Below are 54142 nucleotides of genomic sequence, written 5' to 3'. Positions count from 1 at the left end.
CCTTCCACCCCGGCACCCGCATCACCGACATCCCCTGACCCTGGAGGCACCTGTGACCGGCCCCGACGTCGACGGCCTACGCGCGCTGTTCGTCAACTGCACCCTCACCCCGTCCCCGGGCCGCTCGCACACCGCGGGGCTGATGGCGATGAGCACCGCGATCATGGCGGCGAACGGGGTGCACGTCGACGAGGCCCGGGCGGTCGACCACCACCTGGCCCCCGGGGTGCAGCCGGACATGACCGAGCACGGCGCCGACCGCGACGACTGGCCGGCGCTCTACGAGCGGGTCCGCGCCGCGGACATCCTGGTGCTCGGCACACCGATCTGGCTGGGGGAGAAGTCCAGCGTGTGCACCCGGGTGGTCGAGCGGCTCTACGGCAACTCCGGCGAGCTCAACGACGCCGGGCAGTCGTCGTACTACGGAAGGTCGGCGGCGTGATCGTCACCGGCAACGAGGACGGCATCAAGCACGTCGCGATGAACGTCCTGTACTCGCTGCAGCACCTGGGCTACGTGATCCCGCCGCAGGCCGACGCCGGCTGGATCGGCGAGGCCGGGCCGGGCCCGAGCTACCTCGACGAGGGCTCCGGTGGCCCGCAGAACGACTTCACCCGGCGCAACACCACGATCATGTCCTGGAACCTGGTGCATCTGGCCGCGATGCTGCGCGCGGCCGGCGGGATCCCGTCGCACGGCAACGACCGGAACGCCTGGGCGGCGGGTGCCCGGTTCGACCACCCCAACCCCGAGTACCGGTGAGCCCGTCCGGCCTGCCGCGTTACCGCGCCGAGAACGGTGAGGACGCCGCGGCGTCGCGCCCGTCGAGGGACTGCGTGCAGCGCACCATGTCGATGGTGACGTCGAGGATGAAGCGCTGGAACAGGAACAGCAGCCCGGTGATCGCCGCGACCTCGGTCTCGGTGCAGACCGCGAGCGCCTGTTCGGGGGAGAGCCCCGCCGGGGCCGGGAACCGCCGGACGTGGCTGCGGGCGCGTTCCAGGAGGGCCAGGGCGGTGGTCTCGTAGGGGGCGCTGCGGACCACCGGGCCCAGGACGTCGTCCAGGGCCACCTCCAGGAAGTCCGGCCAGCCGGCGAGCACCCGGAAGTCGCTGGACGGGCCGTGGTGCAGGTGCAGGTCGGTGACCCTGGTCAGCAGCCGGCGCACCCGTTCGTCCGCGTCACGCGGGTCCACCAGGTGCAGCGCTGCCATCGACTCCGGCGGGCCCGCCGGCAGCGTCGCGGGTTCGGACCGGTCGGGCGTGGTGCCTCCGCTGGAGCGTCCCTGGATGCCCTCGCACCAGGCGGTGATCAGCAGCAGGTACTTGACGTTGCCGTAGTTCAGGGCGTCCAGTGCGCGGCGGACCTGGCCGATCCCGGCCTCGTCGAACCCGAGCTCGGCCAGCCGCGGGCGCGGGTCGGGCGGGTCGGCGACCGGCAGCACGGCCAGGGCGCGCAGGTCGTCGGCGGCGCGCTCGAGCCGGTCGGTGCGGAAGACGGGTGCGGCCGCCTGCCAGGCGGCCGGGACGAACCCGCCGAACACGGCGAGGCTGCGCGCGGCGAACATCACCCACGGCACCCGCAGGACCGACTGCATGTCGTCGTAGCACCGTCGCAGCGCGCCGCTCGACTCGGAGTACTCGACCTGCGGGAACTTCGGTCCGGCGCTCATCGCGGCCCGCTGGAGATCATGTTCCGATCATGCCAGCAGGGGGCTGTCGGAGGGGGAGCGACGGGGTCCACTTCCGTTCGCTTCACGGTCTGCTCAGCGCCGATCGTCGACGCTGGTACTCGTCGTCGTCGATCTCACCGGCGGCGTAGCGCCGCTGCAGGATGTCCGCGGCGTCGGCGCCGTCCCGGAGCATCGACTGGTCGCCACGGTCGTGGCGCAATCGGCGGACGAGCCAGATGCTGGCGAGCACCGCGGCGACCAGTACGGCCAGCACGGTGGCGATCAGGACGACGGCCCAGATCCCCATGGCCGCCATCATCCCGCCGCCCATCATGTCCCCGCCCATCATGGCGATCCCTGGCATGCCCGTTCTCCGTTCCTCGTTCTCGACCCGTTGTGAATCCGGTCCGTGGCCGGATCAGACCTTGAGTTCCTGGACCGCGTCCTGGGTGGTGACCACGGCGCCGGCCAGGAAGCGGAAGTTCGTGATGGCGGCGGCGTAGCCGTCGCCGAGCTCGGGGTGGTTGGCCGCGGCGGTGGCGTCGGACACCACCGTCACGTCGAAGCCCATCTCGAGCAGGTCGCGCAGGTGGCTCTCGACGCACAGGTTGGCCGACATCCCGGCGAGAACGACCTTAGAGACGCCGCGCTTGCGCAGCTGCAGGGCCAGGTCGTTGTTCTGCGGTCCGTAGACCTTGTGCGGGCTGGTGATGACGGTCGTGCCGTCGTCGAGGTAGGGCTTGTAGCGCTCGAGCCAGTCCGCGCCCGAGCCGGGAAGTCCTTCGCCGGTGAGCGGGCTGGTGCGGTCGAACATGTGGATCTCGTGCATCATCTTCTCGAGCGTGCCGCCGAACAGCCACTCGTGGTCGGTGGGGTAGTAGAAGTGCGGGGAGACGAAGACCGGGTAGCCGCCCTCCTTGGCCGCGACCAGCAGCTGCTCGATGTGCTCGACGGTGCCGTTGTCCTCGACGCTGGCGCCCACGAGCTGCCAGGTGGCGCCGTCGGGGCTGAGGAAGTCGTTCTGCGGGTCGGTCAGGACGAGGGCGGTGTCGGTCGGGTTCACGTCGATCTCCTCGGTGGTCGGGGCCGCGTGGCGCGGCCTGCTCACTTGCAGGTGCCCGACCTGGAATGCGACAACCGCCATGTGTCAGCGCGCTGACACGATCGGCGGCGTGACCGGTCAGCTGCACCCGCCGGGCCGGGTCGTGGCGTCGGTCGGTGCGTGCTCGATGATCCGGCAGACCACGGCGTCGCAGCCCTCGCTTCGGGCGGTGTCGGCGGCGCGGCGGGCGGCCGACAGCGCGCAACGCAGCCGGCGGAGGTCGGCGAGCTTGCGGTCGACTCCGGCGAGGTGCTCGTCGAGCAGGCTGGTCACGCGCGCACAGGTCTGTTCGCCGCCCCGTTGCAGGTTCAGCACGTCCTTGATCTCGTCCAGGGTCAGACCGAGGGCTTTGGCCTGCCGGATGAAGTGCAGCACGTCGAGGTCGTCGGCGGTGAACAGTCGGTACCCCGATTCGGTGCGCTCCGCGGTGGGGAGCAGTCCCCTGTGTTCGTAGAGCCGCACAGCTTTGGGACTGAGCCCGGCCAGTGCGGCGGCTCGGCCGACGGTCATCGGCTGCATGTGGCCTCCCTGTCCGAGTCGGTGGCCTCGACTTGACCTTAACCTCGGGGCAAGGTTCTACGGTGACGGTGTCTGCGCCGCACGGCCTGATGATCGCTCCGGGAGGTCGCAGATCGTGACGACGATGACGGTGCAGGCCGACGGGTCGGAGGACACTCCCGCACGCCAGCGCACATCGCCAGCGGACTGGGGAATCGACGATGTCCACACCGGGGCGCAGCGTGGAGGGGCAGCCATGATCGGGGATCGGACCGACGGTGCGGCGCGAGGTGGTCGAGCATGACGCGGCGGGCGCGGAGCCCGGGCAACCCGACCGCGGCGTGACCTCCGAGGTCCGGTCGGTCGGCCGCGCGATGTGGGTGCGGCTTGCTGTGCTCGCCGTGTTCGTCGCTGCGGGGGTCGTCGTCGCGGTCGTCGTGGGGTTGCCCGACGTCGAGTCGTTGCGAGCCGGCATCGCGGCGGCCGGGCCCGCGGCGCCGGTGCTGTTCGTGCTGCTCTACGCGGTCGCCACGCTGGCCCCGCTGCCCAAGAACGTGTTGTCCACCGTGGCCGGGGTGCTGTTCGGGTTGGTGCCTGGCGTGGCCCTGGTCCTGCTCGCGGCCCTGCTCGGCGCGGCGGGTGCGTTCGGGTTGGGTCGCCTGCTGGGGCGCGGCGCCGTCGAACGGTTCACCGGCGCGCGGGTGGCCCGGGTCGACGAGCTGTTACGGCGGCGCGGGCTGCTCACCGTGATCGGGGTGCGGCTGGTGCCAGTGGTGCCGTTCACCGCGGTCAACTACGCCGCCGGGCTGACCGCGGTCCGGATCCGCGACTACGCCCTGGGCACCGCGCTGGGCATCATCCCCGGCACGATCGCCTTCGTGGCGCTGGGGGCCTACGGCACGTCGCCCGGTTCATGGCCGTTCGTCGTCGCGGTCGTCGCGCTCGTCGGTCTCACCGCCGGCGGCGCGGTCGTCGCTCGCCGGTCGCGGCGCCGCGGTGCGGTCGGGCCCGGCCCTGGGGCGACGTGAACGTGGCCGGGCCGGCCGCCTCAGGCACAGTAGGAGGTGGGCATCTGGCTGCGGAAGAGGCCGGCGACCAGGCGCAGCTCTCGGCCATGATCAGGGGCAGACGTGGCTACCTACCGCCGCTCGCCCGGTCACGGTCAACAGCAGGGAGATCTGTTCGGCCCGCGATCCGGTGCCGCGCCCGGGTGGGCACGACGAGGTCGATCGGCGGCACCGGGTAGTCCGAGGCCAGCTCGATCACCGACTCGGGCTGCTGGCGGTCGGGCACCAGGAACGCCACCAGCAGCACGACGGCGAGGATGATGCCGATCGCGAACAGCAGCGCGGTGAGGTCGCCGCCCGCGCTGTTGCGCCAGGTGCGGATCGCGAAAATCGTCAGGATCCACAGCAGGCTGCCGGGGACCAGCACCTTCCAGCCCAGCCGCATGAACTGGTCGTAGCGCAGGCGGGGAAGCGTGCCGCGCAGCCAGATGAACAGGAACAGGAAGATCATCGTCTTCAGCAGGAAGGCGACGAACTGCAGCCAGCCGCTGGCGTTGAGGAACGAGAGCGGCCACGGCCACATCCCGCCACCCAGGAACAGCGTGGTGGCCATGGCCGAGACGGTGACCATGTTGACGTACTCGGCGAGGAAGAACAGGGCGAACTTCAGCGACGAGTACTCGGTGTGGAAGCCGCCGACCAGCTCCGACTCGGCCTCGGGGAGGTCGAATGGCGCCCGGTTGGTCTCCCCGACCATCGCGATGACGAACACCACGAAGCTCGGGATCAGTAGCCAGCCGAACCAGCCGCCCGCCTGCGCCGCGACGATGTCGGCGGTGGACATCGAGCCCGCGTAGAGGATCACCGCGACGATCGAGAGGCCCAGCGCGATCTCGTAGGAGATCACCTGAGCGGCGCTGCGCAGTGCGGAGAGCAGCGGGTAGGGCGAGCCGGAGGCCCAGCCGCCGAGCACGATGCCGTAGACGCCGATCGAACTCGCCGCGAGCACGACGAGCACGCCGACCGGCAGGTCGACGAGCTGTAGCACCGTCTCCTCGCCGAAGATCGTGACCTCGCCGCCAAACGGGATGACCGAGAACGCGACGAAGGCCGGGATCGTGGCGATGACCGGCGCGATGAAGTACACCGGCTTGTCGGCCATCACCGGCATGATGTCTTCCTTGAACGCCAGCTTGAGCCCGTCCGCGAGGGACTGCAGCCAGCCGTTCGGGCCCACCCGGTTGGGGCCGGGACGCTGCTGCATCCGGCCCACGACCTTGCGCTCGGCGTTGATCATGACCAGCGTCAGCACGACGCCGATCCCGAACAGCACCACGACCTTGAGCAGGATCAGCCAGATCGGGTCGTCCGCGAGCAGCTGTTGTGTGCGGGTCACCGCGGTGGTCCTCCGTCGTGTCATGGCGATGCGGCCGATGAGCGGAGCAGTGATAAGGCTCCGGCCGCGCGATCCGCCAGGGTCTGCCTGTGATCAGCCTGCGTCGTCGGTGTCGGCCAGGGACCGGCTGAAGGCGTGCAGCCGGCGCAGGGCGAGGTCGTCGACGTCGCGGGAACCGGAGCGCAGCGCTTCCTTGATGGCCTGGTAGGTCCGGGCCTGCAGGCCGCAGCGACGGCACGTCTCGAGGTGCTCGGCGACCCGGGCGGCGGTGAGGTCGTCGGCCTCGCCGTCGAGGTAGCGCTGCAGCACCCGGGAGGTGCGCAGGCAGCGGGCCATCTCGGACAACGACATCATGGTCACGGTCGGCTCCGGTGGGGGACGAGCCCGGCGGCCACCAGGCGGGTGCGGATGCGGGCGCGGGCGCGGTGCAGCCGGCTCATCACGGTGCCCCGCGGGATTCCGAGGGCGAGGGCGGCCTCGGCGTAGGTGAGGCCGTCGACGTCGACGAGCTGGACCACCGTGCGGTGCATGGCGGGCAGCGCGGCGAGGGCGTCGGCGACGACGGCCTCGAACTGGGCGTCGACCACGACGTCCTCGGCGCTGCGGGCGTCCCCGCCGCGGTCGAGGCGCCCGGTCTCCTGCTCGTCGTCGTGCAGGAGTGCCGGGATGCGGGTGCGGGCCCGGTTGCGTTGGGTGTTGCGCAGGATGGTCAGCAGCCAGGCGCGGGGGTGGGCCCCGTCGAAGCGGTCGATGGCGCGGTAGGCGCGCACCAGGGTGTCCTGGACCAGGTCCTCGGCGTCGGCGGGCTGACCCGCCATCGTCAGAGCGACGCGGTAGAGGACCGGGACTTCCGGCTCGACGTAGCGGGCGAACGCGGCCGCGGACGAGGGACGGCCCGGGCCCGGGTCGGGCGTCGGGGCCGCGTGGTCGTTCACGGGTTCGGAACCCGGCACGGGCCGCCGCGATTCCCCTCCCGGGAATCGGATGCCGGATCAGCGGGTTCCCGACGCGTGAGCGCAGAGCACCGACATCCCGGGGGGACGACCTGGTCACATCCCGCGCAGGCGCTCGGGCTGGTCCTGCGGGGCCGCACCGTCCGCACGGCCGCCCCGGTGGCGGTGGTCGTCGGGACGATCCTGTCGGCGGTGAACCAGGGCGAGGTGCTGCTCGGCGGTGCGGCCGGGACCGGGACGTGGGTGCGGGTCGCGGTCAACTTCCTGGTGCCGTTCTGTGTGGCGAGCATCGGGTTCCTCTCCGCATGCCGGGTCCGACCCGATGATGGCCCCCTGGCTGACGATGCCCGCAGGTGACGACGCCGGGGTGCGGGATGGAATCGGTCCTCGCCCGGCCGGGGTTCCTTGCCCGGTTGCACTGAATCGACCGGTGACGAGCCGGACCGGAGGAACAGATGGACACGACGTCGGTACCTAGGGTCGAAGTGCTGTGGAGGCCCGGGTGCCCGTTCTGCTCGAGGTTGCGGCGGGGCCTGTACCGGGCCGGCGTTGCGACCGTCGAGCACGACATCTGGGCGGACCCGTCCGCCGCGGCCCGGGTCCGCGAGGCCACCGGAGGGGACGAGACGGTGCCGACGGTGGTGATCGGCGCGCGGGCATTGGTGAACCCGTCGGTCGCGCAGGTACACGCCGCGGTGCGGGAGGAGTTCCCCGACGATCCCGCGCCGACTGCGGCGCCAGCCGCCTCGTCGGGCTGGACCGGGGCCGGGTGGACCGCGGTGGTCCTGCTGGCCTGGGTCCTACTCGCCCTGTGGCGGCCCACGACAACCTGGCACCTCGCGCCGGCCCTGCTCGCGGTGGCGTGGCCCTGGGTGGCGGGGCAGGACGTCCGTTCCGGTGACCGCCGCGGCGCCGTCCGCATCGGGTGGGCGGGGCTGGCGGGCGTCGCGGTAACCGGGATCGCGGCGCTCGGGCTTGCCCGCGCGGATCTGCTGCGCGGGCCGGTGTTCGAGGGGTTCCCGGACGTGGTGACCGAGGCGTTGGTGCTCGGCGGCGGGGCCGCGCTGCTGGCCGTGCTGATTGGGCTGTACCGGGCGTTGCGGATCACGGTAACGCGGTCGGCCTGGGTCGGCGACGAGCGGATCGCAGTGTCTGACGACGTGGTGATGGTCGAGGGCAACGCCTACTTCCCGGCCTCGGCGGTCCGGCCGGGGGTGCTGACCCCGAGCGCCACGACGTCGGTGTGCCCCTGGAAGGGGCGGGCCCGGTACTTCACGGTGACCGTCGACGGTGTCGAGCTGCCCGACGGGGCGTGGACCTACCCGCGACCGCTGCCGCTGGCCCGGCGGGTGAAGGGCCGGATCGCGTTCTGGGGTGGGGTGGCGGTCCGGCAGGAGTGACCCCGCGCCGGCTCGGGTCGGAGCCGGCGCGGGGTCCCGCCGGTCAGGACACCCCGCGCTCGGCCTCCAGCAGCCGCAGCCACACCTCGCTCAGGGTCGGGAAAGCGGGTACGGCGTGCCAGAGCGTGTCCAGCGGCACCTGCCCGACGATGGCGATGGTCGCCGCGTGCAGCAGCTCACCGACGCCTGGGCCGACGAACGTCGCGCCGACGACCACCCGGCGGGTGGTGTCGATGACCAGCTGCGCGGTGCCGTGCACGCCCTTGCCCGCCAGCGCGCCGGCCGCGGTGGAGCCGATGTCGTAGCGCACGGTGCGGATGTCGAGGCCCGCCTCGCGGGCCTGCTGCTCGGTGCGGCCGACGGCGGCGACCTGCGGGTCGGTGAAGCTCACCCGGGGCACGGCGACATGGTCGGCCCAGGCGGCCCGGTCGTGCCCGGCGATGATGTCGCCGACCAGGCGGGCTTGGTACTTGCCCTGGTGGGTGAGCAGCGCGCGCCCGTTGACGTCGCCCGCGGCGTAGAGCCAGCCGCCGTCGACGCCGCGCACGCGGAGCTGGTCGTCGGTGTCGAGGTATCCGCCGGCGGTCAACCCGAGGGTCTCCAGGCCGATGTCGTCGGTGTTGGCCCGGCGGCCCGCGGCGACGAGCAGCTCGTCGGCGGTGAGCTCGGTGCCGTCGTCGAGGACCAGGGTGACCGGGCCGTCCGGGGCAGGGCGGGCGGCGCGTTGCGCCCGGGCTCCGGTTCGCACGGTGATCCCCTGCGCGGTGAGCGCGTCGGCAAGCTCGGCGCCGACGAACGGCTCCTCCTGGGACAGCAGCCGGTCGGCCTGCTCGACGATCGTGACCTCCTCGGCGCCCAGCCAACGGTAGGCCTGCGCCATCTCGGTGCCGACCACGCCACCGCCGAGCACGAGCAGCCGGCGCGGGATCTGCTTGGCCGCGGTCACGTCGCGGTTGTCCCACACCGCGATGTCACGCAGCCCGTCGACCGGGGGGATCGCGGCGGCGGTGCCGGTCGCGACGACGACGGCCTTGCGAGCGGTGAGCGCGGTCGTGGTGCCGTCCGCGGCGGTGACCTCGACGGCCCGCTCGCCGGTGAGCCGGCCGCGCCCGCGGACGACGTCGACGTCGATGTTCGCGAGCCAGTCGGCCTGCGGACCGTCGTCCCAGCCGCTGCTGAACGCGTCCCGGGTGGACAGCGCCTTCGCCACGTCGACTCCGCCGGTGACCGCGTTCGCGGCGGCGGGTACCCGGCGGGCGGCGGCGAGCGCCTCGCCGGGGCGCAGCAGGGCCTTGCTGGGCATGCACGCCCAGTAGGAGCACTCGCCGCCGATCAGCTCGCTCTCCACCACCGCCGCGGTCAACCCGTTGTGCCGGGCGTACCAGGCCGCGTTCTCCCCGGTCGACCCGCCACCGATCACGATGACGTCGTACTCCTGCCGGTCCATCTGCTCTCCCATCGCTACAGTTCCCGCGGCCTGTTCGCGGTTCCCTCAGGGGGAGAACCCGCTCCACCCCGTGGCGAGGCACCTTCTGTCAGTGCGCTGACACCTTCCGCGTGCGGCCGGCGTCCCGTCGTCGAGCAGACGCGCGAGCCCGCGGGGTCGGCCCGGCCTGCACCGGGCTGCCGGCGCGGTGGCCGCCGGGTACAGGCCGGTGGGGCTCACCGTCCCCGGCCGATGTGCGCGTGGGGTGACTCATTGGGCCGCGGGCGCAGTGGGAGGGGGCCGACGGAGGACTACGAGCCCAGGTCGACCAGTACTGCTGGGTCGGCGAGACGCAGAGCTCACCGCGGGCCGCACCGCCGGCGGTGGCGCACTCGCCGGCCGACCACGCCGAGGGTGAGCAGCGCCGCGGCGCCGATCAGCCAGGGGTTGATCAGCCACGCCCCGAGGCCTCCGAGGACACCGACGGTGAGCAGGGCCGGCCCGGCGCAACACAGCACCGCCAGTCCGGCGATCGCGGCGATACCGAGGGAGTCCCGCAGCGAGTGGTCGGTGGGGTCGACAGACATGGCGGGAGGGGTCGTCCTTCTCAGGTGGGGGGTGCGATGCGTGCGCAGGCGGCCAGCGCGGCGCAGTTGTCCGAGGCAAGGGCTCGGGCCAGCACGACCAGGTCGGCCACCCGCGGGTCGAGCACCCGGTAGTGGGTGAACCGGCCCTCGCGGCGGGCGGCGACGTAGCCGCAGTCGGCCAGACACGCCAGGTGCACCGACACCCGGCCCTGGGACAGCCCGACATGGGTGACGCACTCGCTGACGGTGTGCTCGCCGGCGAGCAGGAACTCCAGCAGTCGCAGCCGGGTCGGGTCCCCCAGCGCGCGGAAGAACTTCGCGACCATCCCCACCTGTTCGCCGCGCCCACCGAGCAACGGCGACGTGGCAGCTGTCGCCGAGTCTGGCCGGGCGGTCGTGCCCGAGCTACCGGCCATGCGTCGGCCCTCCCGTAGATGCATCCGCTTTGCCGAATGTCAGACGCTAACATACATTCGGGTAAGCGCATGGAATGGTGCCGTGTTCGCCCCATCCGCCGAACCCGACCGTGCACCACGCGCCGGCTCGGCACACCGCATGGACTGCCGGAGGTCCCACATGATCGACACCTCATTGCTCGACCTGGCCGTGATCGGTTCCGGTGGGGCGGCGATGGCCGCGGCGATCACGGCCCGGCAGGCCGGCAGGTCCGTGGTGCTCGTCGAGCAGGCCATGCTGGGCGGGACGTGTGTGAACGTCGGGTGTGTGCCGTCGAAGACGCTGCTGGCCGCGGCCGAGGCCCGGCACGGCGCGCTGGTCAACCCGTTCCCCGGCGCGCCGACCTCGGCCGCCGGGGTGGATTTCGCGGCGCTGGTCGGGCAGAAGGACGAGCTGGTCGGGCGGCTGCGCCGGGCCAAGTACGCCGACGTCGCCGACGCGTACGGGTTCGAGGTCCGGCCCGGTCGCGCGCGTTTCCTCGACGCCGACACCCTCGCCGTCGACGGGACACCGCTGTCGGCGCGGGCGTATCTGGTCGCGACCGGCGCCGAGCTGGCGCCTCCGGACCTGCCCGGCCTCGACGAGGTCGACTGGTTGACCTCGACCACCGCGATGGAGCAGCCCGGGTTGCCCGAGTCGCTGGTGGTGATCGGCGGCGGCTACGTGGGGATGGAGCAGGCGCAGCTGTTCGCCCACCTCGGCGCCCGGGTCACCCTGGTCGGGCGCCTCGCCCCGGCCGCCGAGCCCGAGGTCGCCGACGCGCTGCGCGGGGTGTTCGCCGACGACGGGATCACCGTGATCGAGGACCGCGCGGTCGCGGTCGAGACCGTGAACGGCCAGGTCGACGTCCTCACCCGCGGCGGGCGACGGGCGCGCGGGGCCCGGTTGCTGGTAGCGACCGGGCGCGCCCCGCGTACCGCCGCGCTCGACCTGGACGCGGGCGGGGTGAAGACCGACGACCGCGGCTTCGTCGTGGTCGACGCCCAGCAGGCCACCTCGAACCCGCGGATCTATGCCGCCGGTGACGTGTCCGGGGCCCCGCAGTACGTCTACGTCGCCGCCGCGACCGGGCGGGTGGCCGCGCTCAACGCCACCGGCGCGGCCGGGTCGCGCCCGGCCACGGTCGATTTCACCGGGATGCCCGGGGTGGTGTTCACCCGCCCGCAGCTCGGCACGGCCGGGCTCACCGAGGCGCAGGCGCTGGCCACCGGCTATCGCTGCAAGTGCCGGGCGCTGACCCTGGCCGATGTGCCCCGCGCCCTGGCCAACCGCGACACCCGCGGCGTGGTGAAGCTCGTCGCCGACGCCGACACCGGCAGGTTGCTCGGGGTGCACGCCGCGGCCGCCGGCGCCGGGGAGTTCATGCTCGCCGCCACCTATGCGATCAAGGCTCGCATGACCGTCGACGAGATCGCGGATACCTGGGCGCCGTATCTGACGATGGCCGAGAGCCTGCGGATCGCGGCCGGGTTGTTCCGCAACGAGATGCCGACCTCCTGCTGCGCCTGACCCCGCCGCTCAGGCTCCCCGAACCTCAGAAGGGACGTTCGTGTGATGAGTATCGACGTCGATCATCTCGCGACCAGGCTCGGCGAGACCGTCAGCTCCACCACTGGGGCGGACGCGATGGGCCGGCTGGCGGACACCGAGTACGACGAGACCGGCGCGGTGCTCGGGCACGGGATCACGCTGCGCGAGACCCCGCACCGGTTCACCGTGGACGGCCAGGCGCTCTACACGTGGTGCGCGCTGGACACCCTGATCTTCCCCACCGAAACATCCCGTCTCACATCCAGGAAGGTCCCACCATGACACCGGTTCTCTACCCGGCGCTGCGCCGGCTGCTCGACGACGGCGCCCAGCTGGTCGAGGTCCTACCCGCGGGCGAGTACACCGAGATGCACCTGCCCGGCGCGGTCAACATCCCGCTCAAGATCCTCGACGCCGCCACCACCGCCGGTCTGGACCCCGCGCGGCCGGTGATCGTGTACTGCTGGGACGCCCTTTGAGACATGAGCCCACGAGCCGCGTGCCGGCTCGCCACGCTCGGATTCACCCAGGTCTACGACTACGTGCCGGGCAAGGTCGACTGGCTCGCCCGCAACCAGCCGGTCGAGGGAACCGCCGCCGACGCCCCGACGATCGGGCGGCACCTGCGCCAACAGGTGACCACCGCCCGGCCGGACGAGCCCATCTCGCAGGTCCGGGCCCGGGTCGCCCGATCCGCACACCGCTTCGCGCTGGTCACCACCGTCGATGGCATCCTGCTCGGGCGGTTGCGCGCCGCCGTCCTCGACGACACCGATCCCGCCCGGGCGGTCGGTGAGGTGATGGAGGCCGGGCCGTCGACGCTGCGCCCGCACGAACCCGTCGCCGCGATCAAGGACCGGCTCATCGACAAGAGGTTGACCTACGCGATCGTCGCCGACCCGGACGGGCGCCTGCTGGGCACGGTCCATCCCTCCGACCTGTGATCGAACCTGCACCCGGATGGCGTCGGGACGGAACCGGGCGCGACGGGACCCGGCGACACAGAACTCGGGCTGAGTCGAGCCCCGGACCGCTCCGCGGTTGGTCGTGTGCGGCGGCGACATGACCGGTGGCTCGCCGGCCCGGGTCGGGCTGCGCGCGGTGTTCGCCCGGCCGGGCTACCGGCGACTCTGGTCGGCCCGCACGGCCTCGCAGGCCGGGGACGTGTTCGCCACCGTGGCGCTGGTGTTGCTGGTGTTCGACCTGACCGGCTCGGCGCTGGGGGTCAGCGCGGTCGTGTTCGCCGAGATCGCCCCGGTGCTGCTGCTCGCCCCGCTGGCCGGCACGCTGGTCGACCGGCTCCCGCGGGTGTTGGTGATGGTCGCCGCGGACCTGTGGCGCGGCGTGCTGGCAGCGGCGCTGATCGTCGTCGGGGACAACGTGGTCGCCGTGTACGTGATCGCGTTCGGGCTCTCGGTCGGCGCGGTGCTGTTCAACCCGGCCGCGAACAGCGCCCTGCCGACCCTGGTCCGCGACCACGAGCTGGTGGCCGCGAACAGCGGGATCTGGACCGCCGCGGTGCTCTCGCAGATCGCGCTCGCCCCGGCTGCGGGGGGTCCTCTACGCCGCGTTCGGGGCCGGGCCGGCGTTCGGGATCAACGCCGCCAGCTTCGCCGTCAGCGCCGTCCTGCTCATCGGGCTGCGCCTACCCGCACCACCACCCTCGACCGAACGGCGGGGGTTCCTCGCCGACGCCGCCGCCGGGCTGCGGGTCCTCACCGGCGACCGGCTGCTGCGGGTGCTGGCGGCCGGGCAGCTGCTCGCGGCGCTGTCCGCCGGCGCGACCAGCGCGCTGCTGGTGGTGCTGGCCCGCGACCACCTCGCCGTCGCCCCGTCGGGGTACGGGCTGCTGCTCGGCGCCATCGGTGTCGGCGCGGTGCTCGGCCCGTTCCTGCTGACCCGGCTGGTCGACGATCCCCGCCGTCCGGTGTTCGTGTTCGGCCCCTACGTCCTGCGCGGCGTGGTCGACGTCGTCCTGGCCGTCTTCACCGCGCTGCCGCTGGCGCTGGTCGCGCTCGCCGCCTACGGGCTGGGCACCTCGACCGGCGCGGTCACCTTCAACTCCCTGCTCCAGTCCCACACCCCCGACGCCCTCCGCGGACGGATCTTCGCCGGCTTAGACATGCTCTGGCAGCTCGGGCGGCTGGTCTCGCTGCTCGTCGGCGGACTGCTCGCCGCTGCCCTCGGCATCCAGGCGGTCTACGCCCTCGGCGGCGCCCTGCTGCTGCTCGCCGCCGCCATCGGATGGACCGGCGTCCGCCCGGCCGCGGCGTGACCACACCCGGTGATTCCACGGGCGCCGACTGAGCTTCACCCGGTCGCCCGACGGCAGGTTCACCGGCGCGACGACCGGCTCGCCCTGGAACGGTGAACCGCGGTCCGCGTTCACCCGACGGTGTCGTCGTCGAGCAGCTGCGCCGCGAACTCCTCGAGACGGTGGACTGCTGCGGCGTCGGGCGCTTGGGCGCCGCGCACCAGTGCGCGCCGGATCTGGTCGTGGACTTCGGCTTCCAGCCCACATTGCCTGCACCGCTCGAGGTGGTCTCGCAGGAGGGCGGTGTCGTGGGCGTCGAGGGTGCCGTCGAGATGGTGTTGCAGGAGTCGGCTTGCGCGGCGGCACCGGCTGCGGGAGATCGGGGAGCAGCGCGCGCGATAGGACAGGCGGGACCAGAGGCTCACAGGGTGTCACCTTGTTTCGGGACTGTGCCGGCGGCGGCGAGCAGGCGTCGCATTCGGGTGCGGGCGGAGTGCAGTCGGCTCATCACGGTGCCCTCGGGGATGCCGAGGCGGCGGGCGGCCTGGGCGTGGCTGAGGCCTTCGACGTCGATGAGGGTGACGGCGGCCTGCTGGTGCGCGGTGAGTCTGCGGAAGGCCTGTCGCACGGTGTGGTCGAACTCTGCGCCGAGGACGGTGCTCTCGGCGGAGTCCGTAGGGGCGGCCTCGTCGATGTCGTCGAGGTCGGTGCCGGGGTCGGTGAGCAGGTCGGGCCGCCAGGCTCGGTGGCTGTTGGCGCCCGCGTTGCGCATGATGGTCATCAGCCAGGCGCGGGGGTGGGCGCCGTCGAAGCGGTCGACCGAGCGGTAGGCGCGGACCAGGGTGTCCTGGACGAGGTCCTCGGCGTCGGCGGGCTGGGCGGTCAGTGCGCGGGCGCCGGCGAGCAGGGCCGGGATGTGTGGCACGACGTGGCGCCGGAACAGCTCGCCTCGACTGCCGCCGGTGATGTCTTGGGTGTCGTCCTGCATGTCCACGCGGACCGCGATCCTGTGCTGGTGGGGGTGAGACGGGCCGCGCCCCGGGGCCCGGCCTGGTTGGCCGGGCCCCGGAGCGAGGGTGTGGCGGCGATCAGCCCAGGAGCCCGCCCAGGATGTCGTCGTTGTTGTCGTTGTCGTCGTCGTTGCTCAGGAGGTCCCCCAGAATGTCGTCGTCGTAGCTGTCGTCGTTGTCGGAGTAGCGGTTGTCGTCGTCGCCGACGAGGTCGCCGAGGACGCCGTTGTTGTCGTCGTAGCGGTCGCTGTCGTAGCTCGCGCTGAGGCTGGTCTCGGTGTCGACGCCGACGTTGGCGAAGGTGTCCTCGGAGGCGAAGGCGGCTCCGGTGCCGACGAACAGCAGCGGCACAGCGACGGCCGATGCGACGAGAGAACGCGTGACGATACGCATGTGAGGATGTCCTTCCGTGGTTCTGGGACGGGCGGTGTCCGGGTTGCCGGACACTTCATCCCGCTGCGGGATTTCGGTGACCCACACCCCAGGAACCCGGATCGACTCTGTCGTCTTCGGTGTCGATGGCGTCTTTCACACCTTCCGGCTCAGGTCGGGCGGATCGGAATCACCGGCACGACTCGGGTGTTTCGTGCGCCCCGGCGGAGGCGACAGAGGGATGCGAACCCGCGTGGACGCCGGAGCGCCGGCACGTCACCGGGTGACGGTCGGACCCAACCGCTGTCGGTGCTCATCGGTCACACCGCGTCGGTCTCGACGACGATCTCGGAGTGCAGGGTGCGGTGCACCGGGCAGCGGTCGGCGATCGCGAGCAACGCCGCGCGCTGGGTGTCGTCGAGCTCTCCGTCGAGGTGGATCTCGCGGACGATCCGGTCGAGTCTGCCGATGTCGGTCTCGCAGGAGACGCAGTCCGCGGCGTACAGCTTGTCGTGGGTGAGGGTCACGGTGCTGCGCCGCAGGTCCCACCCCTTGCGTTCGGCGTACATCCGCATGGTCATGGTCGTGCACGCCCCGAGAGCGGAGAGCAGCAGCTGGTAGGGGTCGGGGGCGCTGCCGAGACCACCGGCGGACGGCGGTTCGTCGGCCGACCACTCGTGCTGCGCGGTGCGGATGCGCTGGGTGAACCGGCCGGCACCGTTCTCGCTCACCTCGACGGTGCCCGGCTCGGGGGCCGTCTGGTCGAGCTGGACCTGGTCGAGGTAGGGCGCGGCCCAGGTGGAGATGAGGGCGGCGACCCGGTCGGCGTCGGCGGCGCGGGTGAGCAGGTGGTCGGCGCCGTCGAGGGCGACGAACGACGCCGTCGGCCCCGCGGCGTCGAGGATCGACCGGGCGTTGCCGACGTCGACGATGTCGTCGTCGGGGGCGTGCAGCACCAGCAGCGGGCGGTCGAGCGCGGCGAGGCGGCTGTGTTGGGGCTGGTCGGCGATGTCGTCGAGGAAGGTGCGCCGGACCTGGAACGGGCGTCCGCCGATGTGCACCACGGCGGTCCCGCCGGCTTCAATCTCTGGACGGGCCGCGCCGAACGGGTGTGGTTCGAACAGGTGCGTCACGTGGTCGGGGGAGAACGGGGCGCCGATCGTCGCCACGGCCCGGACCTCCGGGATCCGGGCGGCCGCAGCGATGACGGCGGCGCCGCCCAGCGAGTGCCCGACGAGCAGGGTCGGGGCGCCGACCTCGGCCCGCAGCCAGTCGGCGGCCCGAACGAGGTCCTCGACGTTCATCGAGAACGTCGAGTCGCCGAACTCCCCGCCGGACTCGCCCAGCCCGGTGAAGTCCAGGCGGAGCACCCCGATGCCGCGGGCGGTGAGGCCGCGGGCGGTCCGCGCCGTGGCCTTGTGGTCCTTGGTGCAGGTGAAGCAGTGCGCCAGCAGGGCGAGCCCCAGCGGTGGCCGCGCCGGCAGGTCGAGGTGGGCGGCGAGCGGGGCTCCGGCGCCGCCGATGGTGTGTCGGGCAAGTGTCACCGCCTCGGAACCCGACCCGAGGCACTGTCATTCCTGCGCGGTCATTCCTGCGAGGTGTGTCGACGACACCGGAGCTGCGGTGGGTGGAGGGCCGGGCTCGCCGGCGCGCGGCTACGTGTTGCGTTCGAGACCTGCGCGGTGCCACTGCTCGACGGCGGCCGGGCCGTTACGCTCAAGTCGACCCAGGAACGCCTCTCGGTCGATCGCACGCCACTCGAGCTGCTCGGTGTGATACGGACCGATCCGGGCACCGGTGGGTCGGTCGCGCCGGGCATGGACGTAGCGCTTGACGAACGACTCGACGCCTGCTGCGCTCGTCCAGCTCGCCTTGTAGGCAATCGTGCCGCCGCGGTCGACCACCCAGGTCATGTTGGGCAGACCGCCGTAGGCCCGGTGCGCGGTGCCGGGCAGGTCGTCGACCAGGATCGGCCGGCTGATCCCGACCTCGTCGCGCAGCAGGCGGGCGTTCGCGAGCTTGGTCTCGAAGCTGTCGTGGTGGGGCACGCGCTCACCGGGATGTGCCTCGTGGGTGTAGATGAACAGCCAGTTCAGCTCGGGGTAGCGCGCAGCGAGATCGTCGAGCAGAGGACCCTCTGCGGAGCAGTACGGTCAAGTGAACGAGCCGAACTCCAGCACCGTGGGCGTGCGCCGCCACAGCTGGTCCAGCTCCGTGGTCGTGCCGTCGTCGAGGCGGGTCAGGGGGAACGACGGTGCCCTCGACCCGGCGTGCATCCGGTCGGCGAATCGGTCGAAACCGGCCAGGCCGCCGTGCTCCACGTGCTCGGCGAAGTCGACGTAGTTGTACCCGTCATCTGCCATGGGGTTCCTTCCCGAACGAGGTCGTGGGGGCCGCGGCTACTCGTCATAGAGCGGAACCCCGGTCGTCCGCAGCGGACGACCGGGGCCGGGCTGATGCTCGGGGTCAGGCGGCCGGGGCCTGGGGGACGTCGAGCTCGGTGCCGACGTAGTGGTTGAAGTAGTTGGTGTAGAGGTTGGCGCCGATGTGAGCGAACGCCTCGGTGAGCTCCTGGTCGCTCCAGCCGGCGGCTTGGGCCTGCTTCCAGGTGCTGTCCTGCACGGCGCCAACGTCGAGGGTGGCCTCGCGGACGACGGCGAGCAGGGCGTCGAGCCGGTCGTCACCGGTCGGCCGCCCGGCCCGGGCGGCCAGCATCGTGTCGGCGTCGAGGCCCGCGGCCTTGCCGCCGAGGGTGTGCGCGGACTGGCAGTAGTCGCAGTTGTCGGCCGCTCCGACGGCGAGGGCGATGGCCTCGCGGGTCTTGCCGTCGAAGGTGCCGTGGGCGGCGATGGCCTCCTGCATGGCGGCGTAGGTGGCGAGGACGACGGGGGAGTGGGCCATCTCGCCGTGGATGTTGAGCAGCGTGCCCATCTTCTTGCTCAGCGTCTCGAGCGTGGGTCGGGTCTGCTCGGGGGCGTCGTCGAGGGTGTGGACGGGAACGCGGGGCATGGTGACTCCTGGGTCGTCGACTGTCGTGCTCGTACTACCGGGGTAACCGGGACCGGCCGAGGACCACACCGGCAGTGTCAGCGAGCCGACAGGTTCAGGCCGACCGGATCCGCCGGAGAGCCGCGACGTCGTTCAGTCGCACCGAGGAGTAGCCGACCTCGACGTGCCCGTTTCGCTCGAAGTCCTTGAGGATCTTGTTGAGCGAGGGTCGGGCGACGCCGAGCATCGCGGCCAGGGTGCGTTGCGGCAGGCGCACCACCCCGTTGCCGTCCGGGTCGTGATCCGCTTCGTCGAGCAGCAGCCCGGCCAGCTGGGCGGGCAGCGGTCGGCCGAGCAGGGCGATGAGCCGTTCGTGGCTGGCGGCGAGGCGTTGCGCGACGCTGGAGAGCCACCGGCGGGCGATCGCGGGGTGCCGGGCGAGCAGGTTCTCGAAGTCCGCGGGGCGCAGGTGCAGGCAGGTGACCGGGTCGACGGCGCGCGCGGCGTAGGGCAGGGGCAGGCCGAGCAGCAGCGGGATGTCGCCCTCGACGTCGCCGGGGCGGAGCACCCCGACCACGACCCGGTTGCTCCCGGAGGCGACGCTGAGCTCGACCTGGCCCGACCGGATGATCCAGACCCCGGGGTCGGACCTGGTCGACGTGCCGAACAGCGGCTGCCCGGCGGCCAGGTCGACGGGTTGCAGGGTCGCGGCCAGCGCGGCCACGTCGGCCGGGGCGAGCGGTGCGTTGGCGCCCCGCCCGACGCAGCGCGCGACCCACGCCGCGTCGCGGACGGTGGCGTCAGCGGTCACCGATCCGGCGCGGGCGGTCCTCAGCGCCTCCGACCACCGGCTGAACTCCACACTCCGATGGTGTCATCTCGCTGACATTCCCTGATTGGGGGCCGGTGTAGGCGGGTTCCCTGCTCTGGTCAGCGGCCACCGCGTCCGGGGTGGATCCTCGCTCCGCCCAACATGTCCTGCAGAAGGAGCCCCCGTGGTCCACCGCCCGCACACTGTCGCCTTCGACGTCGTGGAGACCCTGATCTCGCTGGAGCCGTTGCGCCGACGGTTCGTCGAGATCGGGCTGCACGCCTCGACGCTGGAGCGCTGGTTCGACCGGATGCTGCGCGACGGCATGGCGTTGACCCTGGCCGGGGACTACGAACCGTTCCCCGCGGTCGGCCAGGCCGCGTTGCGGGTGATCGGCGGCGGTCGGCTTTCCGACGAGGACGTGGCGCACGTGATGGACGGGTTCGCGACGCTGCCCGCCCAGCCCGACGCCGAGCAGGCGATGCAGGTGCTCACCGACGCCGGCATCTCGGTGGTGTGCCTGAGCAACGGGGCACGGGAGACCACCGAGGCGTTCCTGGGCCGCAGCGGCCTGGACCGGTTCGTCGACCAGGTGATCAGCGTCGCCGACGTGCGGATGTGGAAGCCGCCGCGTGCGGTCTACGAGCACGCGCTGACCCGGATCGGACGTCCGGCGCAGGAGGTGGCGCTGGTGGCGGTGCACGCCTTCGACTGCCACGGCGCCCACGCCGCCGGGCTCACCACCGGGTGGGCGGGGCGGCTGGAGCGGCACTACGCGGAGATCTTCACCCCCGCCGACGTGCTCGGCGACGACCTGGTGGACGTGGCCAAGGCTCTCACGGCTCTGCCCGCCCGCTGAACGATGACGCAACACCCGAGAAGAAGGAGCAGTATCTAATGGCAACCCTGCGTACCCACCTGACGATCGACCGTCCGGCCGACGAGGTGTGGTCGGTGGTGAGCGACGCCGGCAGCATCTCGGCGTGGTTCCCGATGGTGAAGACCTCGGAGGCTGGTGGCGGCGAGCGGCACTGCATGCTCGACGGCGACGTCCCGCTCGACGAGGAGATCGTCACCAACGACGCCGACCTGCGCCGCTTCCAGTACCGGATCGTCGGCGGCGGGGTCCCGGTGGAGTCGCACCTCGGCACGGTCGACGTGCTCGAGCAGGGCGGCGTCAGCCTGGTCGTCTACAGCACCGAGGTCACCCCCGACGAGGTCGCGGGCACCCTCGGTCCGGCGATCGAGGACGGCCTTCAGGGGCTGAAGTCCTACTGCGAGTCGCGCGGCTGAGAGTTCGTGGAAGATCGGTGACCCGGCCCGGGTTCCCTGCGCGACCACCACCGTCGGCGCAGGAAAGGGATCACGACGTGTTCGATCGGTTACGCGAGTGGGAGCGGCGGACCCGGCCCGCCGACCCCGCGTTCGCCGCGGTGCTGGCGCATCGCTGGGCGGAGCTGCCCGACGTGGTGAAGACCCCGGGCCAGGTGCTGGGCCGGTTCGGGCCGGGGTGCGAGGGCACACACGGCGTGTTCCCGGCCTGCAACCTCGCCTGCACGCCCTGCTACCACTCGCGCGACGCCAACCGGGTCCGCGTCGACGGCGCGCACACCCGCGAGCAGGTGCAGGCACAGATGGCCGTGCTGCAACGGCTGCGCGGGCCGCGGGCGCACGCGCAGCTCATCGGCGGCGAGGTGACGCTGCTGCCGCCCGACGACCACGCCGCGGCGCTGCTGATCATGCGCCGGCACGGGCGCGAGCCGATGAGCATGACCCACGGCGACATCGACGACGACTACCTCGACCGGCTCGTCCTGGGCCCGGACGGGCGCAGGCGGCTGGACCGGGTGTCGTTCGCGGGGCACTTCGACTCGTTAATGTTCGGCCGCCGCGGCATCCCGCGCCCGCCCGACGAGACGTCGCTGCACCCGTACCGGCGCCAGTTCGTCGCGCGGTTCGCCCGGCTGCGCCGCGAACACGGGGTGCGCTCGTTCCTGGCGCACAACATGACGGTCACCCCGGCCAATGTGGGGCAGGTGGCCGACGTCGTCCGGGAGGTAGGGGCGATGGGGTTCGGCATGCTGTCGTTCCAGCCTGCCGCCTTCGTCGGCGACGACCGGCGCTGGCGCGAGGAGTACCGCGCCGGGGACGTGAGTGCCGACGCGGTGTGGGCGCAGATCGAGCGCGGGGCCGGCACCCGGCTCGATCACCGGGTGTTCGAGAACGGCGACGTGCGCTGCAACCGCACCGCCTACGGGTTCGTCGTTGGGCCGCGCTGGTACCCGGTGCTCGACGGCGCCGATCCCCGCGACCTGCGCGTCCGGGACGAGGTCTTCCGCCGGCTCTCCGGGATCGGGTTCGCCGCCACACCCCGGCCGCTGCTGGCGGTGAAGCTGGCGCGGCTGGTGGCGCGGCACCCGCGCGTCCTGGCCGTGGCGCTCGGCTGGGCGGTGCGCACGGTGCGCAGGGTCGGGCTACGACCGCTACTGCGCCACGGCGCCCGCCCGGTGACGTTCGTGATGCACCGGTTCATGGACGCCGTCGACGTCGCACCCGCCTGGGAGCTCACGCAGCAGGGCATCGTGAGCGACGACCCGCGGCTGCGGGAGACCCAGGAACGGCTGGCCGCGTGCCACTACGCGATGGCCCACCCCGAGACCGGGACGCTCGTCCCGGCCTGCGTGCAGCACAGCCTGCTGGACCCGAAGGAGAACGCCGAGTTGACCGTACTGCTCCCGATGCCCACCGCCCGCCGCCGGAACGGAACCCGATGACCTCATCAGCCCTCCCGCCGCCGCCCGATGGGAGCGCATGGGACCTGCTCGTTATCGGCGGCGGCACCGCGGGCCTGGTCGGGGCGCGCACGGCCGCGTCGTTCGGGGCTTCGGTACTGATGGTGGAGCGCGAGCGCCCTGGCGGGGACTGCCTGTGGACGGGCTGCGTCCCGAGCAAAGCGTTGCTCGCCGCGGCGTCGGCCGCGGCGGACGCCCGCGGCGCCGCCCGGCTCGGGGTGCACGTCGACGGGGTCCGGGTCGCGTTCGACGAGGTGATGGCCCACGTGCGGGCCGCGATCGCGACGATCGAGCCCGTGGACTCGCCGGAGGCGATGCGCGCTGCGGATGTCGTGTACGCGGCCGGGACAGCGATGTTCACCGGATCGGCGACGGCCGAGGTCGACGGCCGGCAGCTGCGGTTCCGGCAGGCGCTGGTCGCCACCGGATCCGACCCGGCGATCCCACCGATCCCCGGGCTCGCCGAGGCCGACCCGCTGACCAGCGACTCGGTGTGGGACCTCACCGAGCGGCCCGACCGGCTCGTCGTGCTCGGCGGCGGCACGATCGGCTGCGAGCTGGGACAGGCCTTCGCCCGCCTCGGCAGCACCGTCACGATCGTCGAGGCCGCCGAGCGGATCCTGGGCAACGAGGACCCCGACGCCGCCCGGTTGGTGGCCGACGCGCTGGCCCGCGACGGCGCGACGGTACTGACCGGGACCCCTGTCACCGCGGTGGACGGGGCCGAGGTGGTGCTCGGCGACGGGCGCCGGATCCCCGCGGACCGGGTGCTCGTCGCCGTGGGCCGCCGCCCCGACACCGGCGGCCTCGGGCTCGCCGCGGCCGGTGTCGCCACCGACGACCGGGGGTTCGTCGCCGTCGACGCGCACCTGCGCACCGGCAACCCGCGGATCTGGGCGGCCGGGGACGTCACCGGCCACCCGCAGTTCACCCACGTCGCGGGGGTGCACGGATCGACTGCGGCGTCCAACGCGGTGCTGGGGGTGCGTCGGGCCGCCGAGGTCACCGCGATCCCGCGCGTCACGTTCACCTCCCCGGAGGTCGCGTCGGTCGGGGTGCCCGCGGGCTCCCCCGGCACGACCACCCGCACCCGGTGGCACGACGAGGTCGATCGGGCGATCGTCGAGGGCCGCACCATGGGTTTCACCCGGCTGGTGCTCGACCGGCGCGGCCGCGTCGTCGGGGCGACAGTCGTCGGCCCGCGGGCGGGGGAGACCCTGGCCGAGCTCACCCTGGCCGTCCACCGGGGACTGCGGGCCCGGGACCTGGCCGGGGTCATGCACCCCTATCCCACCTGGGGCGACGGCCCGTGGAACGCCGCCGTCGCCGAGGTCCGCGAGCAGCTGGCCGGACCGGTAGCGCAGCGCGCCACACACACGGCCACCGCGCTGCGCCGCCGCTGGCTGGACCGGGGCGCGGGGTCTCACCGCAGCGCGCGGTAACCCGCCACGATCCGGTGGGCGGCGCTCACGCCCACCACCGCGGCCCACACCACCGCGATCTGCGGCGCCCAGAACGGCAGCAGCAGCCACAGGGTGTGCACCAGGATCGTCTCGCCGCCCTCGGCGAGGCCACCGAGGAACGACAGCGACCGGCCGTCGTCGAGGGCGCGCCCGGAGCGCTCGGCGATGGAGGAGAAGGCCAGGAAGGCCGTCCCGTTGACGTAGTAGGCGAGCAGCACCAGCAGGAACGGCCATAGCGGGCCGCCACTTCCGATCCCGACCCCCACCACGGTGGCGCCGTAGACGGTGAAGTCGGCGGTGATGTCGAAGAACCCGCCCGCTCCCGCGTCGCCCTCTCCTCGGGCGCCGGCCCCCGCGGCCTGAGCGGTACGACGCCGGCGCCGGGCGAGCGGGCCGTCCAGCCCGTCGGCGAGCCGGGAGACCAGCCACAGCAGCACCGCCGCGGTCCACCAGCCGGTTGCGGCGGTCGCGGCGCTGCCCAGGCCGAGCACCAGCCCGGCGGCGGTGATCCGGTCCGGGGTGACGGCGGGGACGTCGAGCGCGCCGGCCGCGCGGTCCAGCGGGCGTTCCAGCAGCCGGCGGGCGCGGGCGTCGAACATCAGGTGGCCGGTTCGGCGCGGCGGCGTCGGGCGACGACGAGCCCGGCTACCGACAACGCGACGAGCCCACCGACGGCGAGCAGGAACGGCAGCGAGCCCGGCTCGGTTCCGAACGCGCCGATCGCGACGAAGGCAGTGGCCCCGGGCAGGATCCCGACCGCGGTGCCCACGACGTAGTCGCGGGTACGGACGGCGGTGAGGCCGCACAGGTAGTTGAGCGCATTGAACGGCAGCAGCGGAACCAGCCGCACACCGATCACGGCGAGCAGGCCGCGACGGCGCAGCAGCGCGTCGAGGCGGCGCAGCCGGTCGCTGTCGACCCGCTCCACCGCGCGCCGTCCCAGGCCGCGGGACAGCCCGAACGCCCCGACCGCGCTCAGCAGGGCCCCGGCCATGACGACGGCGAGCCCGCCGGCCAGCCCGAACAGCACCCCGGCGGCGATGCTGAGCACGGTGGCCGGGGCGGGAGTGAGGGCCAGCACCGCGTAGAGGCCCGCGTAGACGACCGGGCCGGCCCAGCCCGCCGCGGCCACCCAGGCCCGGACGTCCTCGACCGGCGGGATCCCGACCGAGACGGCCACGGCCACCCCGATCCCGAGCAGGGCCACCAGCACCAGCGGGCGGATCCACCATCGGTCGGTCCGGTCGCCGGGCGCGGAGCTGTCGTCGGAAGGGTCGTCGTCCACACCGATCGGAACCCGCACCGCGGGTGGATCTCTTCCCCGAAGGCGGAAGCATCTGCCCGCCCGCCGGGTTCCCCTCCCGACCCACACCGGCCGAGCGAGACCGGCCGGGCTCCCCCTGCGCCCCACGGAGGCCCTGACGTGCGCCGACTCGTCGCCCTGCTCTGCGGTGCCACCGCGTTGCTGACCGCGTGCGCCGCACCCGCGCCGACCGGCCCCGCGGCACCCGACGCCGCGGACTGGCCCGCCGTGCTCGAGCAGGCCCGCGGCACCACGCTGGACTGGTACATGTACACCGGCGACGAGGCGATCAACGCCGTGGTGGGGGGCTACGTCGCCCCGCGGCTGGCCGAGGAGTTCGGGGTGACGCTGAACGTGGTGTCGGTGGCCGACACCGGCGACGCGGTGAACAAGGTCCTCGCCGAGCGCCAGGCCGGTCGGGCCGGGTCCGGCACGGTCGACGCGATCTGGATCAACGGGGAGAACTTCGCCACCGGCAGGCAGGCCGACCTATGGGCCTGCGGGTACCCCGAGCAGCTGCCGAACGCGCAGTACGTGGACCTCACCGCGCCCGCGGTGGCCACCGACTTCGGGGTGCCCGTCGACGGTTGCGAGGCGGCCTGGCAGCAGGCCAATTCCGCGCTCGTCTACGACAGCGCCGCGCTGGGTGCGGCCGACGTCGCCTCGCTCACCGCCCTGACCGGCTGGGCGCGGGCCAACCCGGGCCGTTTCACCTACCCGGCCCCGCCGGACTTCACAGGCTCGATGGCCGTGCGGACCTTCCTCTACGACACCGCGGGTGACCCCGCCGCGCTCACCGGCCCGCTCGACCCGGCGCTCGCCGACGAGCTGTGGACCCGCCTCGACGAGCTGGAGCCCGCTCTGTGGCGGGGCGGGGAGACCTATCCGACCAGCCAGGACGCCGTGGAGCAGCTCTACGCCTCCGGCGAGATCTCCGCCTACTTCACCTACGGCCCGGGCACCGTGTCGTCGAAGGTCGCCGACGGCGTCTTCCCGGCGGGCACCCGCACGACCGTGCCGGACGTCGGGAACATCGCGAACACCAGCTACCTCGCGATCGCCGCCGACGCCGCCGACCGGGCCGCCGCGCTGGTGCTGGCGAACCTGCTGCAGGACCCGCGGACGCAGCTGCGGTTCTACGCCGACGGCGGGATCTACCCGGTGATCGACCTCGACCGGGTGCCTGCCGACCTCCGCGCGCAGTTCGCTGCCGTCGACCTCGGCCCGTCGGTCCTGCCGCTCACCGAGCTGACCGCCCGCGCGGTCCCCGAACTCGGCGCCGAGCAGGCCGCGGCGGTCGACGACGGATGGACGGCGCAGGTGCTGCAGCGGTGAGCCTGGCGACACGCCCGGCCCGGCTGCCCCGCGGGCTGCGCATCGCGCTGCTGCTCACGCCCGCGCTGGTGGTCGTCGTCGGGCTGTTCGGCGGCGGGCTCGCGCAGGCCGTGGCGCAGAGCCTCGGCTACCAGCCGTTCCTCCCCGGCCGGGAGCTCTCGCTCGACGCCTACCGCGCGCTGTGGGCCGACCCGGCCGTTCGCGCGTCGATCGGGATCACGCTGCGGGTCGCGCTGATCTCCACCGCGGCGGCCGCGGTGCTCGGGACGGCCGCCGCGCTGCTGGTGCGGTCGCTGGGCCGGCACCGGCGACGGTTCGCGGCACTGGTGCAGGTGACGCTGCCGCTGCCGCATGCCGTCGCCGCGCTGGCGATGATCCTGCTGCTCGGGCAGAGCGGCGCGCTGTCGCGGGTCGCGGCCGCGCTCGGGCTGGTCGAGGACCCGTCGGGGTTCCCGGCGCTGACCCAGGACGCGTTCGGCTGGGGGATCATCGGGTCCTACATGTGGAAGGAGGCGCCGTTCGTGGCCGTCGTGGTGCTGGCCGCGCTGTCGTCGGGGGTGGCCGAGCTGGAGGACGCCGCCCGCGCGCTCGGCGCAACCGCCGCGCAGCGGATGCGGCACGTGCTCGCCCCGGTGCTGGCACCCGCGGTCGCCGCGGCGTCGGTGCTGGTGTTCGCCTTCACCCTCGGCTCCTACGAGGTGCCGTTCCTGCTCGGGCGCCCCTTCCCGGCGACCCTGCCGGTGGTGGCCTACCAGCAGTTCCGCGACCCGGACCTGTCCGCGCGGCCGCTCGCGATGGCGATCGCCGTGGTCACCGCGCTGCTCGTCGGGGCCTGCGCGGTGGCGTACCTGTCGCTGAGCGAACGGCTGCGGCGGTGAGGCGTGGGGCGGGCGCCGGCCTGCTCGCCGTCGGGCTGCTCGCGCCACTGGTCCCGCTGCTGCTGTGGGCGGTGGCGGGCGAGTTCCGTTATCCCGCGCTGCTGCCGACCTTCTCCGGTCGCGGCCTCGCCCTGCTGGGCGACGACGCCGTCCGCTCCGCGCTGGGCACCTCCGTGCTGATCGCGTCGAGCGTGGCCGCGGTGGCGACGCTCGTCGGGGCGGCGGCCGGCCGGGCGCTCGGGCTGTACGCGTTCCGGGGGCGGCGGGCGGTCCAGCTGCTGCTCCTCGCCCCGGTGCTCGTCCCGACGCTGGCGGTGACCCTGGGCATCCAGGTGTTCTTCATCCGCTACGGCCTCGCCGACACCGTTGCCGGGGTGGTGCTGGTGCAGCTGATCCCGACGGTCCCCTACGCGAGCCTGGTGATGGCGGCGTCGTTCGCGTCGTTCGACCCGGACGTCGAGGACGCCGGGCGGGTCCTCGGCGCCGGCCCGCTGCGCCGGCTGCGGCACGTGACGCTGCCCGCCGTCGCCCCGGGCTTGGCCGTGGCCGCGCTGTTCGCGTTCCTGATCTCCTGGAGCGAGTACATCCTCACCCTGCTGATCGGCGGGGGCACCGTGGCGACGCTGCCGCTGCTGCTGTTCGCCGCCATCGGCTCGGCCGACCTCACCGCGGCGGCGGCGCTGTCGCTGGTGATCGCCGCGCCGCCGCTGCTGCTGGTGGGGCTCACCGCGCGGTTGCTCACCGGGGACCGGGCGGCCGTCGTCGGGTTCGGCCGCCTGTGATGCGGCTGCGCCGCCCGTGCGCGGAAACCGCGGTCAGGACCACGATTTCCGCTCACGAGCCCCGGAGGGGCGGGGAGCTGGTCGTCGACGGGCTGCGGGTGGCCTACGAACCGGGCGTCCCGGTCGTCGACGGGATCGACCTGGCCGTGCCCGCGGGCACGCTGACCGCGCTGCTCGGCCCGTCGGGCTGCGGCAAGACCACGGTGCTCAAGGTCGTCGCCGGGCTGCTCACCGCGGGCGCGGGCGAGGTGAGCGTCGACGGGATCTCCCTCACCGCGACGCCCGCCGAGCGCCGGCCGGTGGGCATGGTGTTCCAGAAGCCGCTGCTGTTCGGCCATCTCACCGTCGGCGACAACGTCGCGTTCGGGCTGCGGATGCGCGGGGCCGGGCGGGCGGCGCGGCGCCGGCGGGTGGCGGAGATGCTGGAGCTCGTCGGGCTGCCGGAGCTGGCCGGGCGCCGGGTCGGGGAGCTGTCCGGCGGGCAGGAGCAGCGGGTGGCGCTGGCCAGGGCGCTGGTGCTCGACCCGCGGGTGCTGCTGCTCGACGAGCCGTTCTCCGCGCTCGACGCCGAGCTGCGGCACCGGATGCGGGAGCTGGTCCGCCGGGTGCAGCGGGAGCTGTCGATCACCATGCTGTTCGTGACCCACGACCAGCAGGAGGCGGTCGACCTCGCCGACGCCGTGGTGCTCATGCTCGACGGCCGGGTCGAGGGCGCCGGGACGCCGTCGTCGTTCTACACCGACCCGCCGACGCTGGCCGCCGCCCGGTTCTTCGGCGCGACCAACGAGGTCCCCGGCACCGCGACCGGGTCGGCGTTCACGTGCCCGCTCGGCGAGCTGCAGCTCGGCCGTCCCGCACCCGACGGGCCCGGGGTACTCGTCGTCCGCCCCGAGACCGTGCGCCTGCTCGGCGCCGACGGCCCCCCGAACACCGTCACCGCCACCGTGCGCGAGACGCGGTTCCGCGGCACCCACCGCACCGTCGTCGCGGTCGCGGCCGGAACGGTGCTCACCGCGACCGTGGCACCCGCCGTCCCCGTCGAGGCGGGCGACCGCGTCCACCTCCAGCTCCCCCCGGCCGCCTGCCGGGTGCTGCCCACCACCGCACTTCCGACCGTCACCACCACCGAGAACGAGGACGCCCGTGCGTGAACAGACCGTCGACACCCCGCTCACGGGTGTCGAGCTGACCGACGTCGCCACTGGCGACCCCGTCGACCTCGGGCGCCTGACCGGCGTGACGGTCGTGACGCTGATCCGGCACCGCTTTTGACTGCCGTGCCAGGAGCACCTGGTCCAGGTGCAGAGCGAGCTCGACGGCGCCGTCCCGCTGGTGGTCGTCGGGTTCAGCCCGGCCGACGCGCTCGCCCCGCTGGGGCGCTACCTCGGACTGACCGGGCTGGTCCTCTCCGATCCCGACCGACTCCTCTACCACCGGCTGGGGCTGCGCCGGGCGCCGATCTGGCAGGTCTACTCGCCGGGCACGATCGCCCGCTACGCGCTGCTCAAGCTCCGCGGCGCGACGCTGCACAAGCCGGTGGAGGACACCCGCCAGATGGGCGGCGATGCGCTGGTTGTCGACGGGCGGGTCGAGCGGCTCTGGCGCCCCGCGACCCCCGACGACCGGGCCGCGCCCGCACGCATCGCCGCCGCCGCACGCGAACATGACGGCACTGGTTCGATGTGAATCCGTACTCGGCGGGGTCCTCCGGTCCCATACACGTTGGCGCCGTACTGACCGACAACCGTCCGAAGCCCGCATCCACCGGCGTTCGTGGCAGCCAGAGATCGAGGTGTTCGGCGAGCGCACCGTGATCATTGTGATGCCTGTTCAATGCCGCAGGGCTGGGTGGTCGAGTGCGTGAGCGAGCCTGCCGTGGTCGGGTTCGTCGGCGTCGTCGATCGCCAGCACGACCTCCTCGGCGAGACGGAGGTGGTTCTCGGGTCATTCGTGCCGAACCGCGGATCGGCACGAAACCGCGAACTACCGCCGCGGTGCTGACCATGCGATCCGCCTCGACGAGGACCAACGACAGGACCTGGTCAGGCCGCTGCTGTGCAGCCGGACGGGCACCACCACCGCCGTCCCGTTGGCGGCGCGTTTGGTACCGACCGGCAGGCGTAGGCCTCAGTGACCGTGGCCGTCAACATCACCTCTTGGTTGGGGGCGGTGCGCAGGGTGATCCCGCCCGCATGCCGAAATCATGCTCGAGCGTCGGGAATCGGTCCGGCTCCAGTCCCACAGGTTGGGGGCTACCGGCCCGCGATCGGTTGCTCGCGAGAACCGCGGTGTCCGGTTGAATAGGGTTCGGATCGCGCCCGACCTGCGTGGAGATCACGTGGCTGCCGCGCCGATGCGCTGAGCGCTGGGATCAGGTCCCGGGCCTCCTCGGCGATCACCACGAGGACGCAGGGCCACCGTGACGGCGAAGTCCCACACCCGCCGCAACGGCCGTCCGGCATCGGGCGGTGGGTGGTCAGCAGCCGTTCGGCGGCGCCGTCGTTGCGCGCGAGCAGCAGGGCGGCCTCGGAGATGCAGCCGTGTTCACGCGATCCGGGCGGTGGTTGGCTGGGAGTCATCGGGAGCCGATCTGTCGAGGTAATCCCACTATCGACGCCATCTGATTCCTAAAACAGGCCGTGTAAGGGACATTCAGCGGACGTCCTGGCGTAGTCTGGCGACCTTGATGTCGTAGCCGACGGAGGTATCCATGCCGCGCCCGCCCGGGAACCGGATGCTCAAAGCCGCCCGCCAGGGGAGCGGGTTCGGCTCGCAGGAAGGGCTCGCCGCCGCGCTCACCGCTGCGGCCGAGGAGCTCGGGCTGCGCGGTGTCAGCATCGGGCCGCGGCAGGTGCGTCGGTGGGAGTCCGCTGATCCGCCGTGGCCGCAGCCCCATCACCAGCAGATCCTCACGCACGTGCTCGGCCTGCGAATGGATGAGCTGGGGTTCGTCGCGCCGTGGTCGGAGGGGGAACCGCTACCCGAGAGGCGTCGAACGACCAGTCCGCGACGTTCGACGCCGCCCGGGTCGCGGCAGCGACCGACCCATCCGCCGTCCGTCGCCTCGGACTACGTGGCCGTCACCGTGGCGCATCGGCGGTTGTACTGGTCGGTGGATCCCGCACACCTGCTTACGTCGGTGCTGGAGCAGGTCGGGCTGGGTGCGTTGCTGTTGCGCGAGACCGACGGCACGGTGCGCGAGCGAATCGCCGGCGCGCTCGCCGAGTCGGCGTTGCTCGCGGGCCGTATCGAGTTCTTCGACCTGCGCCGTCCCGACGACGCGGCGGAGACGTTCGTCCGGGCCCTACAGTTTGCCGGCGAGGCCGAGGACCAGTTGCTCGGCGCGGCGATCCTGGCCCACGCCGCCTTCGTTCCCGGCTGGGCGGGGGACCGGGAAGGGGCGACGGAGCGCCTGGCGGCGTCCCGGGCGTATGCGCGCCGCGGAGCCGCCCCCGCGTTCATGCGGGCCTGGATCGACGCCGTCGACGCCGAATGCGCGAGCCGCTGCGGTGACGGGAATGGCGCGCTCAGCCTCATCAGTAGGGCCGAGGCCGAGCTGGCTGCTGACGATGGCCAGCACCCGGTGCCGGACTGGATGAACTGGTTCACCCCGGTCCGGCTGGCGGCGTTCAAGGGCAACACCGAGCTGGCCGCCGGGCAGGTCAAGCGGGCGCGGGCGACCCTGGGCGCCGTGCTCGACACGCTTCCCGTCACCGACGTGAAGCAACGGTCGGTCGTCCTCGGCGATCTGGCCGCCGCCGCGGTGGCTGCCGGCGATGTCGAGGAGGCCTGCCGCCTGGCAGAAGCTGCGTTGGGCGAGCTGTCGCGCACCTGGTACGCGACCGGGATGGACCGCGTCCGGGACGTCCGGCGGTCGCTGAGTCAGTGGCAGGACCAGGCGTGTGTCCGGGCGCTGGACGACCGGCTCTACGGCTGGGCCACGACGCTCAACGCGATCTCGCTCCGATGAGGACCGGCAGTTCGGCCAGGCTGTCGATGCGCACGGCCGGCACGAGGTCGGCGTCCGGGTCCTGCTGTTGGATCACGCCCCACGGGCCGCGACGGATCAGCGCGGTCCGCAGGCCACGTGCGGCGGCCGGTCGGATGTCGTTGTCGAGCCGGTCACCGACGTAGAGGATGCGGTCGGCCGCGCAGGGTGCGGCCGCGATGACGTGGTCGAAGAACGCCGGGTCCGGTTTGGACACGCCCCAGTCGTCCGAGGTGGCGATCATGTCCGTGGGAAGGTCCAGGGACCTGAGGATCCCGCCGGCCCGCACGGTCTGGTTTCCGGCGATGCCCACCCAGCAGCCGGCTGCGCGAAGCGCCGCCAAGGAGGGCCGCACGTCGGGGTAGAGGTCGTCCTCGCCGAACGACTCGGGCAGGCCCGCCTCCGCGCGGGCCTGCCGCTGTTCAGCGAGGTCGAAGCCCGGCGCGAAGACCTGGAAGGTCTCCCGGTAGTCCAGTCCCCGGGCGATCACCGAGCCGAACACCGCGGCGAACGTGTGTCGCGGAACACCGAGCCAGTCGGCCCACGTCCCGTACTCGCGGGTCTCGTCGACAAGGCACTCGCCGACGTCGAACACGACGGCCTCGATCGAATCGATCACCGCACCGTTCTGCCGAGGAGAACCGGCCACGCGGAGCCGACCCGTGCCGTCGATTTCCTGCGCTTGCGCCACGCGTACGTTCTCCTACCACTTGCAGTTGCCGACGAGACGAACTTACCTTCGAGGTGGCCGCCTGGACGGGTGGACGTGATCGAGCAGCCCGGCTGCGCTCCGAACTCGCTCGCAGGTGGGACAGGATCGGCACCGCTTCGGACGCCATCCCCGGTCCGACATCCAGCAGCACCGATGTCTGTCGCTGCGCGCGACCTCGCCTGTCCGATCAACGACGCAGGAGCACGACCACCAGTCCCGCGCGTCGTATGCCTCGCACCAGCAGCAGCATGGCCATACCGACGGCGAGGTAGGCCAGAGGCAGGACGACCCAGATGGTCTCGTTCGGCCAGTCGCGCACCGGCCACACGACTCCGGACGGGCCCCGTCCGAACCGCTCCGTGAGCTCGTCGCGGGCGATCGTCGTCAACGTGCCTTCGGCTGATGCTCCCGGCGCGGAGACGCTCACGCGTACGGCGTCGACGGGGAGTTCGAGTGACTGCCAGATGGCGTGCGCGACCCGGTCGACGGCCGGGGTGCGTTCCAGCAGGTTCCCGTTCTGATCGCGGCAGCCGGATACGTGCACGTCCATCACCACCTGTGTGCCGACCTGCGTCCGCTCGGCCACGACCAACGAACAGCCCGACCGCTGGTCGAGATCGCCTGACGACCTGGGCATCGACGAGCACCCGACTCCGAACAGCACGCTGAGGCCGAGCACGACGAGTAACCGGACGATGAGAGTCGGCATGTATCAAGATTCGAGACCGCCCGTCCGATCCACAAGCCGCAGCTCGCCACCCTGTGGATAACTGGCCGAAATACGTGTCGGCTGAGTGCTCGGTAGCGTCCAAACAGGTCCTCCGCGTTCGAGGCTCAGGAGGCGCAGAGGGTATGGATGAAGCCGATCGCGGACTCGACGCGAATCCGCAGGGCATTCAGCTGGGTGATCGTGAACCGTCCCGCATGCCCGTGGGTTCCGTTGTTGAAGTCGCGGAAGAGCGTCAGGACGTTGTCCATGTCTTCCTCAACGAGGCTCTTGATGTACTCCTCGTCGATGCCCTTGCGATGCAAGAGGTAGCTGACCTTGGCCCGACGGGTGGGCACTCCCTTGTCCGTCTTGTCGCACCGCGGGTTCGCAAGAACGACTCCCGAGTTCGGCGCTGCATGGTCGAGCATGGCTATCAGCACCTCGCGGGCGCTAGTGCAGAAGTGACGAGCGGCGTCCGGGTTGCGCGGGCTGAGCGAGAACAGCGCGCCGGTCCACCGGTCCACCAGGTCCTGCCCGAACGCGACCAGTTCCGTCTGCATGCTCGGGCTCCGCAGCTCGTCCTCGGTCGGGTCGTCCTCCGGCGCGCCGTCGCCGTCCATGGCGTTGAGCAGGTAAACACTGTTCGCGGCCTCCTCACTGCCGCGGTCGACCAGTTCGCGCCCTGCCGGCGTGATGCTCCGGCCGGCCAGCCACTCCTCCGTCGCGGCATATGTTCGCGTCAGAGTCTCGACCGAGGAGCGGTACGTCACGAAGGTCGTCGTCGCCGGACGCGAGTTCAACCTCCGGATCTCCTGGTTGAGCCGCCGACGCTGATTGTCGACCTTGGCGTTGTGGGCACGCGCCCTGGAGTTGTACGCCCGAACTTCACGATCGTTGTCGTCCACGGCTTTCTTGACCGCGTGGTTGTGCCGGCGAACCTCGCGGTTGTACTTGTCGATCGCCTGCTTCTGGTCGCGCTGCTGCTTCTTAACTGCTGCGTCGAACTGCGCGGGCGTCATCCTCCTGACCATGGAAGTAGTATGTCCTCAGGCACCGACACTCCTGGCTCGACATCCAGGTGCGGACGCCGCCGCTCAACCCGACCCCCTGACCCGGCGCCGCCGCGCGTTCCGGCACCGGGCGGCCACGCTGATCGGGCCGCACCGGCCACGGCCGCTGACCCGCCGCGATCGGGTTAAACCAGTTCGGTGCTCGTTCCGTGGGCTCAGGATGCGACAGACAGATGTACGTGGTCGTGGTGCCCTCCGGTGGCGTCGCGGGGGTCGTAGACGCCGCCACCGGTGTACGGGCGGCCCCACCCGTCGGTATCGGGGGTGTCCGGAGACCAGAAACGCCCCTGCCAGATCACATACTTGACCTTGAGCGCGTCGGCATGGGTTCGGAGCCAGGTGGCCAGCCGCCAGCCGTTCTCCAGCTCCTGCCCCTGGGGAAAGACCCCGGCCGCGTCGGGAAAGTAGTCGCAAGCGCGACCCTGGGGGTGGTCGCTGCTGGGGTTCCAGGCGTGCTCGTCCCAGCAGCCCGCCGAGCGGATCGGCGAGCCCGGCCCGGGCGGACCGAAGGCGCGGACGATCTCGTCGTGGGCGTGGCGGGTGGCGGGGGTGAGGCATCGGCCGCCGGTGGGGTCGGTGGCGCTGCAGACGGCGCTCACGCCGGTGAACGGTGTCGGCGCGGGGAGGTCGTCCACGGCTACCGGTCCCGAGGCAGCGCCGTACTGCTGGACGAAACCGTGGACGCGGTCGATGTAGGTCGCGACGAGGTCGGAGCAGGTCCGGTCGCAGGCGGCCTCGCCGGCGGCAGGAACGCCGGTGGCCGAGCCGGTGAGGCGGCCGCAGCCGGCGATGTGGCAGACGAGCATGCCGTCCAGCGCGCTGGTGGGCTTGCCGGTGGCCTGCAGGTGCGCCGCGGCGGTGCGCAGGTTGGCGCACACCCAGGGGATCGCGCGGCGCAGGTGTTCCTCGGGTTGCAGGACGTCCGCGTTATCCGGTGGTGGCGTCGCGCCCCAGGGTGCGCCTCCGGCGCCCGTCCAGTTGGCCTCGTTGAGCTGGTAGAGCCCGGCAGCGCCGCCGTTGCGGTCGAGGCTGAAGCCTGCGGGATCCCAGCTGGACTCGGCCTGGATGTGCGCGATCACCCACAGGGGTGGGAGCTCCGGGCAGGTCGTGGTCGTCACCGCGGTGATGGTGTCGAGGTGCTGCGCGGCGAGCGCGGGGACGGTTGCGGTGTTCACCGAGGAGGACGGCGCCGCGGTGGTGAGCCCACCGAGCAGGGCTGCGATCAGCAGCAGGGGAATGAGCAGAGCGGCGACCAGCCCTCCACTCGTGATGAGCATCCCGCGCATGCCGTCACTCGGGTGTCCGGGTCGGCAGGGTCGCGATGGGGGTGTGCCCGTTGAGGGCGCGGTAGCGCTCGCTGTGGACGCAGTCGGCGAAGGGGCCGAGCGGGGTGAGCAGCTCGCGCAGGCAGGGGTCGAGGTGGTCGCGGATCCAGATCGACATGGCGGCGCCGGGCTCGGGGGCGAGCTCGGTCCACGCCCGTCGGAGGGCTTCGAGCCGGAAGACCGCTTCTGGGTGCTCCCACCAGGACGGGCACCAGGTGAGCTCCCCGCGCAGCGGCCGGGCGATCATCGAGGTGATGGTGTCGTGCACCCAGACGATCAGGTTGTCGACGTCGAGTCCGTCGTCGATGTCCTCGTCCTCGTCCGTGGCCGACGAGTTCTGGTCGGTGGCGGGCATGCCGTTGAGGAGTTGGTCGAGCAGGTCTGTCTGGTGGGTCCGCCAGGCCTCCAGAGCTTGGACGCGGGCGCACAGTTCGGCCACCAGTCGGGCGTCCGTCGTCGGTGGCGGGTCGTGGGGTGTCACGGTCGGTCTCCTTCGGCCTGGTTGACGGGGTTGTCGGGCCCGAGGGCCCGTGCGGCTGCGCGTCGCAGCTCGGTGAGGGCGGTGTCGGCGTAGGCGCCGATGTCGGCGTGGTCGTGCTCGCGGTACCAGGGGTGCAGCCGGCCGAGCCCGACCCGACGTCCGGTGGAGAGCAGGACGGCCTGGTCGCGGGTGATCGCGCGCAGGACGCTGGCGGGCAGGACGGGTTCACGGGCCTGGGCGTACTGGCGGGAGGTGCGGCTGTGGTCGACGCTGGTGGAGATCCGTTCGACGTAGTGGTCGCCGATGAGTCCGGAGAGCTTCTGCAGGAAGGCGTGGTCGTCGACGCCGGCGCCGACGAGCTTGACGGTGGCGGCGGACCAGAGGGCCTGCATGCCTTGCTCGCCCCAGACGCCGACGCCTTGCTGGTAGCTCTGCAGCATGGTGAGGACCTGGATGCCGCGGGAGCCGTAGTGGCTGTAGAGCTGGGGCAGGGCGCGGATGGGGCAGATGTTCGCGGCCTCGTCGAGCACGGCGACGACGGGTGGTTCGAGCCGCCCGCCGGAGGCCTGGGCGAGGAGTTCGGCGATCTCCAATATGCGGTCGACCAGCGCGGTGACGACGGGGGCAGCGGTGCCGGCGCCCTCCTTCGACAACAGGTGCATGGTGGCGCGGCCGTGGCGGGCGGCGGCGAGCAGGTCCCACAGGTCCAGCTCGACTGGCGTCGTGGCGTCGGGCGGGTCGCGCCAGGTGTCGGGTGGGCTGATCCAGCGCATGAGCCGCTCGGAGGTCAGCGCCTTGGTGGCGGTGCGCGCGGTCTGGTAGATGCCCTTGGTGGTGACGTCGGCCCCGGACAGGGTGGCTTCGAGGTCGGCCGCCTCGGTGCCGGCGCCGGCCTTGTCGAGGGCGGCGATCGCGCCGCGCTGTCCGGGTTGGAGCCACGTGACGACGTCGCGCATGGTGCCGTCACTGAGCGCGGCGGCGAGCAGGGTGTTGGTGAGGACCTGTTCGCCGGCGGCGTGGAAGAACGGGTCGCGGCGTTCGCCGCCGATGGTGCCGACGAAGTGCCCGGCCAGGCGGGCGGCGGCCTCGACGCGTTCGGCGGGGTCGGCGTCGGCGATGGCGCGAAGCGGGTCCCACCACCAGGTCTGCTCGACGTGGGCGATGCGCTGCGGGTCGAACGTCCACACCGGTCCGGCGCTGGCGCGCATGCCGGAGGTGAGCGCCCACAGGTCGGCCTTGTTCGAGGTCGCGACGACCAGCCCGGGCGCGGCGAGCACGGTGGGGACGGCGATGGCGCTGGTCTTGTTCGACCGCGGGCCCATGATGATCAGGGCGACGTCCTCCCAGGACATCCACACCTCGCGGCGACCGATGGTCAGCAGCCGCAGCCCTTGATCCGACGGGCCGCATTCGCCCATCCCCGGGCGTAGCGTCCGCGCGCGCTCGTTCGCGGCCTGCCCGGTGAGGTCGCCCAGTTCGCGGGCACGCAGGAGCGAGCGTTGCGGGTCACGCGATCCGCCCCGGCTGCCGATCAGCACCGCGACCGCAATCCCGACAGCCGCCTCCACGGCCACGGTCGAAACCAGGACAGTCACGAACACCGGCGTGCTGGCCCCGTCGGTGAGGATTCCGTCGGGGCCGTCGCGCAGGAGCCGGAGCATCAGCGCCGGCCCGGCCGGTGGCGCTGTCCAGCGCCCGGTTCCAGCGAGGGCGGCGGTTCCGGCCGCCACCGAGACGTCCGCGGCGAGTAGCGCCGCCGTGGCGATGGCGCTGAGCAGCAGCAGGGGAGCGGCCGCTTCGCGCAGCAGACCGGGGCTGGTCATCGGGCACCGGGCCGGAACGCGGTGTCGGTGTCGTGCAGGGCGATCTCGCTGGGGGTGAGGGTGAGCGCGACCGGCAGCCCTACTCGTTGCCCGGACTTGATCAGGTACTTGCCGCGTCCCGGGTGGATTCGTCCGGCGTGCCAGGTGGGGGGTGCCGCCCATGAGGTGATCAGCGCGGCCTCGCCTTCGCTGAGCGAGGTGATGCGGCGCAGCCCGTCGAGTTCCTTCTCCGCCATGCCGCCGAGCAGGAGCACTCCGTTGCGGGAGGCGAGCCCGCGGGCCTTGGCGCGGTCGGCCTCGGTGGGCAGGGCGTCGAGGTCGTCGAGGGAGTGGGTGACCTGGAATGACACGACGCCGCGGTGCCGCCCCAGGCGGGTGATCCGGTCGGAGCGCTCGACCAGTCCCGGTGCGACGCGCAGGGCGCGCCACAGCTCGTCCTGCACCTGCACGATGTTGCGGCGCCGCTCCCCGTAGGCGGCGGCGTCGGCCAGCGCCGCCGACCATGCCCACGAGCACAGCATCGCGGCGGCCACGACGTCGTCGTCATCGTCGTCGAGGGCGCTGATGTCGAGGGACAGTGCCGGGGTGTCGGGGTCGAAGCGGGCGCTGCTGGGGCGGTCGAAGATGCCGCGGATCGCGCCTTCGCACAGCAGTCCGAGCGCGTTGACCAGCGAGCGTGAGGTGCGACGGAACTCGATGTCGTCCTGCGTGGCGGCGATGGTCAGCAGCGGTGCGGCGCCGGAGAGCAGGACGGCGAGGACGTCGGGGATCAGCGGCTCACGCTCGGCGGCGGTGTCGACGGCGAGGTCGAGCGCCGCCCCGAGCAGTCGCCGTTCGGTGACGTCGGGTTCGTCGTGGCGGACGATCGTGATCAAGGCTTCCAGCAGGGTCAACCGCCTGGCGCGCAGGGTCTCGCGCAGCCGGGTCCGGTCTGTGGCAGGGGCGGTCGCCAGCGCGGCGCGCAGCGGGCCGGCGTCGAGCGGGTTGAGCGCGTGCAGGCCGCGGCCCAGGTGCCAGACCGACCCGCCGAGGGCGGTGACCAGCGGGGTGTACTCACCCTTGACGTCGCCGGGCACGACGGCGCGCATGCCGAAGGCGACGAGTCCGGCGAGCATGCGTTTGGTGATCGAGGACTTCCCGATCCCGGGCTGGCCCTGCACCCACACCCCGGTGTTGGACACCAGGCCGGTCCGCAACCAGTGAGCCGGATCGAGGCCGACGGGTTCGGCGGTGTGCAGGTGACGGCCGATCGGGACCCCACGGACGTCGGAGCCCGACGCGGTGGCGAACGGGAACAGCCCGCACACCTGGCTGGTGGTGCCGGCGAACCGGTTCCCGGCCTCGACGTGCCCGGCTCGTCCTCCGCCGGGTACCGGCCAGCCCCAGGATCGGGGAACCTGGTCTGCGACGGTCGTGTCCATGGTGTGCTCCCGTCAGCGGTGGCGGCGATGGGCGAGCAGGTCGGCGGGATCGATGCCCACCCCGAGTGACGCCGCGAAGCCGGCGGCCTGGGCGCCGCGCAGTCGACGCAGCCGCAGCTTCGACTGGCCTGCGCGCTGCTCGACGTCGGCGATCGCGGCGGGCAGGTCGTCGTCGTGCAGGACGGTGGTGGTGACGTAGAGGGTGAACCGGCCGACGCCGGCGCCCTGGGCCTCCTCGCGGGCGGACTGCAGGGCCCGGTCGCGGTCGTCGCGTTCGCGTTGGGTCTCGTCGCGGCGGGTGCGTTCGGCCCAGGCGCGCCGGACCTGGCCGGAGGTGACCTCGTTCTCGACCCTCGCTGCGGCCTGCTCGGCGGGATAGGGCTGGTACAGCCAGGTGGTGCGTCTGGGGAACGCGCCCGGCGCCAGCAGCGGCACCAGCACCCCGGACCCGACCGCCTGCCGCGGCGCCTCCCGCAGCGCCCAGCTCACCGAGAGCCCGCCTTCATGGCGGTAGGTGTCCCACCGCTCCCGGGCGGCGACCGGCCCGGCGTCGCGCCAGTCGAGCACGGCGTCGCTCTGGTGGAGGTCGGGGCGGTGGTGTGGGTCGAACGCCGCACGGATGCGGGTGGTCAGCCAGCTGGTGCTGGCGCGGTCGAGTACGGCGACGCCGCATGCGGCGAGCTGGCTCTCGATCGCGGGCAGTCGCCGGCTGACCTCCACCGCGGCGGCGAGCAGGTCGGCCGGGCGCGGGGTGGCGCGGGCGGGGTCGAGGCAGATCGCGACCCGGGCGTCGGCCTCGGCGGCGGTGGCCGGGGTGAGCTCGGCCAGCTCGGCCATGATCCGTCGCGATAGCGCGGGCGCGGTCGGGTCGAGTGCCGCGGCGATGTGGTCGCGGACGGTGCTGCCGCCGGTGGGGGAGGTGTCGACGGTGACCGCGAGGTGCCGGATCAGCGGCAGGTAGCCCAGGTCGGCGAGTAGCGCGCCCCAGGCCGCGACCCAGGAGTCGGCGCGGTCGGGGTCGGCGAGGTCGAGCCCGATGGGAGAGCAGCGCAGGACCGCGGTCAGCGTGCCGGTGCGGCGGTGCCACAGGAGCGCATGTCGCCCGCCGCGCCCGTCGTCGACGTCGAGCGGGCGCAGCGGCGCGAGCACGCCCGGCAGGTCCGTCCCGCGGGGATGCTCGGTGAGGATCCCGCCCGACAGCTCGGTCCATCCCGCGGCCTGGGCGCGGTGGAACCGCGCACGGCGCAGGACGACGTCGGTGAGGCTGACCCCGCCCACCCGGACCACGACCGCGCCGATCACCGATGCCGATAGACCCAGCAGCGGCAGTGCTGCGGCTGGCAACGCCGACACTGCGAGCAGCGGGACGAGCACCGCTCCGAACAGGACGATCGTCGCGGTCGTCGACAGCGACCCGATGCCCCAGCCCCGTTCGGCGCGCCAGTTGCCGTACAGCCGTGGTCCGTCGGCGAGACCGCGCTGCTCCCGTGTGCTCACTGCGACTCACCTCCGTCGCCGCCGGTCATGTCGCCTGCGACGGTGCGCACTGCTGCCGCGCCGGCCGACGCGGCGCCGGCGACTGCGATCCCGGCAGCACCCGCGGCGCCGGCGGCCGCGCTCGACGCGCCGGCGGTGGGGGCGGCACCTGCCGCGGGCACGGCGCCGGACGGTGGCGGGAAGCGGCCGAACGTGGCGTAGGAGCCGGGGCCGTTCGCCTCCATCGCCGCGGCCCGGTCCACCGCGCCCCGGCCGTAGCCCTGCGTCATGGCCACGGCGCCGACCGCGCCGAGGAACCCGGACCCACCGCCGCTCCCGCCACCGATCTGCGTCCCGGACCAGGCGAAGAACTTCAGCAGCACCGGCATCGCGATCACCGCGAGCAGCAGCACCATGATCCCGGTGATCATCGTGCCGGTGCTGCCCGCGTCGGTGGCGCTGGGCGAGGACAGGTAGGAGAAGCCGATGTAGTAGATGAACGCGGCGGCCGGCTTGTAGACGACCATCGCGATCAGCCACACCAGCAGCTTGTCCAGCCACCCCCGGGTCGAGCGTGTCAGCGACCCCGACGCGGCAAGCGGCAGCATCGCAGCCAGCACGAGCAGCCCGGCCTGGCGCATCGCCATGAGCACCCACTGCACCAGCGAGAGCACCGCCGCGATCAGGGACACCAGCAGGACGAGGAAGACCGCGTCGCCCTCGCCGTTGACGAGGATGTCCTCCATCAGCAGGGCGAAGTTGCCTGCGGCGCCGTCGAGCAGGTCGGTGGCGAGCGCGTCGCCGGCGCGCAGCGCGATCTGCAGGACGGTCAGCCCGAGTGCGGAGACCACCGCGTAGCGGATGAGGCCGGTGGCGACCATGATCAGCGGCTCGCCCTTGCGCGAGAGGATCAACCGGATCGACTGGACCAGCACCGCCCCGACCAGGATCACGAGGATCAGGTCGCGGGTGGCGCCCTGCGCGGCGGCGACAGCCGGGTTGAGCGGGTCGACGCTGTCGGTCTCCACCCACCAGGCTGCTGTCGACACCACCAGCTCGGCGGCGCCCCTGGCGACCTCGGCGACGATGCCCTCGAAGGCCGATCCGACGGCCTGCCCGGCCTGGCACCCGAGATCGAATGTGCCGCACTCCTGCTCCGGAGGCGGCTGCGCCAGCACCGTCATGACGTCGGTCCCAGCAGGGCGTAGCCGGCGGTGTCGGGGTGCGGGCTCGCGCGGGGTACGGGAACCCGCAGCCGCCAATCGCCGTCCTCCCACCGCAGCGTCGCGTCGACACGGGAGACCCCGCCGCGGTCACGGGCTTGGGGCGTGTGGGCGAGCAGGGACACGACGACGTGGTCGCCCCGGCCGTCTCCGGCGATCACCCGGAAGAAGATCGCGACGGGCGTCAGGTCCGCCCGCGCGCGCTGATCCGGGACCGGCAGCGTGGTCGCGATCCGTTCGCGGGCGGCGGCGACGTCACCCCAGCACTGGGCGCTCAGCGTCGCCTCGACGAGGGCCGCTTCGGCGCCGGGGCTGATCCGCGGACCGATGTGCGTCGCGGCGATCGCCGCGCCCACCTCGTCGTGGCTGAAGCCGAATGCCCGTTCCCCGTCCTGCCCGAACGGACCGTGGCGCGGCGAGGAGGCTGCGGTACCGCCGGGCACGGCCACCAGCACCACCTGGTCCTCCGCCGTCCCGGGGGCGGGTGGAGCCGATGCGCAACTGATCGCCGCCGCAAGCACCGCGACCGCGCACACCGTGGGTAACAGGAGGCGGTTCATATCTGGAACGCCCCGACCAGCAGCGCCGCGACCGAGGCGAGCGCGAGCCCACCGATCACCCACGCCGACCCGACCAGCCCCTCGTAGGCGGTGGCCGACCGGTTCCTCCGGCCAATGATCAGCATCAGGGCGCAGATCAGGATGCCGAGCACGCCGGCGACCAGCACGCCCCACTTGAGCCACCCGAGCAGGTCGCTCGCGAGGTCGGCGAACCCCGGTGGGGCTACCGGGCCCGGGTCCGGTACTGACGCCGTGAACATGCTCATCGTGTCCTTCCGATCGTCGCGGTGGGGGAGGCCCGCCCGGGGACCGGGCGGGCCGAGGCCGGGGAGCGGCCGTTCACGGCGGAGCGCAGATCGCGCAGGGCGTCGGCGTAGCGGCGCAGCCGTCGTGGGAGCTCGGCGGGATGCGCGGCAGCGAGCCCGCGGACCTCGTCGAGCGGGGATGCGAGTTCCCGCCAGCGGCGGACGTAGGGCAGGACGACCACCGCGGCGGCGTGCGGCTCCAGCAGCCGCAGCCGCGCCCTGACCGGCCTGCTGGGGCCGTGCGCGTCCGCCGCGGTCACCGCCAGCACCGGCTGGCGGCCGGTCACCTGAGCGACCAGCTGCGCGGCCCGGCCGGCGCGGATCAACGAGTCGCCGGTCGCCCGGCACACCAGGACATCCACCGCCCGACCGACGAAGACCCCACGGTCCACGGCGCCGAGCGCGGTCGCGACCGTCGTAGTCCCGACGCCGCCCGCGACGCCGGCGACGGCCAACCGCCCTCGACGGGACTCGCGTGCACCGACTCGCCCGAACCCGGAGCGGTGATCATCTGTGGTCGTCACCGGCGTTCCTCCTTCCGCTGCCGGGAAGGCAACGGTCAGGTCGCTGCGGATGCGTTGCTCGGCGTGGCCGAGGGAGAAGCGACTCGACAGCGTCGGATCGGGAGCCGGCCGCGGATCTCGAGGACGCGTGGTCGTCGCGGACCAGAGCCCGACCACGGTTCGACCACGGCGAACCACCTTGCGAGCGGCTGACAACGGCTCGCGGCGTGATGGCACGTCATCACCGACAACGCGGAGACCACGCGCGACCACGCTGCCGTCCATGCCCTCCAGAAGCGTGCGGCGACACATCGCCCGGCGACAGGGGAGCGGGAGCTATGGCCTGGGTTCACGACAGCGGGTACGAGCCCGCCTACGCGCATGTCGGGTATCCCGTCGCGGTCCAGATCGACGGCACCGAGACCGCCAGCAGCACGGTGCGGACACCGCTGGAGGTCATCGGCTGGCGGTCGGCGTGCGACTGCGGCTGGCGCGGCATGCAGTTCTACTCGCGCCGCGAGTGGCCCAGCACCTCCGCACTCGCGCCGGACGGCGTGGACGGCTGGGACACCGGGACGGCCGCGTTCGGCGAATGGGAACGCCATCTCAACCGGGTGCTGCCCGAACTCGCCGTGCACGACCTCGCCCGGCAGCTTGCCGAGGTCGAGGAGCGCCTGGCTCGTGCCTGCCAGGCCGCCCGCTTCGCCGGGGTCAGCTGGGCCCGGCTCACGGCCATCACCGGCGGCACCGCCGCCATCGAGTTCGCGCGGCGTCGAGAGGTCGCCGACAGCTCATCGACCACCGCGGTCGAACGGCAGCTGCGGCACGGCCGGCAGGGCACCGGTCCTGAATGAGCGGCACGACTATCGCGCTGCCGTTGGCACGCGGACGCCACGCCTCGCGTTCCTATCGCCGCGGAGCGGGCTGTGTGAGCGTGGCGGGGTCACCGGTTCTGTCAGGGTCGTACGGAACAATGCAAGAGTGGCAGTCCCGATCGACACCAGCGCCCCGCTGCTCTTACCGAGTCAGCTCGTGGCCCTCGTGGCCGCCGTCGAGAAGGCTGACCGGGACGGTGAACACAATTGGATCGAGTGGAAGCGCAGCCTCGATCTCACAGCGAAGACGTCGCACGAGCACATCGCGAAGCACGTGCTCGGCTTCGCCAACCGCCTCGTACAGACCGCGGCACTGCACATGGGCGGGTACGGCTACATCTTGATCGGCGTCGAGCCGGGCTCGATCTTGGGCGTGGAGACCATCGACCCGGCCACCTTGACCGACGTGATCATCGGTTACGTCGGAACCGACGGGCCAGGGTACGACACGGAGTACGTGTCGGTGGGTGATCGCACGGTGCTCGTCGTCGTCATCAATCCGCCCAAGCACGGCGATCCGGTCCACACGCTGCGGAAGAATCTCGGCCCCCACAAGCTCGGTCAGGTGCTTGTGCGGCGCACCGGGAAGACCGACCAGGCGGAGCCGGGCGAGCACCGAGCGCTGGTGGACCGTGCGAAGGCGAACCAGAACACGATCACGATCGACGCCCGCGCGGTCCACAGCACCGTTGAGGGCGGTCCGGCGGACCTGCGAGAGCAGGTCGAGGCAGCGATCACCGCTGAGCGCGAGCTGTTGATGCACCCGGACCGCTCGACCCGGCCCGCTCCGAAGCCCACGCGCACGTCCTCGTGGCTGGCTGGTGCGGCTCCGACGCCGCGCAGCTACGGAGTACCGCGCGTGCCGCTCGGGCAGCCGACCTACGAGCCGGACGAGCGCACGGAGGACGAGTACGCCGAAGAGGTGGAGAAGTTCCTCGACAGGCTTCGCCCCCGGCTCGCGGAGCGCATCGCGAACTATTACTGGCGTCGGCCGGGCGGGATGCTGATGCTCGCCGTGGACAACCTCACGCCGCGCAACTTCGCGCAGGTCTGGGTCCACGTGCACATAGCTGGCGGGGTACGAACTTGGCCGGAGGAACTCGTCGAGAAGATCGAATACCCCTCAGACTTCCCGTCACGCCCTCGGCGGATGGGGCAGGAGAAGCGTGTGCCGTCGCCGTATGAGCGAACGCTGTACCCCAGCATCGTGCCTTCTCCGCTGTACAGCTCGCCGTCGTCGTTCCAATCGCCGGGCTTCACCGCGCGCGATGGTGGCTCGGTCGACATCGACTTCGAGCCGGTTCACCTGCACCCGCACATGCCGGTGGAACTCCCGCCGGTACCGCTGCTCGTCGACGAGCCTCCCGGTACCGAGTTGCGGCTCACCTGGACTGCGACGTCCGAGAGCGCCGATGGGCTCGCGCGCGGTGAGGTGTCGCTCATCGTCGTGGAGCCGACTCCCGCCGGCGATCTATTGTCGTCGGACGGCGGCCGCGATCAGTGACGACGCCGGGCTGATGGCGCAACGCGTATATCGATCGGCGGTCGCCAAGCTCTGCTTGAGGCCGGTCATCGACCGGCTGGGATCCGACGCGGACGTGCCGTCGCTCGGGTTTGGTGGGGTCCTGGCTCGCCAAGCTGCGCCATGGGGTTGGGCGGAAGGACACCTCGTGGCCGCCGTTGTCATGCGATCGGTCGACACGATGGCTGGGGACCGTTCGGGGACCGCGATCTCTACACCGTGCGTCGCCACCTGCACGTTCGGGACCGCCTGGAACGTGCGTGACGTGATTGACGTGCGGGAATCGCCAACCCTCCGACCTGGCAGTCAAGGGGTCAGGGGTTCGAATCCCCTCAGCTCCACCCTTCCTGATCAGCCCGGACATCGTTCCGGGCTGTTTTCATGTCCGGCCCGTCCAGCGGCTGAGCGACTATCTGAGTGACTGTCCGCCGCCAGCGGGAACAGGTCGTTCATGGCTGCCGCGCCCTCGTCCAGAACTGGCTTGAGCTGCTTTCGGTACACCGCCTCGGTGACGGCCGTGCCACTGTGGCCGACGAGCCGGGAAATCTGTTCCAACGGCACCCCGGACTCCGAGAGCAGCGAGACGAAGCTGTGCCGCAGCTCGCGAGGTGTCCACGCCATCGGATCGAGCCCGGCGGCTTCAACGACCCGACGGAACGAGCGCCGGACGTTGTGCGCGTCCATGCCGGCCCCGCTCGCAGCGGCGAACACGAGTGATTCCGGCTCTGTGGTCCGTCCGATCCGGTGCCGACGGAGGGCGTCGACGCAACGGAGCGGCATGGCGATCCGTCGTCGCGAGCGCCGGGTCTTGGTGTCGCCACCGAGCCGGACCGACCGCAGGACGGAGATCGACGGCGGGACCGGCGGTTCGGCGTCAGGGAGGCCGTCGAGGTCGACGTCGGCCCATCGCAGGGCGCGTAGCTCCTCGGTGCGGGCACCGACGAGCAACGACAACACGATGTACGCGCGCAGCGGAGAGCCCTCGGCCGCGGTGAGCAGCTTTTCGGCCTGCTCGAAGGTCAGTGACTTGGACGGCCGACCGGTCTTGCCGGTGGGGATCTCGCACAGCCCGACGACGTTTCGACGCACCTTGTCGCGCGCCATCGCGTAGGTGACTGAGCGGTTCAAGATCGAGTGCATCAGGCGGAGTGTCCGGGTGCTGACCTGCGAGGCCTCGGCACGGAGCCAGCGGTCCACGTCCTCGGCCGAGAGGTCGGCGAGTCGTCGGCGGCCGAGCTGGGGCACGATCCGGTGTTCGGTGATGACGCGGTAGTTCGAGACGGTCGTGGGCGTCCGTCCCGACAAGCCGTAGTCGAGCCAGTACCGGACCGCTTCGGCGACCGTGTAGCGCGGCGCGAGGGAGGTGAGACCGTCCTCGTGGTCGCGCAGCATGTCGCGCAGCTTCTTCTTGGCGGCCGTCTTGGTGGCGCCGCTGGCCTTCTTGGTGATGCGCTTGCCGCGGGCGTCGAAGCCGAGCGAGGCGGTGGCGATCCAACGTTGCCGCCGCTCGTCCCAGTGCAGGCCGCCTTCCCCGCGGCTCCTCCGCGTCGTCACGAGGCGATCCCCACGGCGTCGCCGGCCTCCTGCTCCAGGAGTGCGATGTAGTCGGCGATGGCGGCGGCGGGGATGAGCCGGACGCGGCCGACGCGGACCGAGCGGAGCCGACCGCTTCGCAGCTCCTCGTAGAGCGTGCTGCGGCCGAGGGAGAGCAGCGCCATGACGTCCGGCACCCGGTACAGCTCCTTGGCGTTCACGGCCTGTCCCTCCTGGTGGTGCGCTGCTCGCGGATGCGTTCGGCGTGGGCGGTGGCGAGTTCGCGGTCGGTCTGGGTGTGGTGGCCGATGCCGACGAGGTGCCAGTCGTTGACGACGATCACGGGCTCGTCGGGTGGGTGGCCGAGGCGTTCGAGGTGCTCGGCGAGGCGCCAGGTGCGCTGGTCTTGCCGGATGGCGCGGAACGTCGTGGAGTAGCGGCGGCTCTTGGTGAGGAAGTGGCCGCGGAACCCGAGCATGTGGGCCCACTTGCGGAGGTTGAGCGCGGCGTAGGTGTCGAGGCCGCCGAGGTGCCAGGCGGTCTCGATGATGCGGCGGTGGTGGGGGTGCAGGCGCAGGTGGTCGAGGTGGGCCAAGGATCGGATGGGGCGGTCGGGGTGGTCGTCGGTCTTGCCGGTGCCCTTGGTGGCGTACTTGGCGATGTAGCCGGCCAACCGCTGGTCGGTGATCTCGCCGGTCTCGTCGGTGACGCCGGCGGCGGCCTGGGCGTTGATCCGGCGGACGTCGACCTGAGTACCCCAGCGCAGCGTCAGCGGTGGGCCGTCGGGGCTGTCGACGTCGACAGTGACGCCGCGGGCGGCAGCGGTCACGGCGTCACGCAGCAGCTCGTGGGTGGCGCCCGAGGGCGGCGGGTCGCTGGGTCCATCGGGGCCGTCGAGGCGGATGGCGGCGTGGAAGTGGACCAGCCCGCGACGCTGGTACTCGGCGACCTTGGCGTAGGACAGCCTGGCGCGGGCGGTGAACTCGCGAGTGGTCCAGCTCAGGGCGTTGGCGAGGGTGCGGCGCAGGGCGATGGTGAAGCGGTGCCAGAGCTTTCCGGCGTGGGCCTGCCAGAGCACCGACCCGGTGTAGTCGTAGGCGTCCGGGTCCAGCGGGGTGCCGAGGTCGGGGTCATGGTCGCGGTGGTGGCGCCCGCACGGGCAGGGGATGACCCGCCCGCGCGTCGAGAGACGTCGGGAGTGCACCGGACCGAAGGACGGTGCGGTGAGGGTGACGAACAGCCGGGGCCGGTCGGTGACGGTGGACGGGATGCCCTTCTCCCCGCCTGCGAGTCCGGCGCGGATGAGGTGGAAGGCGTTGGCGGCGTAGCGGTCCGAGCATGCGGGGCAGACGGTCTCGCGGCGGTTCCCGCACGGCGCCCAGACCTCTCCGGTGCGCTGGGTCAGGACGCGCCCGTCCTGGGCGGTGACCGTCGAGGAGCCGCGCAGCCGGACGGGGTGGGCGCATCCGCCGGTGGCTTCCATGCGGGCGCGCCAGATCGGGTAGTCGAAGGCGCGGAGGCGGGCGGTCAGCTGGTCGGTGCTCATCCGTAGACCTCGTGTTCGTGTTCGATCTCGACGGGGTCGGCGCGGAAGCCGTGGTGACGGGCGAGGCGTTCGGCGCCTGCGCGGTAGGAGCGGGCGCGGCCGATGACGTCGCCGTGCTCGGTCTCGACGAGGTAGGTGCCGTCCTGGCGGACGATGGATCCGGAGAAGTCGGCGGCGCCGCAGGTGACCAGACCGTGCCCGGGGCGGACGACGTCGACGTGGACGAGGACGCGGTCCCCGGGTGCGGGTCCGGTGGTCGCGGTGGCGGCGACGTCGACGAGGGTCGCTTGCTCAGGTTCAGGGCGGCCGTCGAGCTGGACCGGAATCCGGGCGCCGGGGACGAGCCGTCCGGCGGCGAGCAGGTGGTGCACGGTCGCGGCTTCGTCGGGTCGGGTGGGGATGGCGAACTCCGCGGCGCGGGTGCCGATCGCGCGGGTGTGGACCCTCTCGGCGAGGCCGACCAGGACGTAGCCGGGGTCGCGGGCGTCGCGCAGGACCCGATCGGTGAGGTCGTCGTCGAACAGGAGGTCTTGGCCGGCGGATTCGCTGTGGTGAGCCGGGCGGCGGGTCATCGGGTCCACCACCAGCTGTGACGGGCCTCAGCCGACCACTCGGCGGCGAGGGCGCGGGTGGCCTGAACCTCGATGGCGACCGCGGCGAGCGTGATGCCCCAGAACCAGCCCGAACCGGTGCCGAGGAACAGCCAGCACACCCCGACGGCGGCCGCGAGAAGCGCAGTGAGCTTGAGCCAGGTAACGGCGGCCCAACCGGTGACGGCCCACATCACGCCACCCCCACCGGGGCGCAGGTGTCGGCCAGCTCGTCGATCTCGGCATCGAGGATGTGCGCGGCGCGGAACCGGACGGGCAGCCGGGAGCGGGTGTCGATGACGAACCCGATGCCCGCGTGCTCGGGGTCGCCGGGAATCTCGTCGGCGAGCGCACCCCGTTCGCGGGCACCGTCACCGAGGACCATGTCGACGTGGGAGGCGGCGGTGACACCCAGGCAGATGCGCGTGGGGAACAGCTCGCGAACGTCGACGACGTCCTTGGACGGTTCCTGCACGTAGCCCATGACGGTGGTCAGGCAGGCGCGGCCCTGGGTGAGGAGTTCGGCGAGCAGGCGCAGGGCGTCGCGGACCTGGGCGCGTTCGCCGTAGGCGGTGAGCATCGCGAGCTCGTCGACGACGACCAGGTCCAGCGGGTGCTTGGCAGAGACGTCGAGGCGGCGCAGGCCGTTGTCGCGCATGTGGTTCTGGCGGGCGCGCATGTCGTCGCGTGCCTCGGTGAGCAGCGCGAGGGCGTCGTCCATCGTGGTGGCGTAGCGGTGGAACAGCGCTGCACCGCGGGCTGTCTCGGCGCCGCCCTTGAGGTCGATCGCCCGGACCCGGACAAGGCCGTCGCGGATGGCCGGGCCGAGCGCGCGAAGTGGTGCCCACAGCAGGGATCCCTTGCCCGCGCCGGTGGCTCCGGCGACGAGGACGTGGGTGCCCAGGACGGACAGGTGGAAGGGGCGGCCGTGTTCGTTGTCGCCGACGTCGAGGGCGTGCAGGTCGATCTCGGCGCTGTCGGTGGGGATCGGCGGTGCGGGGATGGTGTGGGTGAAGGGCATGGTGTGCTCGACGACGAGGGCGAGCAGGCCGGGGCGCAGCCGGGTCACGGCGACGCGGTGGGCGAGCAGGGCGTCGGCGAGGGCTTCGGTGCGCTGTTCCCAGGTGCGCAGGTCCTGCCCGCGGGCGAGCCGGACGTAGAGGGTGTCGATCGAGCGCGACGAGGACCTGACGCGCACGAGGCGGGGGACGATGAGGCGGCCGGTGTGGTGGTTCTCGCGGGCGAGGCCGCAGTCGGAGAGGACCCCGGACCAGCGGCGGCCACGGTAGCGGGTCCAGCGTCGCCAGCAGGCGCGCAGCAGCGGCCCGGCGGTGTGGTCGAACGAGGCAGGGTGCAGCCGACCCCAGACCGCGACCGATCCGGCGAGCACCGCGACGGTGACGAGGGTGGGCAGCCAGCCGACCAGCGCGGCGGCGGTGACGACGGCGGCGGGGACGAGCAGGAACAGCGGGTGGCGGGCGAGCCAACCGAGCGCGCGGAACTCGCCACCGGTGGGGCGGGTGGTCCGGCGGCGGGTGTGGTGGTCGCGGTGGTGCGGTCGGCGGGCGCGGTGGTCGGTCTCGACGAACATGACGGCTCCTCTCGTGCGGGTGGGCTCAGACGCCCTTGCGGATGGCGAGCTGGGCCAGGCGCAGGCCCTCGGCGACCCCGGAGCGCCAGGCCAGCTCGGTGGGGACCTCGCGGTGGTCGGAGTGCAGGAAGCGGCGGCGCTCGCGCTCGAGGCGGCGCAGGAGCCGGCCGATGCCGGACGCGGGCCGCTGCGGGCGGTGGAGCGGGTGGGGGTGGGTCAGACGCATGACGGGCTCGCTTCCTGGTCGCGGTCGGTCGGGCAGGTGGGGCAGGTGCCGGTGGCGTCGCAGGCCGGGCAGTCGGTGCTGTCGTCGGCGCCGGGGTGGCTGTCGGGCGTGGTGCCGTAGCCCTGGCAGGGGTCGCAGTGGCCGGTGTCGGTGCAGTCCTCACAGGTGGGCATCGGGTGCTCCTGGTGCTGGTGGGGACCTGTTTTCGGGCAGGGGGTAGCCACTGCGGAATTGCTGGGATTGTTGTGAGAGGGGGGTGGCTACCCCCGTGCCCGAGAAGCGGGTCAGGCGGCGGTGGGACCGCTCGCGGCGTCGAGCTGGGTGAGGGCGTTGTCGAGCAGGTCGCGCAGCCGCGCGAGGTCGTTCCGGTTCGCGTAGAGGGTGACGTCGGTGTCGCGGCTGCCGATGCGGACGGTGGCGCGACCCTCAGCGCGGTAGAGGCGGTGGCTCAGGCTGGTGCTCGGGTACACGTGAACCGATGTGGTCAGCACGATGCCGGGCATGGCTTCGAGGCCGGTCACTTGTCGCCGCGCGGTGCCGGGGCCGGGGCGTGCTTGATGCCCATGGCCCGCCAGGCGAGTCCGGAGTTGACCCGTCCCGCGCTCTCGACCTGGTACGGCGAGACCCGGGCGTCGATCAGCTCCACGCGGGCGTCCTCGCCGAAGTCCGGACCAGGGTCGGTCCCCAGCGTCACCTTGATCTCCTCGCCCTTCGGCGCCCGCTCGCCGACCTTGACGCGCAGCTTCGCGAACAGGGAGACGGTGAACTGGGTGGCGCCGTCGCGGTCGGTCACGGGCACCTGGGCGCCGTTGACGTCCTCGCGCATCTTGGGGGCGGGGGGCTCGACGACGGTGAGCTTGTAGCCGCCGAGGTTGACCGGGATGTCGCGCATCGCGTGCTCCTTAGCTGTGTGGTTTGAGCTAGCTCTATAGGAGCATGACGGGGCGGGGGGAGTCAATAGAGCTATTTCTATCGATGCTCTGGTTGACAACTGAGGGATAGGGCTAGCGTTGTTGCCCATGTGCAGGCTCCTGCACATGGCTGCACACGGGAGGTGACGTGGCGACCGGGTATCGGGACGTCGTCGACGCGCTGCGGGCGGCGATCGAGGCGGGGGAGTACCCGCCGGGCTCGACCCTGCCCAAGCAGGACGAGATCGCCGCGCGCCATGACGTCAACATCCACACTGTCCGCAAGGCGGTGTCGGTGTTGGAGGCCGAAGGGCTGGTGACGCCGGTCCGGCGACGGGGGACCGTCGTGCGAGCGCGGCCACGGCTGCGCCGCCTCGGTACGGAGCGCTACGCCAAGAGTCGATGGAAGGCCGGCATCATCGGCTTCTCCGCGGACCGTGAGGCATCCGGCGTCGCATGGAAGCCTGGTGACCAGACCCAGAGCGTCGCCAAGGTCGCGGCCGACGACGCCGCCGCCAAGGCCCTCGACGTCGAGCCCGGCTCGGAGGTCTACGAGCGCGCCCGCCTGGTGAAAGACGACGGCCAGCCCACCCACACGCTCGCCAGCTACTACCGGCCCGAGGACGTCGAGGGCACCCCGATCGTCGACCCCACACCCGGCCCGGTCCCCGGTGGCGGCGGGTTCGGAGCGCTGACCGCGCGCGGGCTCGAACCGCAGACAATGACCGAGACGATCCACTCCCGCATGCCCACGCCCGACGAGATCGAGACGCTGGAGCTGCCCGCGGGGGAGCCGGTCATGATCCTGGAGCGCCAGACCTTCACCGCCGACGGCCGCTGCGTCGAGTTCGCCCGCGGCGTGCACGCGGCCAGTCGGTTCGCCTGGACCTACTCGTTCGCCATCCCCGACTGACGGCCATGTCTCGCAACGGTTCCGCGCTCGACGATCCCGAGATCGCGCGCGCCGTCGAGACCCTGTGGAGCTACCACCGACTCGACACCGGTCTCGATACCCGCACCGACGTCGGGATCGGCCTGGGCAGCCATGACCTGTCCGTCGCCACCGTGACCGCCGAACTCTACCACCGCGGCTTGTTCCCGCTCATCGTCTTCACCGGCGCCAACGCCCCGACCACCGTCGAGCGGTTCCCGCGAGGGGAGGCGGTGCACTACCGCGAGCACGCCATCGAGCTGGGCGTCCCGGCCGACGCGATCCTCGTTGAGGACCAGGCCACCAACACCGGCGAGAACATCGCCCGCACCCGCGACCTCCTCGCAGCGACCGGGCACGACGTCCATACCGTGACGCTCATCAGCAGGCCCTACCAGCAGCGCCGAGCCCGAGCGACGTGTCGGAAGCTGTGGCCCGAGGTCGACGTCGTCGCCGCCGGGGCGTCAACGGAGCTGCGCGAGTACGTCGCGAGCATCGGTGACGAGCACCGGGTGATCTCGATGCTCGTCGGCGACACCCAACGCATCGACGGCTACGCCCAACGAGGCTTCGCCGCCCCCGAAGCGATGCCGGTCGACGTCCGCGACGCCATGGCGCTCCTGATCGATCGCGGTTACACCGACCGCCTCATCTGACCTGCCCGAGGCGCGGCCTCGATGTTGTCTGGTCTCACCTGACGCTTGACGTTCCTGTCCCGGGTGATGGTTGACGTCCGGGCTAGGAAACTGAGCGGTTCTGGGCCTTGAGATTACGGATCGCTCCGCTGGTCGTGCGGGTGAAGACGC

Annotated in this window: 65 protein-coding genes and 2 pseudogenes (1 of these 67 cut by a window edge); 26 read left to right on the top strand and 41 right to left on the bottom strand. The window is 72.4% G+C overall.

The features are described from left to right. A protein-coding gene (locus tag AB7F12_RS04065; protein ID WP_428500323.1) for a DUF3179 domain-containing protein crosses the window boundary here: on the top strand, positions 1–38 show its end. The gene continues 1150 nt to the left of window position 1, outside the view; 38 of the gene's 1188 nt are visible here — the last part of the coding sequence; its start codon lies beyond the left edge, outside the window; the stop codon is at positions 36–38. A gap of 14 nt (positions 39–52) precedes the next feature. Further along, positions 53–762 (top strand): annotated as a pseudogene (locus tag AB7F12_RS04060) (flavodoxin family protein). 19 nt (positions 763–781) lie between these two features. Here the strand turns inward: AB7F12_RS04060 and AB7F12_RS04055 are convergent. The 4 genes from AB7F12_RS04055 to AB7F12_RS04040 form a co-directional block, all read right to left on the bottom strand. After that, positions 782–1672: a halocarboxylic acid dehydrogenase DehI family protein gene (locus tag AB7F12_RS04055; RefSeq protein WP_428500322.1), complete on the bottom strand. Its 891-nt coding sequence runs from the start codon at positions 1670–1672 to the stop codon at positions 782–784. An 82-nt stretch (positions 1673–1754) separates the two neighbouring features. After that, on the bottom strand, positions 1755–2036 hold the full coding sequence (locus AB7F12_RS04050; protein ID WP_428500321.1) for an SHOCT domain-containing protein: 282 nt from the start codon (positions 2034–2036) through the stop codon (positions 1755–1757). Between the two features lie 54 nt (positions 2037–2090). After that, positions 2091–2816 (bottom strand): cysteine hydrolase, encoded by a 726-nt coding sequence (locus AB7F12_RS04045; protein ID WP_428500320.1) that lies wholly within the window; start codon positions 2814–2816, stop codon positions 2091–2093. Between the two features lie 36 nt (positions 2817–2852). Beyond that, complete coding sequence (locus AB7F12_RS04040; RefSeq protein ID WP_428500319.1) at positions 2853–3293, bottom strand: heavy metal-responsive transcriptional regulator; 441 nt, start codon at positions 3291–3293, stop codon at positions 2853–2855. A gap of 269 nt (positions 3294–3562) precedes the next feature. Here AB7F12_RS04040 and AB7F12_RS04035 point away from each other — a divergent pair, with 269 nt between their 5' ends. Beyond that, positions 3563–4300: a TVP38/TMEM64 family protein gene (locus AB7F12_RS04035; RefSeq protein WP_428500318.1), complete on the top strand. Its 738-nt coding sequence runs from the start codon at positions 3563–3565 to the stop codon at positions 4298–4300. A 106-nt stretch (positions 4301–4406) separates the two neighbouring features. Here AB7F12_RS04035 and nuoH read toward each other — a convergent pair whose 3' ends face one another. The 3 genes from nuoH to AB7F12_RS04020 form a co-directional block, all read right to left on the bottom strand. Beyond that, complete coding sequence (gene nuoH, locus AB7F12_RS04030; RefSeq protein WP_428500317.1) at positions 4407–5675, bottom strand: NADH-quinone oxidoreductase subunit NuoH; 1269 nt, start codon at positions 5673–5675, stop codon at positions 4407–4409. A 93-nt stretch (positions 5676–5768) separates the two neighbouring features. Beyond that, positions 5769–6026 carry a zf-HC2 domain-containing protein gene (locus tag AB7F12_RS04025; protein WP_428500316.1) on the bottom strand — a complete coding sequence of 86 codons (258 nt, stop codon included), beginning with the start codon at positions 6024–6026 and terminating at the stop codon, positions 5769–5771. A gap of 5 nt (positions 6027–6031) precedes the next feature. Next, positions 6032–6610, bottom strand: coding sequence for an RNA polymerase sigma factor (locus tag AB7F12_RS04020; RefSeq protein WP_428500315.1), 579 nt, complete (start codon positions 6608–6610; stop codon positions 6032–6034). A 75-nt stretch (positions 6611–6685) separates the two neighbouring features. On the opposite strand from AB7F12_RS04020, the gene nrtS reads away from it, so the two are divergent. Further along, on the top strand, positions 6686–6985 hold the full coding sequence (nrtS, locus tag AB7F12_RS04015; RefSeq protein WP_428500314.1) for a nitrate/nitrite transporter NrtS: 300 nt from the start codon (positions 6686–6688) through the stop codon (positions 6983–6985). Between the two features lie 98 nt (positions 6986–7083). After that, positions 7084–8028 carry a DUF427 domain-containing protein gene (locus AB7F12_RS04010; protein ID WP_428516537.1) on the top strand — a complete coding sequence of 315 codons (945 nt, stop codon included), beginning with the start codon at positions 7084–7086 and terminating at the stop codon, positions 8026–8028. 43 nt (positions 8029–8071) lie between these two features. Here the strand turns inward: AB7F12_RS04010 and AB7F12_RS04005 are convergent, their stop codons facing one another. The 3 genes from AB7F12_RS04005 to AB7F12_RS03995 all read right to left on the bottom strand — a co-directional run bounded on the left by AB7F12_RS04005 (position 8072) and on the right by AB7F12_RS03995 (position 10367). After that, a complete protein-coding gene (locus AB7F12_RS04005) occupies positions 8072–9487 on the bottom strand; it encodes a dihydrolipoyl dehydrogenase family protein (RefSeq protein ID WP_428500312.1) in 1416 nt (471 codons plus the stop codon). A 326-nt stretch (positions 9488–9813) separates the two neighbouring features. Next, a complete protein-coding gene (locus AB7F12_RS04000; protein WP_428500311.1) occupies positions 9814–10041 on the bottom strand; it encodes a hypothetical protein in 228 nt (75 codons plus the stop codon). A 20-nt stretch (positions 10042–10061) separates the two neighbouring features. Next, a complete protein-coding gene (locus AB7F12_RS03995) occupies positions 10062–10367 on the bottom strand; it encodes an ArsR/SmtB family transcription factor (protein WP_428500310.1) in 306 nt (101 codons plus the stop codon). A gap of 250 nt (positions 10368–10617) precedes the next feature. Between AB7F12_RS03995 and merA the strand changes: the two genes are divergently transcribed. From merA to AB7F12_RS03965, 6 genes and pseudogenes are all read left to right on the top strand, one after another. Next, positions 10618–12006: a mercury(II) reductase gene (gene merA, locus AB7F12_RS03990; protein ID WP_428500309.1), complete on the top strand. Its 1389-nt coding sequence runs from the start codon at positions 10618–10620 to the stop codon at positions 12004–12006. 45 nt (positions 12007–12051) lie between these two features. Beyond that, positions 12052–12309 carry an organomercurial lyase gene (gene merB / locus AB7F12_RS03985; protein WP_428500308.1) on the top strand — a complete coding sequence of 86 codons (258 nt, stop codon included), beginning with the start codon at positions 12052–12054 and terminating at the stop codon, positions 12307–12309. Continuing rightward, a complete protein-coding gene (locus AB7F12_RS03980; protein ID WP_428500307.1) occupies positions 12306–12506 on the top strand; it encodes a rhodanese-like domain-containing protein in 201 nt (66 codons plus the stop codon). Before merB ends, AB7F12_RS03980 begins: the two co-directional genes overlap by 4 nt. A 3-nt stretch (positions 12507–12509) precedes the next feature. Then, positions 12510–12971 (top strand): CBS domain-containing protein, encoded by a 462-nt coding sequence (locus AB7F12_RS03975; protein WP_428500306.1) that lies wholly within the window; start codon positions 12510–12512, stop codon positions 12969–12971. Positions 12972–13089: 118 nt separating this feature from the next. Further along, positions 13090–13464: pseudogene (locus AB7F12_RS03970) on the top strand (MFS transporter); the annotation flags it as partial. A 109-nt stretch (positions 13465–13573) separates the two neighbouring features. Further along, positions 13574–14302 (top strand): MFS transporter, encoded by a 729-nt coding sequence (locus AB7F12_RS03965; protein WP_428500339.1) that lies wholly within the window; start codon positions 13574–13576, stop codon positions 14300–14302. A 110-nt stretch (positions 14303–14412) separates the two neighbouring features. Here AB7F12_RS03965 and AB7F12_RS03960 read toward each other — a convergent pair whose 3' ends face one another. From AB7F12_RS03960 to AB7F12_RS03930, 7 genes are all read right to left on the bottom strand, one after another. Continuing rightward, entirely contained in the window at positions 14413–14706 is a 294-nt protein-coding gene (locus AB7F12_RS03960) for a zf-HC2 domain-containing protein (RefSeq protein ID WP_428500305.1), read from the bottom strand. Next, positions 14703–15269, bottom strand: a complete 567-nt coding sequence (locus AB7F12_RS03955; RefSeq protein WP_428500338.1) for an RNA polymerase sigma factor — start codon at positions 15267–15269, stop codon at positions 14703–14705. Before AB7F12_RS03955 ends, AB7F12_RS03960 begins: the two co-directional genes overlap by 4 nt. A gap of 100 nt (positions 15270–15369) precedes the next feature. After that, positions 15370–15684 carry a hypothetical protein gene (locus AB7F12_RS03950; RefSeq protein ID WP_428500304.1) on the bottom strand — a complete coding sequence of 105 codons (315 nt, stop codon included), beginning with the start codon at positions 15682–15684 and terminating at the stop codon, positions 15370–15372. 299 nt (positions 15685–15983) lie between these two features. Further along, positions 15984–17207 carry a bifunctional alpha/beta hydrolase/OsmC family protein gene (locus tag AB7F12_RS03945; protein ID WP_428500303.1) on the bottom strand — a complete coding sequence of 408 codons (1224 nt, stop codon included), beginning with the start codon at positions 17205–17207 and terminating at the stop codon, positions 15984–15986. A 111-nt stretch (positions 17208–17318) separates the two neighbouring features. Further along, positions 17319–18026 (bottom strand): TlpA family protein disulfide reductase, encoded by a 708-nt coding sequence (locus AB7F12_RS03940; protein ID WP_428500302.1) that lies wholly within the window; start codon positions 18024–18026, stop codon positions 17319–17321. A gap of 103 nt (positions 18027–18129) precedes the next feature. After that, positions 18130–18672, bottom strand: a complete 543-nt coding sequence (locus AB7F12_RS03935; RefSeq protein WP_428516539.1) for a carboxymuconolactone decarboxylase family protein — start codon at positions 18670–18672, stop codon at positions 18130–18132. Between the two features lie 94 nt (positions 18673–18766). Next, positions 18767–19513, bottom strand: a complete 747-nt coding sequence (locus AB7F12_RS03930; RefSeq protein ID WP_428516541.1) for a Crp/Fnr family transcriptional regulator — start codon at positions 19511–19513, stop codon at positions 18767–18769. Between the two features lie 133 nt (positions 19514–19646). Here AB7F12_RS03930 and AB7F12_RS03925 point away from each other — a divergent pair, with 133 nt between their 5' ends. The 4 genes from AB7F12_RS03925 to AB7F12_RS03910 all read left to right on the top strand — a co-directional run bounded on the left by AB7F12_RS03925 (position 19647) and on the right by AB7F12_RS03910 (position 23696). Further along, positions 19647–20321 carry a haloacid dehalogenase type II gene (locus AB7F12_RS03925; RefSeq protein ID WP_428516543.1) on the top strand — a complete coding sequence of 225 codons (675 nt, stop codon included), beginning with the start codon at positions 19647–19649 and terminating at the stop codon, positions 20319–20321. 38 nt (positions 20322–20359) lie between these two features. Further along, positions 20360–20755: an SRPBCC family protein gene (locus tag AB7F12_RS03920; protein ID WP_428516545.1), complete on the top strand. Its 396-nt coding sequence runs from the start codon at positions 20360–20362 to the stop codon at positions 20753–20755. Positions 20756–20832: 77 nt separating this feature from the next. Beyond that, positions 20833–22236 (top strand): radical SAM protein, encoded by a 1404-nt coding sequence (locus tag AB7F12_RS03915; protein ID WP_428516547.1) that lies wholly within the window; start codon positions 20833–20835, stop codon positions 22234–22236. Beyond that, a complete protein-coding gene (locus AB7F12_RS03910) occupies positions 22233–23696 on the top strand; it encodes a dihydrolipoyl dehydrogenase family protein (RefSeq protein WP_428516549.1) in 1464 nt (487 codons plus the stop codon). The genes AB7F12_RS03915 and AB7F12_RS03910 overlap by 4 nt, the downstream gene beginning before the upstream one ends. Here the strand turns inward: AB7F12_RS03910 and AB7F12_RS03905 are convergent. Continuing rightward, positions 23678–24316, bottom strand: coding sequence for a hypothetical protein (locus tag AB7F12_RS03905; RefSeq protein ID WP_428516551.1), 639 nt, complete (start codon positions 24314–24316; stop codon positions 23678–23680). The two genes, AB7F12_RS03910 and AB7F12_RS03905, sit on opposite strands and share 19 nt — an antisense overlap. Beyond that, positions 24316–25020 (bottom strand): TVP38/TMEM64 family protein, encoded by a 705-nt coding sequence (locus AB7F12_RS03900; RefSeq protein ID WP_428516552.1) that lies wholly within the window; start codon positions 25018–25020, stop codon positions 24316–24318. Before AB7F12_RS03900 ends, AB7F12_RS03905 begins: the two co-directional genes overlap by 1 nt. A 120-nt stretch (positions 25021–25140) precedes the next feature. On the opposite strand from AB7F12_RS03900, the gene AB7F12_RS03895 reads away from it, so the two are divergent. From AB7F12_RS03895 to AB7F12_RS03865, 7 genes are all read left to right on the top strand, one after another. Beyond that, positions 25141–26355 carry an ABC transporter substrate-binding protein gene (locus tag AB7F12_RS03895; protein ID WP_428516554.1) on the top strand — a complete coding sequence of 405 codons (1215 nt, stop codon included), beginning with the start codon at positions 25141–25143 and terminating at the stop codon, positions 26353–26355. Beyond that, positions 26352–27233, top strand: a complete 882-nt coding sequence (locus AB7F12_RS03890) for an ABC transporter permease subunit (RefSeq protein ID WP_428516556.1) — start codon at positions 26352–26354, stop codon at positions 27231–27233. The genes AB7F12_RS03895 and AB7F12_RS03890 overlap by 4 nt, the downstream gene beginning before the upstream one ends. Next, the gene (locus AB7F12_RS03885; RefSeq protein ID WP_428516558.1) at positions 27230–28015 is read left to right on the top strand and encodes an ABC transporter permease; all 786 of its coding nucleotides are present in this window, start codon (positions 27230–27232) and stop codon (positions 28013–28015) included. The genes AB7F12_RS03890 and AB7F12_RS03885 overlap by 4 nt, the downstream gene beginning before the upstream one ends. Before the next feature lie 98 nt (positions 28016–28113). Continuing rightward, positions 28114–29166, top strand: a complete 1053-nt coding sequence (locus tag AB7F12_RS03880; RefSeq protein WP_428516560.1) for an ABC transporter ATP-binding protein — start codon at positions 28114–28116, stop codon at positions 29164–29166. Continuing rightward, positions 29159–29287, top strand: a complete 129-nt coding sequence (locus AB7F12_RS03875) for a hypothetical protein (RefSeq protein ID WP_428516562.1) — start codon at positions 29159–29161, stop codon at positions 29285–29287. The genes AB7F12_RS03880 and AB7F12_RS03875 overlap by 8 nt, the downstream gene beginning before the upstream one ends. A gap of 27 nt (positions 29288–29314) precedes the next feature. After that, positions 29315–29701 carry a hypothetical protein gene (locus AB7F12_RS03870; protein ID WP_428516564.1) on the top strand — a complete coding sequence of 129 codons (387 nt, stop codon included), beginning with the start codon at positions 29315–29317 and terminating at the stop codon, positions 29699–29701. Positions 29702–31088: 1387 nt separating this feature from the next. Next, the gene (locus AB7F12_RS03865; RefSeq protein ID WP_428516566.1) at positions 31089–31985 is read left to right on the top strand and encodes a hypothetical protein; all 897 of its coding nucleotides are present in this window, start codon (positions 31089–31091) and stop codon (positions 31983–31985) included. On the opposite strand, the gene AB7F12_RS03860 is transcribed toward AB7F12_RS03865, so the two are convergent. The 12 genes from AB7F12_RS03860 to AB7F12_RS03805 all read right to left on the bottom strand — a co-directional run bounded on the left by AB7F12_RS03860 (position 31963) and on the right by AB7F12_RS03805 (position 43632). Beyond that, a complete protein-coding gene (locus AB7F12_RS03860) occupies positions 31963–32619 on the bottom strand; it encodes an HAD family hydrolase (RefSeq protein ID WP_428501393.1) in 657 nt (218 codons plus the stop codon). The genes AB7F12_RS03865 and AB7F12_RS03860 overlap by 23 nt on opposite strands. Positions 32620–32902: 283 nt before the next feature. Continuing rightward, positions 32903–33424 (bottom strand): hypothetical protein, encoded by a 522-nt coding sequence (locus AB7F12_RS03855; RefSeq protein WP_428501391.1) that lies wholly within the window; start codon positions 33422–33424, stop codon positions 32903–32905. 125 nt (positions 33425–33549) lie between these two features. Continuing rightward, entirely contained in the window at positions 33550–34443 is an 894-nt protein-coding gene (locus AB7F12_RS03850) for a hypothetical protein (protein ID WP_428501390.1), read from the bottom strand. A 206-nt stretch (positions 34444–34649) separates the two neighbouring features. Then, entirely contained in the window at positions 34650–35780 is a 1131-nt protein-coding gene (locus tag AB7F12_RS03845) for a hypothetical protein (protein ID WP_428501389.1), read from the bottom strand. 4 nt (positions 35781–35784) lie between these two features. Beyond that, on the bottom strand, positions 35785–36300 hold the full coding sequence (locus AB7F12_RS03840) for a DUF4913 domain-containing protein (protein WP_428501388.1): 516 nt from the start codon (positions 36298–36300) through the stop codon (positions 35785–35787). Beyond that, positions 36297–38123, bottom strand: coding sequence for a type IV secretory system conjugative DNA transfer family protein (locus AB7F12_RS03835; RefSeq protein ID WP_428501387.1), 1827 nt, complete (start codon positions 38121–38123; stop codon positions 36297–36299). Before AB7F12_RS03835 ends, AB7F12_RS03840 begins: the two co-directional genes overlap by 4 nt. Further along, positions 38120–39544, bottom strand: a complete 1425-nt coding sequence (locus tag AB7F12_RS03830) for a hypothetical protein (RefSeq protein WP_428501386.1) — start codon at positions 39542–39544, stop codon at positions 38120–38122. Before AB7F12_RS03830 ends, AB7F12_RS03835 begins: the two co-directional genes overlap by 4 nt. Positions 39545–39556: 12 nt before the next feature. Continuing rightward, entirely contained in the window at positions 39557–41041 is a 1485-nt protein-coding gene (locus AB7F12_RS03825; RefSeq protein ID WP_428501385.1) for an SCO6880 family protein, read from the bottom strand. Continuing rightward, entirely contained in the window at positions 41038–42204 is a 1167-nt protein-coding gene (locus tag AB7F12_RS03820; RefSeq protein ID WP_428501384.1) for a hypothetical protein, read from the bottom strand. Before AB7F12_RS03820 ends, AB7F12_RS03825 begins: the two co-directional genes overlap by 4 nt. Then, the gene (locus tag AB7F12_RS03815; protein WP_428501383.1) at positions 42201–42701 is read right to left on the bottom strand and encodes a hypothetical protein; all 501 of its coding nucleotides are present in this window, start codon (positions 42699–42701) and stop codon (positions 42201–42203) included. Before AB7F12_RS03815 ends, AB7F12_RS03820 begins: the two co-directional genes overlap by 4 nt. A gap of 98 nt (positions 42702–42799) precedes the next feature. Continuing rightward, positions 42800–43069, bottom strand: coding sequence for a hypothetical protein (locus tag AB7F12_RS03810; RefSeq protein WP_428501382.1), 270 nt, complete (start codon positions 43067–43069; stop codon positions 42800–42802). Then, complete coding sequence (locus AB7F12_RS03805) at positions 43066–43632, bottom strand: hypothetical protein (RefSeq protein ID WP_428501381.1); 567 nt, start codon at positions 43630–43632, stop codon at positions 43066–43068. The genes AB7F12_RS03810 and AB7F12_RS03805 overlap by 4 nt, the downstream gene beginning before the upstream one ends. A 317-nt stretch (positions 43633–43949) precedes the next feature. Between AB7F12_RS03805 and AB7F12_RS03800 the strand changes: the two genes are divergently transcribed. Both AB7F12_RS03800 and AB7F12_RS03795 read left to right on the top strand, forming a co-directional pair. After that, the gene (locus AB7F12_RS03800) at positions 43950–44465 is read left to right on the top strand and encodes a hypothetical protein (protein WP_428501380.1); all 516 of its coding nucleotides are present in this window, start codon (positions 43950–43952) and stop codon (positions 44463–44465) included. Between the two features lie 127 nt (positions 44466–44592). Continuing rightward, positions 44593–45990 carry an AlbA family DNA-binding domain-containing protein gene (locus AB7F12_RS03795; protein ID WP_428501379.1) on the top strand — a complete coding sequence of 466 codons (1398 nt, stop codon included), beginning with the start codon at positions 44593–44595 and terminating at the stop codon, positions 45988–45990. 369 nt (positions 45991–46359) lie between these two features. Here AB7F12_RS03795 and AB7F12_RS03790 read toward each other — a convergent pair whose 3' ends face one another. The 10 genes from AB7F12_RS03790 to AB7F12_RS03745 form a co-directional block, all read right to left on the bottom strand. Continuing rightward, positions 46360–47562: a site-specific integrase gene (locus AB7F12_RS03790; protein ID WP_428501378.1), complete on the bottom strand. Its 1203-nt coding sequence runs from the start codon at positions 47560–47562 to the stop codon at positions 46360–46362. Then, on the bottom strand, positions 47559–47762 hold the full coding sequence (locus AB7F12_RS03785) for a helix-turn-helix domain-containing protein (RefSeq protein ID WP_428501377.1): 204 nt from the start codon (positions 47760–47762) through the stop codon (positions 47559–47561). The genes AB7F12_RS03790 and AB7F12_RS03785 overlap by 4 nt, the downstream gene beginning before the upstream one ends. Beyond that, entirely contained in the window at positions 47759–49087 is a 1329-nt protein-coding gene (locus tag AB7F12_RS03780; protein ID WP_428501376.1) for a replication initiator, read from the bottom strand. The genes AB7F12_RS03785 and AB7F12_RS03780 overlap by 4 nt, the downstream gene beginning before the upstream one ends. Next, a complete protein-coding gene (locus AB7F12_RS03775) occupies positions 49084–49659 on the bottom strand; it encodes a hypothetical protein (RefSeq protein ID WP_428501375.1) in 576 nt (191 codons plus the stop codon). The genes AB7F12_RS03780 and AB7F12_RS03775 overlap by 4 nt, the downstream gene beginning before the upstream one ends. Further along, the gene (locus AB7F12_RS03770) at positions 49656–49871 is read right to left on the bottom strand and encodes a hypothetical protein (RefSeq protein ID WP_428501374.1); all 216 of its coding nucleotides are present in this window, start codon (positions 49869–49871) and stop codon (positions 49656–49658) included. The genes AB7F12_RS03775 and AB7F12_RS03770 overlap by 4 nt, the downstream gene beginning before the upstream one ends. Then, positions 49871–51268, bottom strand: a complete 1398-nt coding sequence (locus AB7F12_RS03765) for an FtsK/SpoIIIE domain-containing protein (protein WP_428501373.1) — start codon at positions 51266–51268, stop codon at positions 49871–49873. The genes AB7F12_RS03770 and AB7F12_RS03765 overlap by 1 nt, the downstream gene beginning before the upstream one ends. Before the next feature lie 25 nt (positions 51269–51293). Then, positions 51294–51494 carry a hypothetical protein gene (locus AB7F12_RS03760; RefSeq protein WP_428501372.1) on the bottom strand — a complete coding sequence of 67 codons (201 nt, stop codon included), beginning with the start codon at positions 51492–51494 and terminating at the stop codon, positions 51294–51296. Continuing rightward, positions 51485–51667, bottom strand: coding sequence for a hypothetical protein (locus AB7F12_RS03755; RefSeq protein WP_428501371.1), 183 nt, complete (start codon positions 51665–51667; stop codon positions 51485–51487). The genes AB7F12_RS03760 and AB7F12_RS03755 overlap by 10 nt, the downstream gene beginning before the upstream one ends. 111 nt (positions 51668–51778) lie before the next feature. Beyond that, positions 51779–51997 (bottom strand): hypothetical protein, encoded by a 219-nt coding sequence (locus tag AB7F12_RS03750; RefSeq protein WP_428516568.1) that lies wholly within the window; start codon positions 51995–51997, stop codon positions 51779–51781. A gap of 14 nt (positions 51998–52011) precedes the next feature. After that, a complete protein-coding gene (locus AB7F12_RS03745; RefSeq protein ID WP_428501369.1) occupies positions 52012–52386 on the bottom strand; it encodes a hypothetical protein in 375 nt (124 codons plus the stop codon). A 167-nt stretch (positions 52387–52553) separates the two neighbouring features. On the opposite strand from AB7F12_RS03745, the gene AB7F12_RS03740 reads away from it, so the two are divergent. Then, positions 52554–53318 (top strand): GntR family transcriptional regulator, encoded by a 765-nt coding sequence (locus AB7F12_RS03740; protein WP_428516570.1) that lies wholly within the window; start codon positions 52554–52556, stop codon positions 53316–53318. Between the two features lie 5 nt (positions 53319–53323). Next, a complete protein-coding gene (locus tag AB7F12_RS03735) occupies positions 53324–53992 on the top strand; it encodes a YdcF family protein (protein ID WP_428516572.1) in 669 nt (222 codons plus the stop codon). The last annotated feature ends 150 nt before the right edge of the window (positions 53993–54142 follow it).

The sequence above is a fragment of the Pseudonocardia sp. genome (assembly GCF_050250275.1).
Classification (GTDB): domain Bacteria; phylum Actinomycetota; class Actinomycetes; order Mycobacteriales; family Pseudonocardiaceae; genus Pseudonocardia.
This window is presented reverse-complemented; position numbering and strand designations above follow the sequence as displayed.

Coding starts and splice junctions, on each gene's coding strand:
- AB7F12_RS04055 (WP_428500322.1), bottom strand. CDS start 1,672: ATGAGCGCCGGACCGAAGTTCCCGCAGGTCGAGTACTCCGAGTCGAGC.
- AB7F12_RS04050 (WP_428500321.1), bottom strand. CDS start 2,036: ATGCCAGGGATCGCCATGATGGGCGGGGACATGATGGGCGGCGGGATG.
- AB7F12_RS04045 (WP_428500320.1), bottom strand. CDS start 2,816: ATGGCGGTTGTCGCATTCCAGGTCGGGCACCTGCAAGTGAGCAGGCCG.
- AB7F12_RS04040 (WP_428500319.1), bottom strand. CDS start 3,293: ATGCAGCCGATGACCGTCGGCCGAGCCGCCGCACTGGCCGGGCTCAGT.
- AB7F12_RS04025 (WP_428500316.1), bottom strand. CDS start 6,026: ATGTCGTTGTCCGAGATGGCCCGCTGCCTGCGCACCTCCCGGGTGCTG.
- AB7F12_RS04010 (WP_428516537.1), top strand. CDS start 7,084: ATGGACACGACGTCGGTACCTAGGGTCGAAGTGCTGTGGAGGCCCGGG.
- AB7F12_RS04005 (WP_428500312.1), bottom strand. CDS start 9,487: ATGGGAGAGCAGATGGACCGGCAGGAGTACGACGTCATCGTGATCGGT.
- AB7F12_RS04000 (WP_428500311.1), bottom strand. CDS start 10,041: ATGTCTGTCGACCCCACCGACCACTCGCTGCGGGACTCCCTCGGTATC.
- AB7F12_RS03995 (WP_428500310.1), bottom strand. CDS start 10,367: ATGGTCGCGAAGTTCTTCCGCGCGCTGGGGGACCCGACCCGGCTGCGA.
- merA (WP_428500309.1), top strand. CDS start 10,618: ATGATCGACACCTCATTGCTCGACCTGGCCGTGATCGGTTCCGGTGGG.
- merB (WP_428500308.1), top strand. CDS start 12,052: ATGAGTATCGACGTCGATCATCTCGCGACCAGGCTCGGCGAGACCGTC.
- AB7F12_RS03980 (WP_428500307.1), top strand. CDS start 12,306: ATGACACCGGTTCTCTACCCGGCGCTGCGCCGGCTGCTCGACGACGGC.
- AB7F12_RS03975 (WP_428500306.1), top strand. CDS start 12,510: ATGAGCCCACGAGCCGCGTGCCGGCTCGCCACGCTCGGATTCACCCAG.
- AB7F12_RS03955 (WP_428500338.1), bottom strand. CDS start 15,269: ATGCAGGACGACACCCAAGACATCACCGGCGGCAGTCGAGGCGAGCTG.
- AB7F12_RS03950 (WP_428500304.1), bottom strand. CDS start 15,684: ATGCGTATCGTCACGCGTTCTCTCGTCGCATCGGCCGTCGCTGTGCCG.
- AB7F12_RS03935 (WP_428516539.1), bottom strand. CDS start 18,672: ATGCCCCGCGTTCCCGTCCACACCCTCGACGACGCCCCCGAGCAGACC.
- AB7F12_RS03920 (WP_428516545.1), top strand. CDS start 20,360: ATGGCAACCCTGCGTACCCACCTGACGATCGACCGTCCGGCCGACGAG.
- AB7F12_RS03910 (WP_428516549.1), top strand. CDS start 22,233: ATGACCTCATCAGCCCTCCCGCCGCCGCCCGATGGGAGCGCATGGGAC.
- AB7F12_RS03905 (WP_428516551.1), bottom strand. CDS start 24,316: ATGTTCGACGCCCGCGCCCGCCGGCTGCTGGAACGCCCGCTGGACCGC.
- AB7F12_RS03855 (WP_428501391.1), bottom strand. CDS start 33,424: ATGCCGACTCTCATCGTCCGGTTACTCGTCGTGCTCGGCCTCAGCGTG.
- AB7F12_RS03850 (WP_428501390.1), bottom strand. CDS start 34,443: ATGACGCCCGCGCAGTTCGACGCAGCAGTTAAGAAGCAGCAGCGCGAC.
- AB7F12_RS03845 (WP_428501389.1), bottom strand. CDS start 35,780: ATGCGCGGGATGCTCATCACGAGTGGAGGGCTGGTCGCCGCTCTGCTC.
- AB7F12_RS03835 (WP_428501387.1), bottom strand. CDS start 38,123: ATGACCAGCCCCGGTCTGCTGCGCGAAGCGGCCGCTCCCCTGCTGCTG.
- AB7F12_RS03830 (WP_428501386.1), bottom strand. CDS start 39,544: ATGGACACGACCGTCGCAGACCAGGTTCCCCGATCCTGGGGCTGGCCG.
- AB7F12_RS03820 (WP_428501384.1), bottom strand. CDS start 42,204: ATGACGGTGCTGGCGCAGCCGCCTCCGGAGCAGGAGTGCGGCACATTC.
- AB7F12_RS03810 (WP_428501382.1), bottom strand. CDS start 43,069: ATGAGCATGTTCACGGCGTCAGTACCGGACCCGGGCCCGGTAGCCCCA.
- AB7F12_RS03800 (WP_428501380.1), top strand. CDS start 43,950: ATGGCCTGGGTTCACGACAGCGGGTACGAGCCCGCCTACGCGCATGTC.
- AB7F12_RS03780 (WP_428501376.1), bottom strand. CDS start 49,087: ATGAGCACCGACCAGCTGACCGCCCGCCTCCGCGCCTTCGACTACCCG.
- AB7F12_RS03775 (WP_428501375.1), bottom strand. CDS start 49,659: ATGACCCGCCGCCCGGCTCACCACAGCGAATCCGCCGGCCAAGACCTC.
- AB7F12_RS03770 (WP_428501374.1), bottom strand. CDS start 49,871: ATGTGGGCCGTCACCGGTTGGGCCGCCGTTACCTGGCTCAAGCTCACT.
- AB7F12_RS03765 (WP_428501373.1), bottom strand. CDS start 51,268: ATGTTCGTCGAGACCGACCACCGCGCCCGCCGACCGCACCACCGCGAC.
- AB7F12_RS03760 (WP_428501372.1), bottom strand. CDS start 51,494: ATGCGTCTGACCCACCCCCACCCGCTCCACCGCCCGCAGCGGCCCGCG.
- AB7F12_RS03755 (WP_428501371.1), bottom strand. CDS start 51,667: ATGCCCACCTGTGAGGACTGCACCGACACCGGCCACTGCGACCCCTGC.
- AB7F12_RS03750 (WP_428516568.1), bottom strand. CDS start 51,997: ATGCCCGGCATCGTGCTGACCACATCGGTTCACGTGTACCCGAGCACC.
- AB7F12_RS03745 (WP_428501369.1), bottom strand. CDS start 52,386: ATGCGCGACATCCCGGTCAACCTCGGCGGCTACAAGCTCACCGTCGTC.
- AB7F12_RS03735 (WP_428516572.1), top strand. CDS start 53,324: ATGTCTCGCAACGGTTCCGCGCTCGACGATCCCGAGATCGCGCGCGCC.